The following is a 55,705-nucleotide window of genomic DNA, read 5'->3' on the forward strand; positions in this document are numbered from 1 at the left end:
CGGTGAATCGCCTCGGCCATCGCCGCCAGGCACTCGGCCGCCCCACCCTGCACCAGCTTCGCCGAACACGCCAGCATCAGGTTCTTGCCCAGCCCGAAATCCTCCACCACGTAGCCGCGCGCATCCAGCGGCGCGCCATCCTCGTCGGTGGTCACGGTGACGCGCTCGCGCAGCGTGCCCGCATCCGCGCTGTAGGCCCAGACCGGCTTCTGCAGCGCCACCGCAAAGCCCACCTCGAACGCCGTGCCGGAATCCGGCTCGCCCGGTCCGCGGAAATCGTCGAGGTTGGCCATCACCATGTCGGCGCGCCGCAGCAGCGCAAGATTGGCGTCATAGATCCAGCGCGCGGTGTCGGCATCCGACAGGCCATCGGGCGCGGATTTGTCGAGGGGATACAGGCCGCTGAAGCCGTGCGCTGCGCACAGCGCCTTGAGGTGCTCGCCCCAGGCGCGCGCATCCTTGCGAAAGACGTCGAAGCCAGCCAGGTAGATGGTTTTCATGGCATGTGAAGTGGGGCAACAGGGATGAGGATCGCAGCATAACCTGCCGCCCGCGGGCGCGATACCACCGGCCGGCACGAACATCGCACAACTTGCGCGCGCACGATTTGCCTGCCCCCTGCGCAGGGGGGGCCCTTGCGCTACCATTGCCCGTCCCCTCCTTGCATCCCGCATCCCATGTCTGCTCCCCAGATCCTCCAGGTCGGCCCGCTCGCGCCGCAGACCAATGCCACCCTGCAGCAACAATACGGCGCCGCCGCGCTGTGGCAGCAGGCCAATCCGATCGCGTGGGCGCGCAGCGAGGGCCAGCAGGTGCACGTGGTGGTGACCTCGGCGCGCCACGGCTGCAGCGCGGCGCTGATCGATGCGCTGCCGCGCCTGGAAGCCATCGTCAGCTTCGGCGTGGGCTATGACGCGATCGCGCTGGATGCGGCCCGCGCGCGCGGCATCCAGGTCAGCAACACGCCCGACGTGCTCAATGACTGCGTCGCCGACCTGGCCTTCGGGCTGCTGCTGGATGCGGCGCGCGGCATCGCCCATGGCGACCGCTTCGTGCGCGCCGGGCGCTGGCCGCAGGGCGGCTTCCCGCTGACCACGCGCGTGTCGGGCAAGAAGCTCGGCATCCTCGGGCTGGGCCGCATCGGCGAGATCGTGGCGCGCCGCGCGCAGGGCTTCGACATGGAGATCGCCTACAACAACCGCCGCCCGCGCGAGGGCGCGCCGTGGCGCTTCGAGCCTGACCTGAAGGCGCTGGCGACGTGGGCCGACTTCCTGGTGGTGGCCACCGTCGGCGGGCCGTCGACGGCCGGGCTGGTATCGCGCGAGGTCATCGAAGCCCTCGGGCCCAGGGGCATCCTGGTCAATGTGTCGCGCGGCAGCGTGATCGACGAGGCGGCGCTGGTGGCGGCGCTGGTTGACGGGCGCCTGGGCGGCGCCGGCCTGGACGTGTTCCAGGACGAGCCCAACGTGCCGCCCGCGCTGCTGGCGCTGGACAATGTCGTGCTGGCGCCGCACATGGCCAGCGGCACGCATGAAACGCGCGCGGCAATGACCGCGCTGACGCTGCAGAACCTGGATGCGTTCCTGGCTGACGGCAGGGTGCTGACGCCAGTGCTGTAGCCGCGTGCCTATACTGGATGCACCGGCTCCAGCCCACTCTGCGGGCCGGCGTCAGGAGGCATCATGGCACGCAAGTTTATCGATTGCCGCGAGTTCCCGAGCGACACCCACTGCACGGTGGCAATGAGCGCCGACAGCGAAGACGAACTGCTCGAAGCCGCGGTCCAGCACGCGGTGGCCGTGCACCAGCATCAGGACTCCCCTGAGCTGCGCACCCAGTTGAAGTCATTGTTCAAGGAAGGCACGCCGCCGGCGTGAAACCGGCACGGCCGGCGCCCAAGGCGCCGGCCCTCACCCCTGGGGCTCATTCGCAGTCCCTGATACAGCACTTAAGCAACTTCGAATACCCATGACGGCCGTCATGGCGCATCATTGACGCAGCGCTATATACAGACGTATATTGCGCCTGACAGTCCACCCGCACAGGCCTTGCCGCACACGCCGGCTGGCCGATTCCCGAGGATTCCGATGTCTGCCCTCCGCTCCTGCCGCCGCGGGTTCCTGCTGGCCGCCTCCGTCGCCACGCTGGCGCTGGCCGCTCCGCCCGCCTTTGCCGCCGACCTGGTGGTATCCGCCGCGTCCAGCCTGACCAACGCCTTCAAGTCGCTGGCCGAGTCGTTCGAGCGCGCCCATCCCGGCACGCACGTGGTGCTGAACTTCGGCGCGTCCGACGTGCTGATGCAGCAGATCATCAAGGGCGCGCCGGCCGACGTGTTCGCCTCGGCCGACCAGGAGGCGATGAACAAGGCCGAGGCCGAGAAGGTGATCGCGCCGGCCTCGCGCCGCAACTTCGCCGCCAACCAGGTGGTGCTGATCGTGCCCGCGGACAGCAAGCTGGCCATCGCCTCGCTGCAGGACCTGACGCGCCCGGAAGTGAAGCGCATCGCCTATGGCAACCCGGCCTCGGTGCCGGTGGGCCGCTACACCCGAGGCGCGCTGGAAGCGGCCGGGCTGTGGGATGCCGTGGCCGCCAAGGGCGTGCCGGCGCAGAACGTGCGCCAGAGCCTGGACTACGTCGCACGCGGCGAGGTCGAAGCCGGCTTCGTCTTTGCCACCGACGCGGCGGTGATGCCGGACAAGGTCAAGGTGGCCGTGCGCGTGCCAAGCCGCACGCCGGTGACCTACCCCATCGCCATCACCGGCCAGACGCGCCAGCAGAAGCAAGCGGCGCAGTTCGTCGACTACATCGCCTCGCCTGAAGGCCAGGCCATCCTGTCGCGTTTCGGCTTCCAGAAGCCCTGACGGAGCGTTGCGCGCACCATGGACGCCGTCTGGGTACCGCTGCTGCTGTCGCTGAAGGTGGCCGGATGGGCCACCGCGCTCAATGCCGTGCTCGGCGTCGGCGCGGCCTGGGCGCTGGCGCGCTGGCGCTCGCCGCTGCGCGACGTGGTCGATGCGGTGCTGACGCTGCCGCTGGTGCTGCCGCCCACGGTGCTGGGCTACTACCTGCTGGTGCTGGTGGGACGCCGTGGCGTATTCGGCGAGTGGCTGGCGCGGCTGGGCATCGAACTGGTCTTTACCTGGCAGGGCGCGGTGCTGGCTTCCACCATCGTCGCCTTCCCGCTGGTGCTCAAGTCCGCGCGCGCCGCCTTTGAAGGCGTGGACCATCAGCTGGAGAACGCCGCCCGCGTGCTGGGCGTGCCCGAAGCCGGCATCTTCTTCCGCGTCACGCTGCCGCTGGCGGCGCGCGGCATCGTCGCCGGCGTGCTGCTGGCCTTTGCCCGCGCACTGGGCGAGTTCGGCGCCACGCTGATGATCGCCGGCAACCTGCCGGGGCGCACGCAGACGCTGTCAGTCGCCATCTATGAGGCGGTACAGGCCGGCGACGACAACACCGCGAACCTGCTGGTGCTGGTGACCTCCGTCACCTGCGTGCTGTTGCTGGTGGTCGCCGGGCGCCTGGTGCCGGCCGCCACGCGCAACCCCGCTGAAATCTACGAACGCCGGCGCCTGCGCCCGCGCATCCGCTAAGCCGAGTCGCCATGAGCATGCACGTCAGCATCCGCAAGCAGATGGTCTCGGCCGACCGCCACTTTGCACTGGATATCGATTTCGATTCGGCCAGCCGGCGCATTGCGCTGTTCGGGCCCTCGGGCGCCGGCAAGAGCCTGACGCTGCGCGCCATCGCCGGCCTGCTGGCGCCAGACAGCGGCCGCATCGTGCTGAACGGCCGCACGCTGTTCGATGCCGACGCCGGCATCGACGTGCGCCCGCAAGAGCGCCGCGTGGCCTACCTGTTCCAGGAATACGCGCTGTTCCCGCACCTGAACGTGGGCCAGAACATCGGCTTCGGCCTGTCGCGCGGCTGGCGCAACCCGCGCCGCGGCGCCGTGCATCCGGAAGCGCAGCGCTGGATCGACGCCTTCGGCCTGGCCGACATCGTCGGCAACTACCCGGCGGAGATCTCCGGCGGCCAGAAGCAGCGCGTGGCGCTGGCGCGCGCGCTGGTGGCACAGCCCGACATCGTGTTGCTGGACGAACCCTTCTCCGCGCTGGACCCCGCGCTGCGCGCGCGCATGCGCGCGGAGTTGCGCACGCTGCAGGCCAGCCTGGATGTGCCGATGCTGGTGATCTCGCACGATCCCGCCGATGTCGAGGCGCTGGGCGACCACGTGCTGGAAATCCGCGAGGGCCGCATCTTCGGCAGCGGCACCAGCCGCCACCATCCGCCGGTCTACGCGCCGGTGTCGGCGCGCGTGGCCTGAGCCGAGCGCAGCAGGTCGACGTAGGCGCCTTCAATCAGGTTCGACGCGGGAATGCCCAGCCGCGCCAGCAATGCGTGGGCTTCGGCCACGCCGTCCTCCAGACGCTCGCCGTCGGCCAGCACCACTTCCAGTTCCAGGAAATCGCCCAATGCCTCGACCCGGTCCAGGTGCACGCGCGTGCGGCCAGCCAGGTACAGCGTGCGCAGCTTGCGCACCCGCCCGCCCTCGCCATGCGCCGCGGCCAGCGCCGCGCGCATGGTATCCGGCGATTGCGTCGGCGACAGGATGTAGAAGCTCTCCTTTGGCCCCGCCTCGTCGGCACGCGCATAGAAGATCAGCTCGCCGCGGTCGGGGGCGAACTCGCGCAGCTTGAGCCGGCCGTTGGCGCAGGGGAAGAAGGTGTCGTCCTGGCGGATGTATTCGGGACCGCTGTCTGCCAGCGCTGCCGCATGCGGCAACACGGCTTCGATACTGTCAATGCGGGCCTTGATCTCGACGTTTCTTGGCATGCGTTTCTCTCCTTGCAATCAGCCCAGCAGCAGCCGCGCGGCAATCACCCACATGGTGATGCCGATCACCACTTCCAGCACCTGCCACGCGCGCGGCCGCGCAAACACCGGCCGCAGCAACGCCGCGCCATAGCCCAGCGAAAAGAAGAACAGGAACGACGCGCTCATGGCACCCGCGGCGAACTCGCGCGCGTTCCCTGCGAACTGCGTCGACACCGAGCCGATCAGCATCACCGTATCGAGATATACATGCGGATTGAGCCAGGTGAACGCCAGGCACACCGCCAGCGTGGCCCCAAGCGGCCGCGGCGCGGCGTCGCTGGGATCCAGCACCGCGTTCGAGCGCCACGCCGCCAGGAAGCTGCGCGCGCCATACCAGATCAGGAAAGCCGCGCCGCCGTAGCGCATCGCTGCACCCAGCCAGGGCAGCTCGCGGATCATCACGGCAAAGCCGGAAACGCCCAGCAGGATCAGCAGCGCATCTGAGAGCGCGCACACCAGGCAGACCCAGAACACATGCTCGCGCCGCAACCCTTGTCGCAGTACGAAGGCATTCTGGGAACCGATGGCAAGAATCAGGGAAAGACCGAGGGAGAAGCCGGCCAGGGCGGCGTGCATTGGTTGTGGAACGGCTGTTTTTTTGGGTGGCTATTATTGCATGGTCAGACCACCGTTTACGGTGTGTTCTATCTGCTGGATGCTGTCCAGCGCTGAGTCAAGCACCGGGATTTCTCCGAATACCATGCCGGCCATCGCCTCATAGTCGCGGGCAATCGACGCACGCATTGCTGCATTGGGCATCAGCGCAAAACTCCCAAACCGCGCGGTCTCCAGGCCGAGATCGGGACTCCCAAAGAAGAGCCGCGCGTGCTGAGCACAGTCCACGGCCAACGCCCTCTGGTTCATCCATTGGCGCTCCTCAGCCACGCGGAGAAGCTGATGCAGATCGTAGTAATGGCGGGAAATGCGTTGACCTCCGTACCGCAGCACGCCGCGGCGCGCATGCCATTGACGCAGGCCATGCAGAATGATGATCTTGTCCCAGAACGTGCGCTCAGGCTTTACCGCGGTCACCTCCGCTACGGTCAGGTCGAGGCCGGCAAGGTCTGCTGAGATAAATGGCGTGACGGTGACGGTGATGTGCGGATCCAGCGCGGATCTCGCTCCAGCTTCGATCTTGATGGCTGAACGAATGTAGTCGCCGGGGGCTGCCGTGATGCTGGGGTACCAGAACAACAGGCTCTTCCCGTCCTGATCGTCAGGATCAGGTTCGACTCGGAAGCTTCGCGGCGGCAAGAGCGCCGTTGCCAGCTGACCAAAGTGGTCGGCAAGCGGGCCGATGATGTATCTCCGGCAAGCCGTGCGAATCGCCTCCAGGCGCACGCGGCGCTTCTTTCCGCTGAGCGCATCCAGGTCTGCCAAACCTGTCGCGTGCCCCAGGTCGTCACGGAAGACCGCGATGTCGATGTCTTCGGAAAACCGATGAATAAGCCCGAATGCCTTTGACAGCGACGTACCGCCCTTGAACAACAATCTCGGTGCATCGGCAGGCAGCCCATTAAACAGTACGTCGAGTGTCCAACAGGCCCAGAAGTCCTTCTCGACGTTGCGCGCGGTCGTGCCCATGCGTGCGGCTGTGCTCAGAAACAAATCCCGCCGATCGGCATCAGCCGCCGCAATGACCTGGCGATAGTTCTCGTTCAATCGATAGACTCCCAGTCGCAACCGAGGTCTAGCGTACCCTGCCTGCCTAATGCCGCTACCTGTGAGTTGCCGTCACGCGAGGGTCGTGCCCGCAGATGCCACGAACGAGGTCTTGCATCCAGGCAGGCAGCAAGGTGAATCCGTCGCGCAGGTCCTCGACAATGGCCGGGCCATGCGTGGAATCGGCCAGCACGTATCTCAATCGGGCGAGGATCCGGTCGTGATCCGATGGCAAGGTATCTTTAAGCCAGTGGAGAGCCTGTACCACGCGCATCGCCGGACGCCCCGCCCAATAGAGACGGCTCGGCGCTGTCTGCTTGAACTCTATGGTCAGGTTTTCCAACTGGATCGAGCGGCGGCGCGCGTCCGTGTGGATAGTCACCCGTGCCGGCACCGCGTCGGTCAGGCCCAGGTCGTTGGCAGCCGTCATGCCGTCGACCAGCAACCGGATGTTGTCACGCCGCGCAATGGCGTCGATCACGCTGCGGTAGTCGGGCGCACTGGCTCGCTTCGTCAATCGGTTTAGTCTCGGATGGTCATAGAGACCCCGGTCGATGCGCCGCAACTCGCCCGCCAGCACCATGCGCTGCAAGACCTTGTCCACGGCATCGCGCTTGCCCAAAGACGAGAAGTCGCTTGGCACCCAGACACGGTTGGGGCCAGCGAGATCGAGCAGTTCGGAAATGCTTGTCTTGAGATCGGACATGTTGTCCGATATTTGTAGTATTTTTTCGGACGCCCGACAAGCTCCGCATGGAATTGCGGCGCAACGGGAGACGCAGAAAGCACATTTCCCTTGCTTCTGCTTCCCTTCTATCCCACGACGCCCAGAATCACGCTGGACGCCTTGAACACCGCCACCGCAGCCACCCCCACCTCCAGCCCCAGCGCTTCCACACTGCCATTGGTCACGATCGCCGCAACCGTACCGCCGCCGTCGAGTTCGATCACCACCTCGGCGTTCACCGCGCCAGGCATCACGCGCGATACCACCCCCGGCAGCTGGTTGCGCGCCGACAGCCGCATCCCCGGATCGGGCAGCCCCACCAGCACCGACGATGCCTTGATCAGCGCAAACGCCTCCGCGCCCTCGGCCAGCGCCAGCGTTTCGACGCTTTCATGCGTGATGGTGGCCACGATCTGCTGCCCGCCGGGCAGTGCCAGCACGACCTCGTCATTGACCGCGCCGCCGCGCACGCTGGCCACGCGCCCGAACAGCTTGTTGCGTGCACTGGTCTTGATCATCATTCGTCTCATCAGGTGGATATCGTCGGCTGCCCCCTCGCCCAGGCGCGACAGCTGCGCGACAAAGCGCTGGTGCTCGTCTTCCAGCGCTCGATAGGTGCGGATCAGTTGCTCGCCGCGCGCGGTCAGGTGCGTGCCGCCGCCGCCCTTGCCGCCGGCGGCGCGCACCACCAGCGGCTCGCCCGCGCTGTTGTTCATGGCATCGATGGCATCCCACGCGGCCTTGTAGCTGATGCCGACCGCGCGCGCGGCCGCGGTGATCGAGCCGTGTTCGCCGATGGCGGCGAGCAGCGCGATGCGGTCCTTGCCGCCCCAGTCTTGCGAGCCGGAGCGGAACCAGATGGCTCCCTGGAGTTCAAGCATGGATGTCGGGTGCCGGTGGCCGGCACCGCATTGGAGTCCGAGACGCGGCTATGGTAATCCGAATTGCGGATCGGTCCAGCGCAGGACACTAGGCCATGATGTGCGCGCCACCATCCACATAGACCGTATTGCCCGAGATGCGCCGCGCATACGGCGTGGCCAGGTAGGCAGTGGCAAAGCCCACGTCCATGATGTCGACCACCTCGCCCAGCGGCGCGCGCCCGGCGGCGTCGGCCAGCAGCAGGTCGAAGTCCTTCAGTCCCGAGGCCGCGCGCGTCTTCAGCGGCCCGGGCGAAATCGCGTGGACGCGGATACCCAGCGGCCCCAGCTCGTGCGCCAGGTAACGGCAGCTGGCTTCCAGCGCCGCCTTGACCGGGCCCATCAGGTCATAGTTGGGCACGACGCGGTTGGCGCCCTCATAGCTCATCGCGAACAGCGTGCCGCCCTGCGTCATCAGCGGCACAGCATGGTGCGCCATGCGCACGAAGGAGTGGCATGAGATGTCCATGGCGCGCGCAAACCCCTCTGCCGACGAATTGAGCAGGCCGCCCTGCAGGTCGGCCTTGGGCGCGAACGCAATCGAATGGACCACCGAATCGAGACCGCCCCACACGCTCTCGATGCGCGCAAACAGCGCCGCCGTCTGCTGCGCGTCTTCCACGTCCAGCGGCATCAGGATGGGCGCCTGAATGGCTTCGGCCAGTGGCGCCACGTGCGGGTAGGCCTTGTCGTTCAGGTAGGTCATGGCGACCTGTGCGCCCAGTTCATGGAACGCCCTGGCACAGCCCCACGCAATCGAATCGGCATTGGCCACGCCGACCACCAGCACACGGGCGCCGGCAAGCGGCGGATTGGATACGTTGACCATGGCGGCTCCTGTAGGACCGGATGCGGTGCGCAACCCTCAGCTGCGCGGCCGCGTGGCGCGCGCGGCCTGCGGCTTGGCTTTCCCGGCATGGCTGGGGGCAGACGCGGTATCGGCCGCATCCACCGACGCGGCTGCGTCGGCAACCTCGGGCGGATGACCCGTGCCCATCACTTCGGCGACTTCGCGATAGCGCCCCAGCCGCTCGCCTGCCAGCGGGCCGCCGACCGTCATCACGCGATGCGCCGCCACCATCAGCTTGCGGCGGGTCTCGCGGTCCGGCACCAGTGCCGGCAGCGCCCGGATCGCGCGCTGCGGATCCAGCCTGACGATAAAGCTCTGCTGGCGCACCGCCGTCTTGAACGCGGCCAGGTCGGCATGGCCGCCGGATTGATCGGTGGCTTGCTGCTGTTCGCGCGCAATGCGGCGCAGCAGGTTGAACGGCCGCTCCTCGATGGCGCTGGGGCGATCGGCCACGTAGGCCAGCACGCGCACAAAGGCCTCCAGCGTGCCGCCCTGCCCGATCGCCGCCTCGGCATCATGAAGGCGCCGCTGCGCCAGCTCCTTGCGCAGCGCCACGGTGACGGGCGACTCAACGTTGGCCGGCACCTGCCCGCTCATGCCCACCAGCGCCGCCATCGCCGGCGAGCCGTAGATTGCCTCGAAGGTCCGCTCGTACCATGCGTCGCGTACATCGCGATACTGGTCGAGCGCGCTGACGATCTGCGCCGACGCGGCCTTCTCCATGGTCAGGAACGGATTGTCCGGCGCCACCGGCGCGCGATGCGCGCGCACCACCCGCGCCATCGCGCCGATCCACGCCATCCACGGATTCATGTCGGTCGCCAGCGAGCGCTCCAGCCGCGCCGGGTGCAGCGCGCGCAGCCACTGCGCGCCCAGTTCATTGGACATCGCGCGCACCCATGGCGAAACGAAGGTGTCGTACATGTGCTGGTTGATCTCGGCCACGCGCCGCACCACCTCGAACGGGCGTTCGTCCTCGCGGCCGTCGTCCAGCGCCAGGATGTCGTTGACGCTGCGGCGCTCGAAGCGCACCAGGTAGCGCCCTTCGACCAGGTCCCGGTGCGGCAGGTCAGGCGCCACGTCCTCGATCTTGGCCTCGTACAGGCCCGGCGGCAGCACATCGATCAGGTCCAGCGCGCAGAACAGTTCGCTGTGTTCGCGGTTGGCGACGCCGGCGGAAACAAAGATGCCCAGGTGCCCCACGGTCTCGTGCAGGCAGTAGACGATCACCTGGTCGTTGGCGACCAGTTCCTCATCGGTGGGGTACAGGTCCGGGATCCAGTTCAGCGCCTGCTGCGGCGGCGTGATGTTGTCCCCCCAGGACGCGAAGACGATCACCGGCGAGCGGATGTTGCGCAGGTCCACCACGGTCTTGGTGTCGCTGCTGCGCACCTCGCCCGCGGTCAGCCGGTTGCCGACGAACAGGTTCTGCACGATCCAGTCGATCTCCGCGCGGTTCATCAGGAAGTGGCCGCCCCACCAGCGCTCGAACTCCAGGAAGCGCGGGCCTTCCGTGTCCGCCTTGGCGTAGACGTCGTAGAGCTTCTTCCACAGCGTGTTGGCCGGATTGAGCTGCTCGAAGTTCTGCACCAGCCAGGCGCCGTCGAAGCGGCCATTGCCCATGTCGGCGGTCAGCGATGCCAGAAACGAGCCGCCCAGCAGCCCGCCGCTGTAGCGCATCGGGTTGCGCCCGCGCACGCCCGACCAGTACGCCAGCGGTGCGCCGGCCACCAGCAGCGGCCCGGTGCGCTCGGGCGCGACCGCGGCCACGATCATCAGCGCCCAGCCGGCCTGGCAGTTGCCGATGACGAAGGGCTTGCCGGGTGCATCCGGGTGCCGCTCGCCGACGATCTTCAGGAAGTCGGCCTCGGCGCGCGCCACCGATTCGATCGTCTGCCCCGGGCAAGGCTCCTGGAAGAAGGTGACGAAATAGCATGGATGCCCGGTGCGCAGCGCGATGCCGATCTCGCTGTCGGCCTTGAAGCCACCGATGCCGGGGCCGTGGCCCGCGCGCGGGTCGATCACCACGAAGGCGCGCTTGGCAGGGTCGGTCGGGCTGTTGGCCGGCGGCACGATGCGCAGCAGCGCGTAGTTGACGGGCTCGGGCAGTTCGCGGCCGTCGGCCAGCAGTTCCTGCTCGAACACGAGCACAGGCGGCATGCCCTCACGCTGATGCTCGGCAGTCTCGTTGCCGCGCTCGCGCAGGATGTCGAACAGCAGCACGGTGCGCTGCCAGGCGTCGGTGAAGTATTCCAGCGCCGGCTGGCCAAGTGCCGCGAACGGATTGGCGGCTGCAGGGGCCTGCGTGGTGGAGGGTGATGGGCCGGAGCTGCCTTGCGGCGGCTTGGCGGGTATGCGTGCGGTCATTCCACTTTCCCCTGATTGGCGCCGCTGCCGGGCGCTGGCGCGCTGTCCGCCGCCCGGAGTGACGCTTGTTGCATTGCAGCTAAAACAAGCCTAGCAGCCGCGGCGATGCCGTGCAACCCACTGACCGGCGCCCCCCAAAGCCTCACGGCACGCAGCATCCATTGGTCATCAACCCGACAAATTCGTCGCCTATACTGGCGCAGTGCGCTTGCGCACTGCAGCAAAGCGGTGCGCGGAGCGCCCGGTGCGAGACCGACGGGCCATCCCTCGACGCCACCGCGCCGGAACAATATCCTTGCCCAGCATCCGCTCTCGGAACATCGCCATGAGCGCTGCCTCGACTGCCACGTCTGCCATGTCCGGACTTGCCGCGCCCGCCGCCGAGGCGCCGGACAAGTACGCTGCGCTGCTCGCGCGCTGCGCCGGGCTGCCGCCCATCCCCACCGCGGTGGCGCACCCCTGCGATGTCTCATCGCTGAGCGGCGCGCTCGAGGCCGCGGAGCTTGGCCTGATCGTGCCGATCCTGGTCGGGCCCGCCGCGCGCATCCGGCAGGTCGCCGCCGCGCATGGACTTGCGCTGGGCGACACCCGGATCATCGACACCGCGCACAGCCATGCCTCGGCCGAGCGCGCGGTCGAAGCCGTGCGGGCCAGCGACGCCGAGCTGCTGATGAAAGGCAGCCTGCACACCGACGAGTTGCTGCACGCGGTCACCGCCTCGGCCAGTGGCTTGCGCACCGGGCGGCGCCTGTCGCATGTGTTCGCGATGGACGTGCCGCGCTACCACAAGCCGCTGTTCATCACCGATGCGGCGGTCAACATCTTCCCCACGCTCAACGAGAAGGCCGATATCTGCCGCAATGCCATCGACCTGCTGCACGTGCTGGGCATCGAGCGGCCCAAGGTGGCGATCCTGTCGGCAGTGGAAACCGTCACCGACAAGATCCCCTCCACCATCGACGCCGCGGCGCTGTGCACCATGGCACGGCGCGGCCAGATCATCGGCGGCGTGCTGGACGGCCCGCTCGCCTTCGACAACGCCATCAGCCGCGAGGCCGCCATCACCAAGGGCATCGACTCGGACGTGGCCGGCGACCCCGACATCCTGCTGATGCCGGACCTGGAAGCCGGCAATATGCTGGCCAAGCAGCTGACCTTCCTGGCCGGCGCCGAAGCCGCCGGCATCGTGCTGGGCGCGCGCGTGCCCATCATCCTCACCAGCCGGGCCGACAGCGTGCGCGCGCGCATCGGCAGCTGCGCCATTGCCGTGCTGCTGGCGCACGCGCGCCGCACCGCCGCAGCCGCGGCGCAGGTCTGAGCCGTTCCCGTGCAGCCCTTGCGCAACCACTTGGGAGTCCATCCAGCGTGACCGCCATCCATCCTGCCGTGCATCCCGTCATCCTCGTTGTCAACGCCGGCTCGTCCAGCGTCAAGGTCTCGGTCTACGCCGTGCCCGACGCCGCGCATGGCAATGCCGACATCAACCCGGTGCTGAGCGCGCACGGCCAGATCGAGGGCATCGGCGTGGCGCCGCGCCTGACCGCGCGCATGGCCGACGGGCGCGTGGTCGCCGACGAGACCTTCCCGCAGGCCCAGGTAGCCGACCACGACGCCGCCTTCCGCCTGGTGCTCAGCGTGGGCCTGCGCGACAACCCGCCGGTGGCGATCGGCCATCGCGTGGTGCATGGCGGCGCCGACTATGCGCAGGCCGTGCGCATCGACGACGAGGTGATCGCAAAGCTGGAGGCGCTGGTGCCGCTGGCACCGCTGCACCAGCCGCACAACCTGACTGCCATCCGCGCGGTGCGCGAGGCCGTGCCGGACCTGCTGCAGGTGGCCTGCTTCGACACCGCCTTCCATGCCGGCCACGACGTGCTGGCGCAGCTGATGGCGCTGCCGTACGCGTACTACGAACGCGGCATCCGGCGCTATGGCTTCCACGGACTGTCGTACGAGTACATCGCGCGCCGGCTGCGCCAGGTCGCGCCCGACCTGGCCGAGGGCCGCGTGATCGTGGCACACCTGGGCAACGGCGCCAGCCTGTGCGCCATGCGCGACGGCCGCAGCGTGGAAAGCACCATGGGCCTGACCGCGCTCGACGGCCTGCCCATGGGCACGCGCTGCGGCTCGGTCGATCCCGGCGCGCTGCTGTGGCTGGCGCAGCAGGGCATGAAGCCGGCCGAGATCCAGGCGATGCTGTACCAGGAATCCGGGCTGAAGGGACTGTCGGGCGTGAGCAGCGACATGCGCGCGCTGCTGGCCAGCGATGCGCCGCGCGCGCGGCTGGCGCTGGACTTCTACGCCTACCGCGCCGCGCAGGAGATCGGCAAGCTCGCCACCACGCTGGGCGGCCTTGACGTGCTGGTGTTCACCGCGGGCATCGGCGCCAACTCGCCGCCGGTGCGCGCACGCATCTGCGAACACCTAGCGGGCCTGTTCGGCATCGCGCTCGACGGCGGCGCCAACGGCGAGAACAGCCAGCGCATCAGCCGCGACGACAGCCGCGTGCCGGTGCTGGTGCTGCCGACCGATGAAGAAGGGATGATTGCGCTGAACACCGCCCGCATCCTGCGCGAATGCGGGCAGCTCTGAGTCAGCCTGCCAGGTAGTGCCCGCGCAGCTGCGCGACGTCCACTTCGAGCGCGTCGCGCAGGTAGTTGTCGACGCTGCCCCAGCCCGCGTCGATGGCCTGCATCGACGCATCGAGGTAGCTGGCGCGGACTTCCAGCAGCGGCGTCATCACCGCGGGGGCCACGCCAAGCCCGGCCATGCGCGCCAGCGCAGTCTGGTTGAACTGCGCATTGCGCTGGTTCGACTCCAGGTAGTTGGCCAGGATATCGTCCTGCGCCACGCCCAGCGCCGCCAGCAACAACAGTGCGGCAAAGCCGGTGCGATCCTTGCCGGCGGTGCAGTGGAACAGCAGCGTCTTGCCGCCCTGCGCGGCGCGCATGAAGCCGGCGAAGGCGTCGCGGTAGCGCACCGGGAAGTCACCATAGACCTCCAGCATGAAGGCATCCATCTGTGCCGGCGTGCTGGCGCGCAGGCGCGGCATCAGCACGTCCATCGCCATGCTGCCCTCCAGCACCGGCGCCGCCACCCAGTGGAAGCGCTGGCCGAAGGCGGCCTCTTCAGGCGACTTCTCGCCGGGCGAACGGAAATCCACCACCATGTCGAGCCCCAGCGTCTGCAGCCGCTCCAGGTCCGCCGCGCTGGCCAGCGCGGGGTTGCCGCTGCGGTACAGGCGCCCCTGGCGCACGCGGCGTCCGCCCGCGCCGGCCAGGCCGCCCAGGTCGCGCGCATTGCTGATGGTGTCGAATGCCAGGTCATGCCCGCCCTGCACGCTGGCCGCGGCCGGAGCCTGCGGCACGACGGCGTGGGCGGGCAGGCATCCTGCGCGTTGAAGCCACTTGATCATTGTTCTTTCCCGATTGTCCTTGCGATGCGGGCCGATGCCGTGCCGGCGCTTCAGCGCGCGCGGTACGCCGGCACATGCCAGCGCAGGTGGCAGCCGGCGATATAGCGCCGGTCCAGCCGCGCCACCAGCTTCCACACCGTCAGCGCACTGGCATCGATATCGACCCACGCCCACGGGTGCTTCGGGTCGCCCGCTTCCACCAGTTCCACCGAACGGATCTTCGCATACCGCGCCAGCGCCTCGCGCAGCGCCGCCGCGTCCAGCCCTGCTTTCAGTCCCCGTACTAAAACCTTCATGGTCGGCTCCAATTATTTCAGATCACTCCCGCTCATGCATCACCCGGCCGGGGCCATGGTGGCGTGCTTGCGCACACACACCGCCGCCAGGCCTTATGTGGCGAGCTTCTCACTGGTATGACGCCTGCGGCGGCCCCGGTATCCATTGATCACGCGTGGATTTGATCTGGCTCATGACGGGCGGAAATAGCATGGAGTTGCCCTCGACAGGGCCGGCTGCCAGTCGGAAAATTCCTATCATGTCGAACGCGGCGGCCACGCCAGCAGCGAGGCCGCTCCGGGCACACCGCACACGGATGCCGTCTCGCGACCGACACTTGCCTGTCCTGCCGGCCGTGCTGTCCCAGCGCCGGCGCGCCGCACTGTCCGCCGAGAGCCGTCCGGGCCGGGTGCCCCGGGGTATCGACCAGGACCACCAACCAAAAGGATGCCGGCGATGACAGGTACTTCCGCCTCCCCCCCTTCCGCACCCTCCGCCGCGGCTGCACAGGCTGTCGTGCCGACACCGAAACTCACGCTGCACTGGGGCCTGTTCGCCGCCATCGCTGCGCTGCTGGTGGTGCTGGCGATCCCGCAGCCCGAGGGGCTGACCGTCGCCGGCCAGCGCATGCTGGCGATCCTCGCCTTCGCCATCGTGGTGTGGATCACCGAGGCAGTGTCATATGAGACCAGCGCCATCATGATCACCTCGCTGATGGCGGGCCTGATCGGCTTTGCGCCGACCGTCAACGACCCCTCGGTGCAGTACGGCACCTCGAAGGCGCTCGGCATGGCACTGGCGGGGTTCTCCAACACCGCGCTGGCACTGGTCGCCGCGGCGCTGTTTATCTCAGCAGCGATGACCGTGACCGGGCTGGACCGGCGCATCGCGCTGGTGACGCTGTCTGCCATCGGCACCAGCACGCGCCGCATCCTGATCGGCACGATCGCCGTCACCATCGCGCTGAGCCTGGTGGTGCCCAGCGCCACCGCGCGCAGCGCCTGCGTGGTGCCGATCATGATGGGCGTGATCGCCGCCTTCGGCGTCGACAAGAAGTCCAATATTGCCGCCGGCATCATGATCACGGTGGCGCAGGCCACCAGCATCTGGAACGTCGGCATCCAGACCGCCGCGGCGCAGAACCTGCTGACGGTGGGCTTCATGGACAAGCTGCTGGGCGAGCGCATCACCTGGCTGCAATGGCTGATCGCAGGCGCGCCGTGGGCCATCGCGATGTCGGTGGTGCTGTATTTCCTGGTGCGCTTGCTGCTGCCCGCCGAGACCGACGCCATCCCCGGCGGCAAGGAAGCCGTGCAGCGCGAGCTGTCGGCCCTGGGCCCCATGAGCGCACCGCAGAAGCGGCTGGCCGCGGTATCGCTGGGCCTGCTGCTGTTCTGGGCTACCGAAGGCAAGCTGCACAGCTTCGACACCGCCACCGTGACCTTCGTCGGCCTGGTGATCCTGATGATGCCGCGCATCGGCGTGATGGACTGGAAGACCATGCAGCAACGCACGCCCTGGGGCACGCTGATCGTGTTCGGCGTCGGCATCAGCCTGGGCACGGCGCTGCTGTCCACCAACGCCGGCCAGTGGCTGGGTCAATTCGTGGTCACGCATTCCGGGCTGGCGACGCACGGCGCGCTGCTGGTGTTTGCGATCCTGTCGGCTTTCCTGATCCTGATCCACCTGGGCTTTGCCAGCGCCACCGCGCTGACCGCCGCGCTGCTGCCGATCCTGATCGCGGTGCTGCAGACGCTGCCCGGCGACATCAACCGCGTGGGCATGACCATGCTGCTGGGCTTTACGGTCAGCTTCGGCTTTATCCTGCCGATCAACGCTCCGCAGAACATGGTGTGCCTGGGCACGGAAACCTTCAACGGCCGCCAGTTCGCGCGCATCGGCATCCCCGTGACGATCATCGGCTACGCCATGATGCTGCTGTTCGCGGCCACCTACTGGCGCTGGCTGGGCTGGGTCTGAGGGGTGACATCCAGCCGGAAAGCCCGCGCTGGAGCTGGGCCTGGACTGGCTGAGCGCCGAGGTCGAGGCCTTCATCCGCTACCTGCACGACACGCCGCCGGCGACGGGCGTCGACCGCATGCAGTATCCCGGCGAGCATGAAGCCGCGGCGGGGCTCGCGCCCAGCCGCGCTCGACTGGCACAATACGTGCCATGAAAAGCCTCTGGTCCGCCTTCATCAAGCTGCTGGTGCTCGCCGTGATCGGCGGTGCGCTGCTGGCCGCCATTGCCATCCTGACCGCCAACCGGCAGCTGCCGTCGCTCGACGCGCTTACCGCCTTCCGCCATACGCCCGACTACGTGCCCATCGGCAAGATACCGCGCGAGCTGACCGAAGCCGTGGTGGCGATCGAGGATGAGCGCTTCTACGTGCATGACGGCATCGATTACATCGGCGTCGTCCGTGCCGGCGTTGCCAACCTGTCGGACGAGCTGTCGCAGGGGGCATCGACCATCACCATGCAGGTGGCACGCAATTTCTACCTGTCGCGGGACAAGACCTATACCCGCAAGCTGTACGAGGTGCTGCTCTCATACCGGATCGAAAAGGCGCTGTCCAAGGACGAGATCCTGGAGCTGTACATGAACAAGATCTACCTGGGCCAGGGGGCGTATGGCTTTGCCGATGCGGCGCGGACTTACTTTGGCAAGCGGCTGGATCAGTTGACGCTGGCGGAGTGTGCGATGCTGGCCGGGTTGCCCAAGGCGCCTTCGGCTAACAATCCTGTGGCCAATCCCAGGCGGGCGCGGCAGCGGCAGGTCTATATCCTGCAGCGGATGCTGGAGCTCGGGAGCATTTCGCGCGGGGAGTATGACGGCGCGTTGCTGGAGCCGTTGAGGTTGAGGTGAGGTGGTGTTTCTGCTTGGCGCCTCATTTACTCCAGCATCGCCCGATGGCGCCCCAGCGCTTCGCGCACGATGTCCAGCAGCCCGCTCCCTGCCTCGGCATCCACATGCCCCAGCAGGGCCTTGCGCATCCGCGGCTCCCAAAACCGCTTGATGTGCCCCGCAATATCCGAGACAGCCTCCTCACGATCCGGCATGGCCTCGAAGAAGCTGCCGATCTGGTTGGCCATGGTGATGAGGTTGTCGATCTTCATGCCAGACTCACTTCGTGCTGCAGACGTTGGGGATGGGCGTACACCACGTGCGCGCCTGCGCGCACGAAGCCGGCCAGGGTGATATTGGCTTGTTCGGCAAGCCGCACGGCCAGCGCCGTCGGTGCGGACACTGCTGCCAGCACGCCGGCGCCGATGGCGGCGGTCTTCAGTACCATTTCATAGCTGGCGCGGCTGGTCACCAGCACGGCTCCGCTGGAGATGTCCTCGCCGCTGCGGGCGAGCGCGCCCGCCAGCTTGTCCAGCGCGTTGTGGCGGCCCACGTCTTCGCGCACCAGTGATACGTGGCCATCGGCACGCAGCCATGCGGCAGCATGCGTCGCACCCGTGTGTTGCTGCAGCTCCTGTCGCAGTTGCAGTTGCACGAAGGCGGCCTGGATCACGTCGGTGTGGAAGCTGGCATCGCTGCGCACCGGTGCCGGCAGGCGCATCACCTGTTCCAGCGATTCGGTGCCGCACAGCCCGCAGCCGGTGCGCCCGGCCAGCGAGCGGCGGCGGTCCTTGAGCCGCATGAAGGCTTCCGATGCGATCTCCAGCTGCACCGCGATGCCTTCCTCGCGCGTGTCGATTTCGATGTCATAGACATCGGCGGCACGGGTAACGATGCCTTCGCTCAGGCTGAACCCGAGCGCAAAGTCTTCCAGGTCGGCCGGCGTCGCCAGCATCACCGCGTGCGAGATGCCGTTGTACACCAGCGCGACCGGCACTTCCTCGGCCACTTCATCGGGGCTCAGCATCAGCTCGCCGCGGCGCCAGCGGCTGACGGCGAAGGTGCTGTGGGTAACCGGTGCGGCGTCTCCGGCCGCGGCCGGATGTAGCTCCGGTGACTGCATGCAGCGCATCATGGTGCGGCCCTCCGCTCAGCGTACGGCCTGCGCCGGGTCGGCGCTGGCGGCTTCCAGCAGTTGCAGCTGCTGGGTGTTGAACTCCTGGTACTCCCGCTGCCACGCCGACGGCTGCGCCACCGGCAGCACCTGCACCGCGGTGACCTTGTACTCCGGGCAGTTGGTGGCCCAGTCGGAGTTGTCGGTGGTGATCACGTTGGCGCCGGATTCCGGGAAGTGGAAGGTGGTGTAGACCACGCCCGGCTGCATGCGCTCGCTGACGATGGCACGCAACACCGTGTCGCCTGCCCGGCTCTGCACCCCGACCCAGTCGCCGTCCTTGATGCCGCGCTCCTCGGCATCGTGCGGATGGATCTCCAGCCGGTCCTCGGCATGCCAGTAGACGTTGTCGGTACGGCGCGTCTGCGCGCCGACGTTGTATTGCGACAAGATGCGGCCGGTGGTCAGGATCAGCGGGAAGGCGCGCGTGATCTTCTCGGTCGTGGGCACGTACTTGGTGATGATGAACTTGCCCTTGCCGCGCACGAAGGCGTCGATATGCATGGTCGGCGTGCCTTCCGGCGCGTCGGCGTTGCACGGCCACTGGATGCTGCCGAGCTGGTCCAGGCGCTTGTAGCTGACACCCGCGAAGGTCGGCGTCAGGCGCGCGATCTCGTCCATGATCTCCGACGGATGCTTGTATTCCATCGGATAGCCGAGCGCGTTGGCCAGCAGGATGGTCGCTTCCCAGTCGGCATAGCGGGCCTTGGGCGGCATCACCTTGCGCACGCGCGAGATGCGGCGCTCGGCATTGGTGAAGGTGCCGTCCTTTTCCAGGAAGGACGAGCCCGGCAGGAACACGTGGGCGTACTTGGCGGTCTCGTTGAGGAAGATGTCCTGCACCACGATGCATTCCATCGACGACAGCGCCTCGGACACGTGCTGCGTATTCGGGTCGGACTGGACGATGTCCTCGCCCTGGCAATACAGTCCCTTGAAGCTTCCTGCCAGCGCGGCTTCGAACATATTGGGAATGCGCAGGCCCGGCTCGGGGCTGATCTCGACATTCCACGCGGCTTCGAACAGGCCGCGCGTGGTCGAGTCCGACACGTGGCGGTAGCCCGGCAGCTCATGTGGGAACGAGCCGATGTCGCACGAGCCCTGCACATTGTTCTGCCCGCGCAGCGGGTTCACGCCCACGCCTTCGCGGCCGATATTGCCGGTGGCCATGGCCAGGTTGGCAATGCCCATCACGGTGGTGGAGCCTTGCGCATGCTCGGTCACGCCCAGGCCGTAGTAGATCGCAGCGTTGCCGCCGGTGGCATACAGGCGTGCGGCACCGCGCAGCTGTTCTGCCGGAATGCCGGTCACGCTTTCCATCGCCTCCGGCGAGTTCTCCGGCAGCGAGACGAAATCGCGCCATTGCTGGAAGGCGCGGTCCTCGCAGCGCTCGGCGATGAAGGCTTCATTGAGCAGGCCTTCGGTGACGATCACGTGGGCCAGCGAGGTCACCAGTGCCACGTTGGTGCCCGGGCGCAGTTGCAGGTGATAGTCGGCACGGATATGCGGGGAGTCGACCAGGTCGATGCGGCGCGGATCGACTACGATCAGCCTGGCGCCGGCGCGCAGGCGCTTCTTCATGCGCGAGGCAAAGACCGGGTGGCCGTCGGTCGGGTTGGCGCCGATCACCATGATCACGTCGGCCTTCTCCACCGACTTGAAGGTCTGCGTGCCGGCCGATTCGCCCAGGGTCTGCTTCAGGCCGTAGCCGGTCGGCGAATGGCACACGCGCGCGCAGGTGTCGACGTTGTTGTTGCCGAAGGCGGCGCGCACCAGCTTCTGCACCAGGTAGCCCTCTTCATTGGTGCAGCGCGACGACACGATGCCGCCGATGGAGTCCTTGCCGTGCTCGGCCTGGATACGCTTGAACTGCGACGCGGCGTAGTCGATCGCCTCTTCCCACGACACCTCGCGCCACGGATCGGTGATCTTGGCGCGGATCATCGGCTTGAGGATGCGGTCCTTGTGCGTGGCGTAGCCCCAGGCAAAGCGTCCCTTGACGCAGGCGTGGCCTTCATTGGCCTTGCCGTCCTTGTACGGCACCATGCGCACCACTTCATTGCCCTTCATCTCGGCCTTGAACGAACAGCCCACGCCGCAATAGGCACAGGTGGTCACGGTGCTGTGCGAGGGCTGGCCGAACTTGATGATAGAGGTCTCGGTCAGCGTCGCGGTCGGGCAGGCCTGCACGCAGGCGCCGCACGAGACGCAGTCCGATTCCATGAACGACTGGCTGGTGCCGGGCGAGACGCGGGAATCGAAACCGCGGCCGCTGATGGTCAGGGCGAAGGTGCCCTGCGTTTCCTCGCAGGCACGCACGCAGCGGTTGCAGACGATGCACTTGGAGGGGTCGTAGGTGAAGTAAGGATTGGACTCGTCCTTCTTCATCTGCGTGTGCGTCGCGATCGGCGCAGCTTCCGGGCCGCCGTCGTTGTAGCGCACTTCACGCAGGCCGACCACGCCGGCCATGTCCTGCAGTTCGCAATTGCCGTTGGTCGGGCAGGTCAGGCAATCGAGCGGATGGTCGGAGATATACAGTTCCATCACGCCGCGGCGCAGGTCGGCCAGCTTGTCGCTCTGGGTCTTGACCTTCATGCCGGCTTCAACCGGCGTGGTGCACGATGCCGGATAGCCGCGGCGCCCTTCGATCTCGACCAGGCACAGCCGGCATGAGCCGAAGGCTTCGAGGCTGTCGGTGGCGCACAGCTTGGGGACGGCGATCTGCGCTTCCATCGCGGCGCGCATCACAGAGGTGCCGGCGGGCACGGTGACGCTGACGCCATCGACCTCCAGGGTGACCAGTTCGGTGGATGGGCTGGCGGGCGTGCCGAAATCGATCTCGTTGCGGGCGTTCATGGCGGTTTGTCTCCCGTGTCTCTGCTGGACCTGGCTCAGGCGGCCTTGGCTGGGTTGGAGGCGAGGCCGAAGTCCTCGGGGAATTCATTCAGCGCGGACAGCACCGGGTATGGCGTCATGCCGCCCATCGCGCACAGCGAGCCGTTGAGCATGGTGTCGCACAGGTCGCGCACCAATGCGACATGCTTGACGGGTTGCTCGCCGGCGATGATGCGGTCCATCACTTCAACACCGCGGGTCGAGCCGATCCGGCACGGGGTGCACTTGCCGCACGATTCGATCGCGCAGAACTCCATCGCGTAGCGGGCCTGCTTGGCCATGTCGACGGTTTCATCGAACACCACGATGCCGCCGTGGCCGACCACGCCGCCGAACGCGGCATAGGCTTCATAGTCCAGCGGCACGTCGAAGCGCGACTCTGGCAGGTAGGCGCCCAGCGGTCCGCCCACCTGCACCGCACGGATGGCGCGGCCGCTGCGGGTGCCGCCGCCGTAGTCGACCAGCAGCTCGCGCAGCGTGACGCCGAACGCCTTCTCCACCAGCCCGCCCCGCTTGATGTTGCCGGCCAGCTGGAACGGCAGCGTGCCGCGCGAGCGGCCCATGCCGTAGTCGCGGTAGTACTGCGCGCCGCGCGCCAGGATCACCGGCACGGTGGCCAGCGAGATCACGTTGTTGATCACGGTGGGCTTGCCGAACAGCCCCTGCAGCGCCGGCAGCGGCGGCTTGGCGCGCACCACGCCGCGCCGTCCTTCCAGGCTTTCCAGCAGCGCGGTTTCCTCGCCGCAGACATAGGCGCCGGCGCCCTTGCGCACTTCCAGGTGAAAGCGCTTGCCGCTGCCGCGGATATCGTCGCCGAGCCAGCCGGCGGCGTTGGCGATGCCGATCGCGCTTTCCAGCACGGCAATCGCGTGCGGATATTCGGAACGGCAGTAGATGTAGCCCTGCTCCGCACCCACCGCCAGCGCGGCGATGGTCATGCCTTCGATCAGCATGAACGGGTCGTCTTCCATCACCATGCGGTCGGAGAACGTGCCCGAGTCACCCTCGTCGGCATTGCAGACGATGTACTTGACCGCGGACTGCGCTCCCAGCACGGTCTTCCACTTGATGCCGGTCGGGAACGCCGCGCCGCCGCGGCCGCGCAGGCCGGAGTCGGTGACCTCCTGCACGATCTCGGCCGGCTGCATCGCCAGCGCGCGTTCCAGGCCGGCAAAGCCCTCATGCGCGCGGTAGTCGTCCAGCGACAGCGGATCGGTGATGCCAACGCGGGCGAAGGTCAGGCGCTCCTGCTGCTTCAGGAAGGGGATCTCTTCGGTGACGCCCTGCGACAGCGCGTGCTCGCCGCCTTGCAGCAAGCCGGCGTCGAACAATTCCGGCACGTCTGCGGCGCTCACTGGGCCATAGGCCACGCGGCCGGCTCCGGTCTGCACCTCGACCAGCGGCTCCAGCCAGAACATGCCGCGCGAGCCATTGCGCACAATGCGCACGTGCTCGTTGCGCGCCGCGGCTTCACGCGCGATGGCACGGGCCACGTCGTCGGCGCCCAGCGCCAGCGCGGTGGAATCGCGCGGCACGAAGATGGTGGTGATCGTGATCATGCCTGTGCCTCCGCGGCTTCCGTGGTCTTTTCCGCGGACGACTCGCGCAGCGAGCGCACCAGCGCGTCGAAGCGCCTGGCATCGACATAGCCGTGCAGTTGCTCGCCGACCATCACCGCCGGGCCGCAGGCGCACTGGCCCAGGCAATAAACCGGCTCCAGCGTCACCTGCCCGTCCGCGGTGGTTTCATGGAAGCCACAGCCAAGTGCGCGCTGCGCATGCTCGGCCAGCGCTTCGGCGCCGACCGACTGGCAGGCTTCGGCGCGGCAGACCTGCACCACGTGGCGGCCGGCCGGCTGCTGGCGGAAGTGGTGGTAGAAGGTGATCACGCCATGCACCTCGGCGCGCGACAGGTTCAGCGCGCGGGCAATCACGGGCACGGCGGCGTCGGGGATATAGCCCTGTGTGTCCTGGATCTCATGCAGGATCGGCAGCAAGGCGCCCGGCATGTCCTGGCGTGCCGCCACGATGGCGGCGATGCGCGAGGCGTCGGCGGATGCCGGTGCGTGGGGGGAAATTTCTGGCATAGCGTCTCCTGTGAGGCGTCGCACAGATCGGCAGCGCGGCCTCTTATATGCTATTTTTTTCCTATTTACGGGCTGTGACGTCGCCGTTTTTCCCGTTGGATGGACTATATGGGAGTGACAGCGGCCCTTCAATAAGCTATTTTCTACATATGATCCGCATCTCGATCCACCCGCACCTGCAGATCCGGGACGACGCCAGCCCCGGTGGCGAGGCCCTGGACGTGTCCCGGCTGGTGGCCCTGCTCGGTCATATCGAGGAATCCGGCAGCATCAGCCACTCGGCGCAGGCGGTATCGCTGTCGTATCGCTATGCCTGGGGCATCCTGCGCGATGCCGAGGCGCTGTTCGGCGGCCCGCTGATCGACAAGACCCGCGGGCGCGGCAGCGCGCTGACGCCACTGGCGCAGCAGCTGGTGTGGGCCAGCAAGCGGATCGGCGCGCGGCTGTCGCCGACGCTGGACAGCCTGGCGTCCGAGCTGGAGATCGAGTTGAAGAAGCTGATGGACCAGCCCGAAGCCACGGCGCGGCTGCATGCCAGCCACGGCTTCGCGGTGGCGGCGCTGCGCGACTTCCTCGACGAGCAGCAGGTGCGGCACGACCTGAAATACTGCGGCAGCGTCGAGGCCGTGGCGGCACTGGCCGAAGGCGCCTGCGATATCGCCGGCTTCCATGTGCCGGTGGGCGAGTTCGAGCACGGCATGTGGCGGCATTTCACCACCTGGCTCAAGCCGGACACCCACTGCCTGGTGCACCTTGCGGTGCGCAGCCAGGGACTGTTCGTGCGGCCGGACAACCCGCTTGGCATCCACACGCTGGAAGACCTGACCCGGCGCGAGGTGCGCTTCGTCAACCGCCAGGTGGGCTCGGGCACGCGCCTGCTGCTGGACCTGATGCTGGCCGCGCGCGGCATCGACACGGCCCGCATCGAGGGCTACAGCAACGGTGAATTCACCCACGCCGCGGTGGCCGCGTATATCGGCAGCGGCATGGCGGACGTGGGATTTGGCGTGGAAACCGCGGCGCGGCGCTTCGGGCTGGCGTTCGTGCCGGTGATCAAGGAGCGCTACTTCTTTGCGATCGAGCGCGCCAAGCTGCGCAGCGCGGCACTGGCCGGCGCGGTGGATGCGCTCACCAGCGAAGCCTTCCGCCAGCGCGTCAATGCACTGCCCGGCTACGATGGCACGCTGACCGGCACCGTGCTCACCCTGAAGGAAGCCTTCCCGGACTACGGCGCCACGCCGCAGCGCTTGCGCTAGCGCTTGAGCAACGACAAGCGGTCAGGATGGTCGGCCCACTGCGCGTGGCCGGGGATTGGCCCCTTGGCTTTCAACAGTGGCAGCCAGTCCGCGCGCCGCGACAGTTCGGCATTGAGGGCAATGAAATGCCGTTGGTCTTCGGGCAGGTCATGCTCCGAGTAGATCGCGCCGACCGGGCACAGCGGCACGCACATCGAGCAATCGATGCACTGGTCGGGGTCGATGGCGAGGAAGTTGGGCCCTTCGTGGAAGCACGACATCGGGCAGACTTCGACGCAATCGGTATGGCGGCACTGGATGCAGGCATCCGTCACGACAAAGGTCATGAGGCAGTTGCGGTACGGCAGGTGATGACCGCGTCATCGTAGCGTCCCGCTCGCGGGCGCGGGACGCGTCCCATTGTGCGAGTCCTTCAAATCCGCTGAAGAGCCGCGCCGGCGCAGGCAGCGCAACTGCAGTCATTGCAATTCCTGCGCGAAGCCTTGTAATTGTGCCCGCGGCGCCGCGTCGGCCGGACAGGGCTTGCCGCAGCTTCATTCGCCTGCATGCCGCGCCATGGGAGCCTGCTCACCTTTGCCCTGTCCGGGGCAAGCGCGGCATGAAATTTGCGGCGTGGCGCAGTAAGCCGAACCAGGGATTGTCCCTGTCCGAAAAGCAACCGATACCGTACGGCGCGTCCGTGCCGTCCATCACCACCATGCCGACCTCATTCCTCTACTCTAATTGTGCCGATGGCCAGCCGGCCATGATGGACGAACTGCAAGCCGCGCGCGAGGCCGGCTATGGCGTAGATATGCGCCATGCCTTCTGGGAAGAAGAGCTCGCGTCAGTGCCCGCGCTGCAGCGCCCACGCCTGCGCGCGCTGCAACATCAGGTGCAGCCGGCCGACTCGGTCGTGTCGCTGCGGCTGTGCAGCCTGGGCTGGAGCGTGCCCGAGGTGCTGGCCACCATCCGGCGCTTCCGCCTGCTGGGCGTGGCGTTGTATTGCGTGCAGCTGTCCCGTGACGACTTGGCCAACGCCACGCCGCCGGAGGCGGTCGAGGTGCTGCGCGCGATCGCCGCGCTGGAAGGCGCCACCCGCAGCGTGCGCGTGCGCGAGAGCCTGGCCGCGGCCAAGGCCATGGGACGTCAGGTGGGCCGTCCGCCCAAGCACACGCCTGAACAGCGCCATGCGATCCTGAACGCGCTGGCCGCGGGCAATTCAGTGAGCGAGACCGCGCGGCGCTTCAGCACTTCACGCCAGACCGTGCTGCGCATCCGCGCCGCCGAGCCAGACGCCCAGCCCCATGCGGCATCCGCGGCCATGGCCGACGCTGAAGAATCGGCGACCGAAGCGGCCACAGGATGAGACCGACAGCAGCACAGTGCGCCGTGCCGCCATGCCCGAGCACCGGAAGCTGCCCGTCAGCCGCGATGAACTGAACCAATGCCGGCGTTGCCCGTTGTGGCGCAATGCCACCCAGGGCGTGCCCGGCGCCGGCGCCACGCATGCGCGCATCATGCTGGTCGGCGAGCAGCCGGGGGCGCAGGAAGACCTGCAGGGCTCCCCCTTCGTCGGCCCGGCCGGGCACCTGCTGGACGAAGCACTGGCCAGCGCGGGGCTGGAGCGCGACAAGCTCTTCATGACCAATGCGGTCAAGCACTTCAAGTTCGAATGGCGCGGCAAGCGCCGGCTGCACAAGTCACCGGCGCAGCAGGAGATCGAGGCCTGCAACCTGTGGCTGGAGCGCGAACTGAAGAAAGTCGGGCCCAGGGTCGTGGTCGCGCTTGGCGCCACCGCAGCTCGTGCGGTGCTGGGCCGCAAGAGCGTGTCGCTGGCTGGAATGATGGAGACGCCAGTCGAGCACGAGGGACGGCTTGTCATCGCCACCTACCACCCGTCGTTCGTCTTGCGCCAGCGCACCGACGAGGCGCGTGCCGCCGCCTTCGACCGCATCGTGCGCAGCCTGCGCGCCGCCGCGCGGCTGGCGCGCGGCAGCGCGGAAGGCTGAAGCATCAAGGCCACTCCCTAAAGGGAGAAGATTCCATCGGCCGGCAGGATACCCTCACGACAAAGTACCGAAGTCTCGCAAGTTCTCGATACCGAAATGTTATCGAGTCGCGAGAAAAATGGTAATGGATTAATCGCTGAGCGCTTCTTAAAGTTGCACGGACAGAAGGCAATCGCCCTTCCGTTCTCCCAACTTCATTGCACCAAGGAATCAGCATGGATCCCACTCCTCAGGAAATGGAAGCCACCCGCATCGCGCGCTGGGGCAAGGTCAAACCTTACGGTGAGACCTTCATCGAAAGCCGCCTGCCCGGCATGAAGAAGAACATCTACAAGATCATGAACCGCGGCGTGCTCGAGAACAAAGGCGTCGAGCCGGCGATTCCGGGTAACCACCGCTTCGGCGTGACCTTTATCGAAATCCCGGTCGGGCAAGGCGCCAGCCTGCACGCGCACAAGACCGAGGAAGTGTTCTGCCCGTTGAATGGCCAGATGGAAGTCATCTGGGGCGAGAAGGGCCAGTACTCGCTGATGCTGAACCAGTGGGATGTGATCTCCTGCCCGATCGGCGTGATGAGAGGCTTCCGCAACCCGAACGACCACGCCCTGGTCGTGTACTCGGTGGTCGGCGGCACCGACGAGGAGTGCGGCCGCATCGCCTGGCACCCGGACGTAGTGAAGGCAGCCGAGGCCACCGGTCTCGTCTATGGCAAGGACGGCTACATCACGGAAACGGAAGCGGACAAGGCGGAACACCGCGCCGCAGACTGAAGACGGCCGCCGCGACCCGTACGAGCGGGCAACGAGGAGACAACCATGACACTGAGTGAGGCGTCACACACGTTGCCCGCAGGGATGAGCAGGCGCGGCGCATTGAAGGCGGTGGCGGGACTTGCCGCGGCCGCGGTTAGGTTCGACGCCTGCGCCAAGGCCGCTGAAGACTGGTCGCCAAAAGGGGCGGTGCGCATCATCGTCCCCTTCGCCGCCGGCGGCACCTCGGACATCATCGCTCGTATCGTGGCTGTCCGTCTCAGCGATGCACTGGGCCAGCCAGTGCTGGTCGACAACCGCGCCGGCGCGGGCGGCAACATCGGCATCGCCGCCGTAGCACGCGCCGCGCCCGATGGCCAGACACTGTTATTCGTCTCCTCATCCTTCGTTACGAACCCCGCGCTTTTCCCTGACAAGCGTCCCTACGACCCCTTGCGCCAGTTCGCGCCGATCACGTTGGCAGTCAGTTCGCCCGACGTGATCGTGGTGCCGAGCCAGAGCAGCATTGGCAGCCTTCCGGGGCTGATCGAAGCCGCCCGCAAGCGCCCGGGCGGGTTCACTTACTCGACGCCCGGCAAAGGCAACAGCGTCCATCTCGGCGGCGAACTGCTGTGGCAGCGCGCGGGCATCGGTCTCCTGCACGTACCCTACAACGGCGCCGCGCCGGCGGTTCAGGCGGTGCTCAGCGGCCAGGTCGACTGCGGGTTGACCGCGCTTCCGGCCGCCAAGGCCCATATCGCCGCCGGGTCGCTCAGGGTGCTTGCGGTCGGTAGCCTGCGGCGCTGGCCCGGCCTGCCGCAGATTCCGACCGTGGCCGAATCCGGCTTTCCGGGCTATCGTTCAGAGACCATACAGGCGCTGTTTGCTCCGGCAGGCGCGCCCGAAGCCGCGGTCCGCCGCCTGCACGCCGAGGTCCGCCGCATCCTGCAGAGCAGCGAAGTGCGGCAGCAGGCGAGCGATCTCGGCTTCGAGGTCGTGGCGAGCCAGCCCACAGAACTCGCTGCCCGGGTCGCGGAAGATGTCCCGCGCTGGGCCGAAGTCGCGACCAAGGCACGTATCCAGGGCGACTGAGACCGGGCGCCAATGCCCGTCTCCTCGCCAGGCAACAACCACTCTTTCAATCATCAGGAGCCGACCATCATGACATCTGCCTCCGCAGAAAGCGCGCTCGCGCCATCCGCATCGAACGCGCAATCGATTCCAGCCACCCCCGAGGCACTGCTGAAGGCCGTGCTCAAAGCGAATTCCGGGACGCACGACCCGCGCACCAGAACCATTCTTGATGCGCTTATCCGGCATGCGCACGCCTTCGCGTCAGAGGTCCAACTGACCTATGAGGAACTCCACCATGGCCTGGACTTCATGGTCCGCATCGGCCAGGCCACCGGACCGAAAAAGCACGAGGGCATTTTGCTGGCGGATATTCTCGGGCTTGCCACGCTGGTGCTTCTGATGGATGCCAAGGCCGTGCTTGCAGCCGGCGGCACCGAGCCCGCGCTGATCGGCCCGTTCTGGCGTGCGAACCAGCCGGTTCGCGTCAACGGCGCGCACATCGCAACCCCGGACACCACGGGCGATCCGCTGTTCGTCCAGGGACGCGTCGTGTCGATCGACGGCACGCCGATCGCCGGCGCGCGCGTGGAGACGTGGCAGGCGGCGCCAAGCGGCCTGTACGAGAATCAGGACGAACACCAGGAGGACATGAACCTGCGTGCCGCGTTCGAGACCGATGCCGACGGGCGCTTCTGGTTCGAGAGCGTGCGGCCCTCAGGCTACGGCGTCCCGATCGACGGCCCCTGCGGCGACCTCCTGGCCCTGCAGAACCGCGACCACATGCGCCCGGCCCATCTCCACTTCATCGCCATCGCGCCAGGGCACAAGGTGCTGACCACGCAGATCTTCGATGCCCTGGATCCCTTTGCCTTCAGCGACGCGGCTTTTGGCGCCGTCGGCTCGCTGCTGCGCGATTTTGAGCCGGTCGATGGCGGCCGCTTCCGTCTCGATGTCGAACTGAAACTCGAACCGGGGGAGACCCGTCTGCCCAAGCCGCCCTTGCCCTGAACTTCTTTCGACTCACGGAGATATTGAACGTGCCCGGCCGGCGCCCTGCAACCTGGCGCCAAAGCCGCGGGCGCTGAAGTGCTCGCTCCGGAGATCATCCAGGACACGCGACCGCCGGCATTTGATTTCCACGCAATCGTGGAAGTGCTGGCTGTCGCCAGTCCGGCGCCATGCGCGGACGCGGCGGTCCGACCCGGCTTGTGCTTCCGGCGTCATGACCAAACGGCATCGCTCGATGCCGTTTGGCAAGAACCCCTGCCGACTCAGGGCACCAGCACGAAACGCTGGCGCGCGCCCCTGGCCTGCGCGGCCCACACTTGCCCGACATCCTCCAGCGGCGCGGTGACGATATCGATTTCCATGCGCCCTGCCGCGGTATGCCGGCATAGCTCGGCATAGGCCTGCGCCTGGACCTCGACGGGCGCGTGGTAGTAGGCAAAGCCCATGATGTCGAAGCACGCCTTGCGCGCCGCGGCGCCGGCAAAGGCAATGGTGGGCGCCACCGTGGTGCCGATATGGACCAGCCGCCCGCCGTGACCAAGCGCCAGCAGCGCGGCCTCTGCCGGCGCGCCGCACAGGTAGTCCAGCACGATATCGACATTGCCGTCGGCCGCGTTGCGGTAGGCGTCGAGCAGGTCGCCGGGCTGGTCGAGCGGCACCACCGCATCCGCGCCAAGCCGGCGTGCGCGCTGCAGCGCCTGCACATTGCGCCCTGCCGCGATCACGCGGCCGGCGCCCAGCAGCTTTGCCGCGGCCACCGCCAGCAATCCCGAGATACCGGTCGCGCCGAGCACGAGCACGGTCTCGCCCGGCTGCATGCGCGCCCGCCACGACAGCGGCAGCCATGCCGCCAGGCCGGCATTGCCGAGCGCGGCAGCGCGTTCGTCATCGATGCCGTCCGGCACCGGGAAGGTCAGCGCCGGATCCACCAGCGCGCGCTGCGCCATCGAGCCGAACGGCGCGACCGGTGCGTTGACGTTGAAGTAGACCCGTTGGCCATCCGCAAGGCGCCCCACGCCCTCGCGCCCGACGACAAAGCTGCCCGCCGCCGGCTTGATGTAGTGCCGGCCCTCGGCAATGGCCATATCCAGCCGTGACAGCGCCGCGGCGCCTACGTCGACCACCACCTGCCCGCCCGCCGGGGTGGGATCGTCAAACTCCTGGTACACCGGCGCCCTGCCGGCGAGCGAAACCGCTCCTTTCATGTGCCTCTCCTTGTCCTTGATGTCCTTCTGGTCCGGGTCGATCTGCGACTTGGCACCGCTTTGTCAGCAGATTACAATGCAATCGATTGCACGGCAAACGCGAAGCTGGCCGGCATCGAGGCCGATTCTAGGAATGGCCGCGGCCCGGCGTCCAATCCACTTTTTGGCGGCATCCCGATAACCAGAAGGTATGGCGAGCAGCCTGCCGCACATGGCACCACAGCGATGAGCAAACCCACCATCAAGCAGATCGCCGAGGCACTGGACGTCCATCCGTCGACCGTGTCGCGCGTGCTCAATCCCGAGACCCGCCACCGCATCGGCGACGAGCTGGTGGCGCGCGTGCTCAAGGCGGCGCAGGACCTGCACTACTCGCCCAACCGCATCGCGGCGGCACTGCGCACGCGGCGCTCAGGCACCATCGGCGTGGTGGTGCCTGACATCGGCAGCCCGGTGTTTCCGCCGATCGTGCTGGGCATCGAGAACGCCCTGTCCCGGCATCGCTATATCCCGATCGTGGCCAATGCCGGCGGCGACAAGGCGCGCCAGACCTTTATCGTCGACCAGCTGCTGGCGCGCCAGGTGGATGGCCTGATCCTGGCCACCGCCGAGCGCAACGACCCCGTGGTGGCGCACTGCCTGGCGCAGGGCGTGCCCATTGTGATGGTCAACCGCAGCGACGATGCGGGGCGCGTGTCGAGCGTGGTCGGCGACAACCGCCAGGCGATGGCGCTGGCCGTCGGCCATCTGCACGCGCTGGGCCACCGCCGCATCGGGCATGTTGCCGGGCCATCCAGCCTGTCGACCGGGCATGAACGCGAGGCAGGCTTCCTGCAGGCCGTGGCGGACCTGGGCCTGTCTGCATCCCAATGCCCGGTGGTGCATGCGCCGGCCTATACCGAAGACGCCGGCCAGGCCGCGTGCGCGCAGCTGCTGTCGCGGCGGCAGCGCATCACCGCGGTGGTGGCCGCCAATGATTTCCTGGCGCTCGGCTGCTATGCGGCCGTGCGCGCGGCGGGCGGCAGCTGCCCGTCGGACCTGTCCGTGGTCGGCCATAACGACATGCTGCTGATGCACGCGGTGTCGCCGGCACTGACCACCATCCGCGTGCCGTTCTACGAGATGGGCACGCGCGCGGCGGCGCTGATGCTGGGCGCGCTCGACGGCAGCATTGCCACCACGGCGCGGACCCTGCTGACGCCCGAGCTGGTGGTGCGGGCATCAACCCGGCCCCTGTAAGGCGGCGCCATATGGCTCCGCCTTTTTTTGCGCCTAGTCGTGCAATCGATTGCACGACTAGGCGACTATCCTGAGGCATGACGATGGATCTCCGACAGCTTCGCTATTTCAAGGTGCTGGCCACGCTGCAGCACTTCGGCCGCGCCTCGGCTGCGCTGCATATCGCGCAGCCCGCGCTGAGCCGGCAGATCCGGCTGCTCGAGGAAGAGCTGGGCGTGCGGCTGCTGGAACGCCATGTGCGCGGCGCCACGCCCACGCCGGAAGGCCTGGTGCTGCTGGACGGCGCGTCCTTCCTGCTGCGCTATGCCGACCAGGTCAAGGTCGACATCGCCGACCTGGCGGCCTCTCCGCGCGGGCTGGTGGCGCTGGGACTGACCCCGGCGCTGGCGCCGCTGCTGTTCATCCCGCTGGCCGAAGCGCTGCGCCAGCGCTATCCGGAAATCCGGCTGCGGCTGGTCGAGAACTTTGCGCCCGCGCTACAGGATGCGCTGCTGCAAGGCACGCTCGACGTCGGGCTGCTGAGCGGACCGGTGTCGAGCCCCGGGGTCTCGGTGGTGCCGCTGGTTGCCGAAAGCCTGTGCGCGATCGGCCCCTGGGGCGATGCGCTGCTGGGGGATGGGCCCGTGGACATTGAACAGCTGCAGGGCCTGCCGCTGATCCTGACCGGGGTGTCCAAGTCAGGCGTGCGCCTGGCGCTGGAAGCCCTGGCGGCGCGCCAGGAGGTGGAGCTGCAAGTCACGATGGAGGTCGAATCGATCGAGGTGGCCAGGCGCCTGGTGGCGCGCGGGTTCGGCTGGACCGTGCACTTTGCCGCGGCGATACGCGACGAACTGCAGGCGCAGCGTCTGCAGGCCTTGCCGATTCGAGGGCTGGAATTGCATCGGATGATCGGCTATGCGGCCGCGCGGCCGCCGTCGCGGGCCACGCTGGCCGTGATGGAAACGCTCAGGGATGTTGCCAGGGAATTGGCGGTTGATGGGAATTGGCCTAATAGTCGGTTGTTGGGGGAGGCCTTGGATAGTTAGCGGACGCGCTTGGCGGGCGCGGCTGTTGGGCAATCCACGTCGTCATGCAGCCGCGCAACCGGCGCGCCCCCAGAGCTTGTATTTGGGGGAACCCGTGGCCACCACACCATTGTGGTCGGTCATATCGCCAACCGTGATGATGCGGCGGCTCATGTGCTGGCCTCGCCCACCCACGTCCAGACAACCAGCGCTTCGTCGGACGGCGAAAGCCCGAAGCGGATCATTGGCATTCCTTTTTGCCGCAGGATGCCGGATTTGCTGGCTACCCAATCCGCCTGAGGGTGTCCGGGCGGAAGCGAGGCGCGCCAGATGCCGGACAGCGGGGTGGTTTCGCCCGAGCGCACCGTGACCGGATCGCTGGTCTGTGTCGGGGGCGCGTTGACACGGAAACGCACACCATCCAGCAGCCTGTCCCAGAGGGCTACAGCTTCCTCGTCCGTCAGCGAGGCCTGATCAGCAGCGCCGATGCGATTGGCCGCCACCTTCGTGTACATCTTGGCGCCGATCACTGCCGGATGCAGCGTCGTTCGATCCCTGCCAACAGCTTCCCACTCGAAGTCATGTGTGCCATCCGCACGGCGGACCAGCGATTCTTCCCCTTGCCAGACGCCGACCGTGCGCTTGCCCTCGCGCAGGGTCGTCAATTTCGGGTAGCGGCTACCCAGGTACTTCCTTTGCTCGGCAATCGAAGTCAGCAGACCAGGTTCGCCGTCCACGCTGGCCAGCTTGTTGGAGTCCACTGAAAAGCTGACATCGGGCAGGCTGGGCAGCCGAATGCCCGCGCCGAAGATTTCCTGGTAGCTGCCGGACGCGTCCGCGACGAAGCCGTGGTCGATGCAGACGCCGGGGGCCGTGGGAATGTCTGCGTTGTCGCGTGCCCGGATGCCACGCACTAAGGGAGCGAGCTTATCGCCACCAGTAAACCACTCGAACAGATTCGAACCAGATGCTACGTAGGTATGCTTCATTTCCACCCCGTAGTCGATCGAGAGCTGGTCTTCAAAATATCGAATTTCCCAGCTTCGCGAAGTCGCCGCCTGACCAAAATAGCTAATCTTGGCAGTTCGATCCTTACTTAGAATCTCGCGACGAAATGACTCCGCTCGTTCTTTCAAGCGTTCCGCTTGTCCGACGTGCGTAATTATCTTTCCGGGAAACTCCCGGAAGCCCCACAGTAGTTTGGCTTCGGCCGGGACTTCCATCACGTAGCGGCCAAAGCAAACCTGCTTGGTCTTGGCGAAGAGGGTCTGCAGGCGCGGCGACAGCGCAACGGGTTCCGACATCTTGTTCTCCGGATACGCAAACGATTGGCAGCCCGCGAGCAGCAGGCCAGCCAAGATCTTGGTGAAGCCGCGACGGGTCATTGGCGCCACCATGGCGCAGTGTTGGCAATCTTGATGATCGAATACAGGGCGCTCGCCAGCACTTGGTCATTCTGATAGCTGCCCTGATGCTCGTAGCCGGTTTGCCGGAATAGCGTACCGCGCACGGCTTCAGCGGACGCCTTGGCGGGCACCGTCTGGTCCCCGGCATCTGTCGGCGGCTCCAGGCGCAGGGTGAGCGTCTGGTTGCCTCTGGTGCGCACCACGATGCGGCCCTCGGCGTCCTCGCTCTCGATCGTCCATGTGAGCGGGTCGCCATGTGGTACCAGATCGGCAGTCTCCGCACGCCAGGTCACGCTGCCATACGATTTCTGCGAACTGTCTTCGCCGTAGCTGGCATAGGTCGTGGGGTGATACAGGTCCTTGATGTTCTTGTGGAAAAGCTGCGCGGCGGCAATCCGCTTCTTCGCAAGTGCGTACGGCTCCGCTCCTCTAAGATCCTTATCTGCCGGATTAATCCATTCCGGATTCAACAGTCGCCACCACGCCTGCGGATTGCGTGTGTAGATGTCGTAGACCGGATCTCCCACCGCCATCGGCGGCGCCGGCTTGTCCACGCCCAGTTTCTGATGCAAGTCCAGATCGTTCAGATACGCCTTCAACGGTGCATCCGATGTAATCGGCAGCGCCATGGCCTGCCGGTAGTCGCCTGTCTGCAGACGCAACCATCCTCGTGGATAGGAGGCGGTCGGCAGCAGCTCCAGCAGCCCCGAGGCATTGGCAAAGACCGCCGTCACTTCCTTGCCTGTTCTGCCCATGACATTGCGGGCAATGTCTCCAACCAGATTGTCCTGCACGTCGGACCCTGTGCGCACGCGCTTGTAGGCCGCCCCGGCCCCGAGCGCAGGCTGGGCGCTATGGTAGACGCCGAGAATCTTGTCCTGCGCGTTGCCGTAGTCCGGATGCAGCAGTGCGCGGGCCACCAGGCCACCCATCGAGTGCGTGACGACGATCACGTTTTCGCACTGCCGCCCGTTGGCCTTGTACATCCCGATGATTTCGTCGATGCGCCTGGCCAGCTTCTTTGCGGACGTGCCATTGCTTTCCAGCCAGTTGTAGCCCATCGCGTAGACCGGATACCAGCAGTTCGCCACGCGCAGGACATCGGCCTCGGTCAGCGCATCGCCGGCGCCGCCCCAATAGGCGGGGTTGACGCCCAGCACTTCCACCTTCCTGCCCTTCTTCCAGGTCGGCGAGAGTTCCCTGGCCAACGGCACCAGCATGTCGTTCAGGTGAGCCTCCATGAGCTTGATCACCTCGCCGTAGGTCTCGAACATGACTTCGCTCCAGCCGCGCCAGCGGGCCTTCTGCGCGGCGGTGGCCTCGTGCTTGCCACGCTTGGCCTTCCACTGCTCCGCGGCAGGCGGCAACGGCGCGCTCATCAGCAAGCCGATATCGGGCAGCCCATCGGGGACGTTGGCGTGCCGCTTGTCGGAATTGACCGTTTCCTCGCCGGTCATGTCGAACTTTCCAGCGTCCTCGGTGATCTCGTAACGGTCCACCTCCGTTTCATCGGGATCGAAGTTCATTTGCCGCCGGCCCGGAGAGTCGTTGCGGCGGGCAAGCGTGTCCCCAGTGTCATCCGGCCGCCAGGCAATGTTGTCGTCGCGCTCGAGATCCTTCTGCCGCTTCCGGCTCATGCGAAGGTGGCTCCCCATGATGCCCGGCAGGAAGATGACCGGAATCACCTTGTCAGGCGGCACCGGCAGACTGACGCGGCGCGTGTCGGTCGAAGGTGTGAGTGCAACGACGGCTCCGGCGTACCCGCCGATCTCCTCCCCGGTTTTCAGATGGATGCGATCAGTGGCCATGGACTGACCTTGAGCGGGACTGTCCGAAAATGTCCGGCAAGGGGGTGCCGGAGACGGTGACGGTGCGGGCGGGAAATGGCAGGTAGTCGCGGATACCCATGCGGGCGGCCTCCTGAGATGAGGATTGCCGCAAGGCACCCGTGTTGCACGCGAAGCGCCTTCTGCGGAGCGAAGGCGATGTTATCCGCAAGAAATGCTTTGCAACTACTAGTGATGGCAATCTCTATCGGAAGACCGGCAAATTTAGACAATTCATAGCCATCATGCAGCGCATTCCGCTGCCGCCTGCAGACCTGTCTGCCTGGGTACGACACCCGACCGCATAGCGCCAAGCAGTCAGCCCACTAGAAGACGTGCTTGACCCCCACCATCGTCCCAAACTGCGACCCACCCGCCCTGGGATTGGACCCCGCGGCCCCGGCACTGACTGACTGGGCAAGCTGCCCACCGTTATCGATGAATCCAGCCGTGGCATAGACCGAAGTCCGCTTGGAGAAGGCATAGGCACCACGCACCGCATACAACATGGCTTTGTTGGCGCTGTCATGGAACTTGAGGTAATAGACCTGCCCGGCCAGCGTAAAAGCCGGCGTGATGTCGTAGGCCATGCCGCCATACCAGAGCTCGCTGCGCCGCGTCGCGCTGCCTTCGTTGTCGCGGCGGATCACGCCCACCCCCAGCTTGGCGCGCGACAGCAGCACGTAGCCGCTCAGCGACAGGCGGTCATCGCTCAGCGACTTGTTGCCAAGCCCGCCGAATGCGCCCGGCCCGCCGCGCAGCGAGTCATAGGCAGCGGTGACGCCCCAGCCCTTGTGCTCATACTGGATCAGCGCCGACCATTCCCGGCAGGCAGACTTGCTGGCCGGGTTCTCGCCAGCGCAATTGGTGCCGGCCGGGCTCGGGCCGGCGTTGACCGCATCGCGCCCGAAGCTGTAGGTGGCGCCGACGGTCAGCCCGCCGAAGGTGCCCTTGTAGGCCACCGCATTGTCGGCACGCGTATTCGGCAGGTAGCTGTCGAGCGACGCCGCGCCGTACACGTTGGGGCCGAGGATGTCCGAGTCCAGGTTGGCCCAGAACAGCATGGTGTACTGCCGCCCCAGCGACAGCTGGCCCCACTTGCCGCTCAGCCCCACCAGCGCCTGCCGCCCGAACAGCCGTCCGCCCTGGTTGGCACCGCCGGTATCGGGGGCGAAGCCGGACTCCAGCACGAACACGCTCTTGAGTCCGCCGCCCAGGTCCTCGGTGCCGCGCAGGCCCCAGCGCGACGGCACGGTGCCGGTGAGGGTCGGCATGCGCACCAGGCTGTCGCCGCCCGCGCCGACCTTGTTCACGTACTCCACGCCGGTATCGATCACGCCGTACATCGTCACGGACTGCGCCGCGGCCAGCGTCGGGCCAAGCGCAAGCAGCGCGGCCCCCATGGTTCCGATCTTCATTTGCTGTCTCCTCCGTGGGTCTTTCTTGTCGTTGTGGTGGTACGCGGCTGCCGCCCTATGCAGCCGTGGTGCTGTAGCGCTGGTGAATGTTGTTGAGGCTCCGGTAGGCACCGGCGAACTCGCGCAGCTCCAGCGACAAGGCCAGGTAGCGGCGCCGGTATGGCTCGGCGAAATGCGAGGTCAAGGTATCGAACAAGGCGCTGACGGTGCGGTCGAGCACGTCCTGCGAGCGCCCCGGCGCGACCGCCAGCGTCACGTGCACGAAGGCATCGTCGCTGCTACCGTCGGCCATGCGGTAAGACTCCAGGCATAGCGCGCGCGCACGGATGCCGCCCACCGGAAACGCGCCGTCCTGCGCGATCAAGGCCGCGCTCAGTCCGGCCAACAAGGCATCGATGCGCACAACCGGCGTGAGGTTGTGGGTGTATTCGACGATCAGGTGCGGCATGGCGTATTCCCTCCGGTGCGCGCGGCGCCGATGGCTAGCGCGCCTTGCGCGCGGCAAAGCCGCCGTCGGCATGGACCACCTTGCCGTCGACCATCGTCAGCACCGAACGGATACGGTGGATGTCTTCAACGGGGACGGTCAGGTAGGGCTTGTCGAGCACCGCCAGGTCGGCCAGCTTGCCGGCCTCCAGCGTGCCGCGCGAGGCCTCGTCGAATGAAATCCACGCGGCATTGGCGGTGTACAGCCGCAGCGCCTCCAGCCGCGACAGCCGGAAGTCCTCCTTGCGCCTGACTTCCTTGCCGATCGAATAGCCGCCGACGTGGAACTCCAGCGCGCGCCAGACGCCGGGGATGCCGATGCGCGTGGCATCCGTGCCGCCCGCCACCTTCAGCCCGTGCTGCAGGGCCAGGCGCACGGGCGGCGCGGCCTCGGCCACATGGTGGTCGTTGGCGTGGCCGATGGCGCCGGCCTCGAAGTACGGCCCCATCTGCACCGTGTAGGAAAGCCCAAGCGCCTTCATGCGCCGGAACGTCTCCGGCTTGCCGGTATTCAGGTGGGCCATGGCCCAGCGCAGCTTGCCCAGGTCATGGCGCTTGCCCACTTCCTCGAAGACATCGAGGATCGCGCTGGCAGCATCGTCGGTATAGGCATGGATCTCGACCGGATAGCCGCGGCTGGCGGCGAACGTTGCCACCTTGAGCAGTTCCTCGCGGTCCTTCGCCGACGGCTGGAAGCCAGGTCCCATCTTCACGCCGTCGTCCATGCCGAACACCAGCATCTCGCCCGGGCCGAGGAAGCGCAGCTTGCCGTCGCCCAGGCGCGGCGGCAGGTAGGCCAGCGTATTGCGGAACCATTCGGCCTCGTTGCCAGCGACCATGGTCGGGATGCGGTAGCCGACCCGCAGCGACAGGCTGTCCTCGCGCCACAATGCGTACAGCGGATCGTAGGCGGGGCCCGGTCCCGCGGTGGGATCGATCAGCGCGGTGACGCCCAGGCTGTTGAGACGGCTGAAAAAGGACTGCAGGCTGGCCTTGGGGTCGACCTGGCTCTGCGCCAGGATGCGGCCGAACAGCGCCGACAGCGGCCGGATCGCGCCGAAGATCCGGCCGGTGGGGCGTCCTTCGCTGTCGCGCTCCACGCGGATGCCCGGCGGCAGCGCATCCGGCTGGTCGAGCTTGAGCGCCTCGATCGCCCTGGCGTTGACCAGTGCATAGTCGTACAGGTACTGCACATAGGCCGGATTGTCAGGCAGCAGCGCGGTCAGCTCGGCAGGGGTCGGCGCGCGCTTCTCGGTGAACTGGTCGGGGTGCCAGGAACCTGTCACGGCCGCCCATTTGCCGGGGCCGCGCGCCAGCGCGGTCTTGCGCAGCAGCTCCAGCCCCGCGGCCAGGCTGGTGGTCTCGCCTTCGTACCAGTAGGTCTCGAAGGCATAGCTCTGGCCGCCGCGAATGGCGTGGATATGGGTGTCGATCAGGCCGGGGATGACCGTGCGCCCGCCCAGGTCGATCACCTCCGTGCGCGGGCCGGCCAGGCGCCGGATGTCCTGGCTGGTCCCCACCGCGGCAATGCGGTCGCCGCGGATGGCAAGGGCCTGCGCCACTGTGTCCGTGGCGTTCATGGTGAGTACCGTGCCATTGACCAGGATCCGGTCAGCGTGTGCGCCGGCCTGCGCCTGCGCTCCCGAAGCCGCCACCAGGCAGCCGACAGCCATGGCATGCGCCAGGGCCCGTGCAATGCAACGCATATCGATGTTCCCTTCGTGCAGGAGAGATGGCGCCCGGCCACGCGGGCGCCGGGGCGGCGTTACTGGCCCGGCTGTGCGCCCGAGCGCTTGACGACGGGCTCGAGCTTGGCGATGTCGGCGGCGATCAGCTTGTCGAAGGCAGCCGGCGTCGAGGGCTTGGCCTCGGCGCCTTGCGCAATCAGCTTCTCTTTGGTCGCCGGCGCGCTGAGCGCTTGCTGCATCGCCGTGTTCAGGCGGGCAACGACATCCTTGGGCGTGCCCGCGGGCGCCAGCACGCCGAACCAGGCATCGAAGACATAGCCCGGCACGCCCGCTTCGGCGATGGTGGGCACGTCCGGCAGCGACGGCACCCGCGCCGCCGTGGCCACGCCCAGGATGCGCAGCTTGCCGTCCTTGACGAACTGCAGCGCGGTGATGGACGGCGCGAAGAACATGTCGACGCGCCCGCTCATCACATCGGTGATCGCCGCCGGCGCGCCCTTGTACGGGATATGCCGGGTCTGCACGCCCGCGGTCACGTTGAACAGCTCGCCGCTCAGGTGCGACGAGCTGCCGCTGCCCGCCGAGCTGTAGGTGACGGAATCCGGCTTGGCGCGCGCAGCCGCGAGCAGGTCCTTGAGCGTGCGGTAGGGGCTGGAGGCGCTGACCACCAGCAGGTAGGGCATGGTCGCCACCGTGGAGATGCCCTTCAGGTCGCGGGTGGTGTCGTACGGCAGCTTGGGATAGAGCGTGGGATTGACCGCATGCCCTGCGGAGGTCAGCAGCAGCGTGTAGCCGTCCGCGGGCGCCTTGGCCACCACCGCGGTGCCGATGGTCCCGCCCGCGCCGGGGCGGTTGTCGACGACGATCTGCATGTTCGAGCTGGTGCCGATCTCGGCGCTGACGATGCGTGCGAGCAGGTCGGTGGCGCTGCCGGCCGCAAACGGCACGATCATGCGGATCGGCTTGTCGGGATACGCTTCGGCTTGCGCCGCGCCGTGCAGCAGCGGCAGGCAGAGCGCGGTGGCAAGCGCCGCGCGCAGGATGTTCTGGAATTTCATTGGGGGACTCCTGGAATCGTGGGGGATGGCCTGGCGTGTGCCGTGCTCAGAAGACGTGGCGCATGCCCAGCGCAACGGTCTGCGGATCGGCGCCGGCGAAAATGCCCAGCTCATTGATCGCAAAGTCGTAGGTGGCGTTCTTCTTGTTGAAGATGCGGCTGTAGAAGCCAAACACCGAGGTGCGCTTGGACAGCGGGTACTCGTAGCCCAGGGTGGCCTGGACCGCGCCGGTATCCGCTCCACTGCGGAAGAAGCCGACGGTCTCGGTGGCGTTGCCACGGCCGTTGCCGGCCACGCCGACGCCGGCGCGCAGGCTGCCCGTCCACAGCTGCTGCACCACCGACGCGTAGTAGGCATCGCGCTTCAGGTCGCCGGTGGCGGTGCGGTAGTGCAGCCGCTCATAGATGGCCGAGACCTTGGTGGTCGGGAACTGGTACGACAGCCCGATCTTCATGCCTTCGTCGTCGCGTCCCGCGGTCTGGTAATTGTTGTGGCGCTCATAGGCCAGCACGACATTGAGCGGGCCGTTGTCATAAGCCCCAGCGAACGACCACAGGCTCGGGTTGCGCGGCACAGTAATGCGCTCTTCGTTGATACCCCAGGTCACGCCTCCGCTGAAGCCGTTCCACTTCGGGCTGCGGTAATGGACACTGTTCTTCTGGCGGCGATCGAAGGCGCTGGTGTCCTGGACATTGTCGGAGGTCGGGGTCGAGCCATTGCCGATCAGCGCCATGTAGCCGGCCGTGGTCGGATAGAACGGATCGTAGGACGAGGTGGCTTCCAGGTAGGCCGTGGTCCAGTTGCCCATGAAGAAGCTGCCGGCCGAACCGGCCAGGCCGACGCGCGTATTGCGCCCCGCCAGCTGGCCACTGCCGGTATCCAGCGAGATGGAGCTTTCGATCTGCCAGATCGCCTTGAGGCTGCCATACAGCGATTCCTCGCCGCGCATGCCGAAGACCGAGCGGTTGTTGGTCAGCCGGCCGGTGCCGCCCAGCTTGGTGCCGTCGGACGCCGTCGACGCATCGGAATACTCCATCGATGTATTCAGCCGGCCATAGAGCGTGACGTTGCTCTGTGCGAAGGCGCCGGTGCAGCAGGCTGCAAGCGCCGCAAAGGCGGCGCCCGCAAGGGGGTTCTTCATATTGTCTCCAGTGTCTTGCGCCTGTCCGAACCGATACGGGGATGCCTGCCCCGCCCTGTGCGCGAAACTGGGGGCAACAACGACCCCTGCCCCATTTACGGCATCAGCATCTGGTGGATTCTTGGTGGCGCTTTCTTGTGCGGCGGATTCACGCATGCATTCAGCGTGAGGTGATTCTAGAAATGGCGAATCACAGCGTCCATTCGCATTTTCTTTTCGTCGCCATACCGATTTGTTATTGGAATACCGGGCCCGCGCGCGCTCTGACGGCGCCGTCAGGCCTGAGCATAGGCACTCGGGGGCGTGGCTGGTAGCGGGTGTGGCTGTGCCACTGCGTTCCAGGCATAGGACGCTGGACGCCGCAAGCCGTGCGCAATACAGCACACTCCGTGTGCGCGGCCGCAGGCATTTATGCCCGCTGGCCGCGCTCAGGCAACGGGCTGCTCGGCAGCTGCCGAATCAACGCACGGGTGGCCGCGGTGATCGCCTTGCCGCGGCGCGTGCCGATGCACACGTTGCGGGTAGCCCACGGCTCGGCGATCTGCAGCAAGGTCGAGCGCGCACTGGCCTCGATCGGCACCATGCACTCGGGCACGATGGTCACCTGAAATCTCCGGTAATGGTGGACAACCGTGCCGGCGCAGGCGGCCTCATCGGCACCGACGCCGTAGCCAAGGCCGCGGCTGACGGACCAGGGCGCACCGAGCGTGGTGCCGATGGTCAAGGCGGGGAAACTGCGCGGCCTCGCTGTCACCAGCCCCGCGCGATGGGAGGAGATCCCGGAGGTTCCGACAACCGCGCAAGCCGGCGTTGCGGGCTGCCAGGTCTCGTCGTGGATCGGTGCCCTGGCACCGGTGGCAACGCCGGCACCGGTCGTGGAGCGCTTGTCCGACGAACTGGTTCGCATCGCCCAATCGCCCGTTCAAGGCGTTCTGCGCGCAGCAGTCGATGTATGTCGACATCGCGGACCGCCGCCAGTTTCTAGCCGAGTTGCCGAAGGAGGATGCGCGCTGGAAGCGGATCTCGCAGCTGGCGAAGGAATCCTGACTTCGCTCCATCGTGGATGACATGCGAGAATGGCTTTCCGACGGATACTGCTCCACCCGACTAACGCCATCGCAACGCGGTGCAAGCTTCAGGGCGAGACCGATGCGTGTTCCTCAAGCAGGCGTCGGAGGTGCAATTCTTCGGGTGTGAACGTCGAGGATCGTATCGCCCCGAATGCCTCGGCCGCGGCTCGCGTCCGCACTGGTGCATCCTCCAGATGGTCGGTGCCTTGCAACCGGAATGAGACGGGCGACAGCGGGCCGAACAGTAGCGCGCGCTCCAGGTGAGGCCAGCGCTCCAGGTCCGGTTCCACCCCCGCATGACGAGCAAGGGAGACCGCGAGTTCGTGCGACACCGGCTGCTGGCCACGTTCGCGCATTGCGCGACAGGCTTCGAGACCTTGCTCCATCCGGGCCCGCGATGGCATGGCGACATGGCCAGCCAGTACGTATGCGATCCAGCGGGCCTGCAGTTCCATCACCGGCAGGTATGGGCCCACGAGATTGCAGAGGCCGACAAATGCCAGGCCCTTGAGGTCTGGATGGAAAGTGTGCGCGTAAAGATCGAGACTCGTGCCGTCGAAGTTCAGGATCCTCGCGATGGTCGGATCCAGCCATGGCAATGACAGGCCGTAGCCGGTACCAAAGAGGATGGCATCGGGTCTCGCGTGGCTACCGTCGCTGAACAGCACAGTACTCCCGTCGATACGCTCGATCCAGGGACGGACGATGATGCGGCCTTCGGCCACTGCCGGGAGAAAACCCTGTGACTGCGACACCCCGGCCGCGAAGAGATTTCCGGCCGGCACGGGCGCACCAAACTGGTCCGGACTGCCGCCCGCCTTCAGCACCGCCGCCTTGAGCCCCTCAGCAAGCGCCTCGGGCGGTAATGCTTCCAGTGCCAGCGCCGCGGCGCGGTTGAACAACACGTGTTCGGCCGGCACACCCGCTATCAGCTTGGGAACGATATAGCGCTGACGACGGTAGGCCGACGTGACACGGGCTCCGCCATAGGCCAGATCGGAGGCGATTTCCAACGCACTGATCGAGCAACCGGCCACCACCACGGCATGATTCCGGTAGCGCTCAGGCCCTTCATATTGCGACGTATGCGCGATGCCAAGCGCGCCGGTAAAGCTTCCCACCCCGGGTATCTCCGGTACAAGCGGACGGGCCTGGGCTCCCGTGGCCACGATGACGTGGCTGAACGTCTCCTCCACCATGCCTTCCGCGGTCCGGGAACGGATACGCCAGCGGCCATCCGGCGCGGCCTCAAGAAGCTCGATACGCTTTCCAAACCGGATGCGTCGCACCAGACCGAACCTGTCGGCATAGCGCTCCAGGTAAGCCAGCATCTGATCCTGTCGGGGATAAGTCGCCACGTCCGATTCATGATCGAGATCGGAAAAGGCCGACATGACGCGGCTGGTGTTGGTGCGCATCCCGGCCCAGGTCGCGCTCGCCTCGGCAGCCGGGTTCCATTGACCGCCCAGTCTCTCGCTTGCCTCAAACACCATCGGATCAAAACCATGTTGCGCGAGCCAGCGGGCCGAGACCAGGCCCGCTGGCCCGGCGCCGATGATGGCGACAGTCTTCTCATTCGGATAGTGCATGCCGGAGCTCCCCTTTTGTGGCAGGTCCGGAAGTTATAATCCGCGCCTGGAAACGATGTCGCTAAATGGTTCCTAAGCAGGGGCGCGAGTTTCCTAAAAAATAACGAAAAGGGCACACCATGCGGCTGTCAGAGGAGATCAGGCGCTTTATCGCGAGCCCGGTGATGATCATCGTCGGCACGCGAGACACGGTGAACCGGCCGTCGATCGGCCGGGCCGTCGGTGCGCGTGTCGTCGATGAGGAAAACGTCGAACTGGTCTTGTCCGCCTGGCAATGGCCCGCAACGACTTCCAACCTGTCCGCCAATGGTCAGGCCGCGGTCACTTTTTCGCGGCCCACGGATTATGTGTCCTACCAATTGAAAGGCACTGCCCAGCTCCGCGCCGCGGCACAGCCAGACCTGGAACTCTCGCGCCGCTATCAGGCCGAGATGGTTGAACTGTTCAGCGGTCTCGGCCTCCCGGCCGAACTGGTCATGCCGTGGATGTCCGAACGGGAACTGACGGTTGCGCGTGTCCTCGTCAGGGAGGCCTATGTCCAGACGCCCGGCCCCAAAGCCGGCACTGCTGCCGGGACGGACGTCGCATGATCCAGCTCCTCGATCTCGATGACTGCTTCGAGGGCGTGATCCCCTCGATCATCGCCACGACCGCGGCCGACGGCACGCCCAATATCTCCTACCTCTCGCATGTCGTACTGGTGGACGATACGCACGTGGCGATCTCCAACCAGTTCTTTGCCAAGACGGCCGCCAATATCCGCGCCAATCCCCAGGCTTCCCTGCTCCTGGTCAGTGCCCGCCACGGCGGACAGTTCACGCTCGACCTCACCTGGGTCTCGTCGCGAGATGAGGGCCCGCTGTTCGAGCGCGTGTCGAACCAGTTGCGAGCAAGCAGCGCACAGGTAGGCATGGCCGGGATCATGCGCCTCAAGGCGATCGATATCTTCCGGGTCAACGCGATTGCCGCCGTGACATCCACGGTCGAGCTTGCCCGTACAGGCCCTCCGTCGCCGGCGCCTGACCTCGCCGCCCTCGGTCGTGCAATGAAGGCGATCAGCGCGCAGCACGATACCGAAGGGGTGCTATGCGCAGCGCTCGATGCGTGCGAGGCCCTGGGCTTCAGCCAGGCGATCGTCTTACTTGGCGACAATACGCGCCGCCTGCTGACCACGGTTGTCAGCAGGGGCTACGAGCGCTCCGGCGCTGGTGCGGAAATTGCCTTTGACGACGGCCTGATCGGCATTGCCGCCGTCAGCGAGCACCCCGTCAGGATCAATGACATGAGCCGGGTCCGCCGGCTGGGCGCTGCCATAGAAGGCACCAGCCCTGCCGATGAAAACCGCACCAGGTCCATCGCGCTGCCCACCCTGCCGGATGCGATGAGTCAGATGGCGGTTCCGCTGATGGCGCAAGGGACCTTGCGTGGCGTGCTGTTCGTGGAAAGCCGCCAGCGGCTTGCATTCTGTGCGACGCACGAAACGGCAATGGAAATGATCGCGCACCAGTGCGCCACCGCGCTGGCGCTTTGCGAAGCGCTTGCGCCCGATGGCCAGCCGGCGATGCCCTGCCGGGCGCCGGAACTGCCGCGTGGCCGGGTCATCCAGGTAACCCATCACCGCTTCGACGATAGCGTGTTCATCGACAATGCCTATGCCATCAAGGGTGTCGCGGGACGCCTTCTCTCCTTCATGCTGCGCGCCTATATCGAAGAAGGCAGGAGCGAGTTCACCAATCGGGAGATCCGCCTGGCGGACTCGCTGAGGCTGCCGGAAATCAAGGACAATCTCGAAACGCGCCTTCTGCTGCTGCGGCGGCGCCTGGATGAACGAAATCTGCCGGTCAGGCTGATCCATGCGGGCCGTGGCCAGGTCAGGCTGGTCATCGATGGCGTACCGGTGCTTTCGACTAGCGGGTAAAGTCGCAAATCACTGCGCTGCATTGGTGTCGCTGCGTTCCGCGCATGGGACGCTCGCACGGTAAGCCGCGCATGTGCCGCATGGCACCCGCCGCATCAGAACGTATAGCCGAGCGCCAGGTAGAGAAAGCGCGTGTTGTGTCCACCAACAGCCTTCAGCGTCCGGCTCTCATCCACGTACACGGCGCCGCCATTGACCAGCACATGCCGGCTCGCCTGCCATGCAACATCCACGGAGAGCTGGCTGCTGCTGTACTGGCCGGAGCGGCCCGCGGTGCCGGGAACCGGGATGCCAGACGAGGTGTAGACCGCGTCGTGCGTGGTTGCCCGCCAGATGAAGTCACAGGCAAAGGTCAGCTTGATGCCGGCCGCGGGAACCAGCGTCAGCGACGGCTGGATATCCAGCACGTTGGAGGCGCCGATCAGGCCGGCCTGGTTGAAGTAGGCCAGCTTGGGAAACAAGCCGTTGTAGGTGCCGATGGTGCCGTCATGCGGATTGCGGTCACCGCTGCCCATGGTCGCCTTGATGCCTGTGCGCGGGCGCCAGGCCGAAGCCGCGAAGGTGTACCCGGTATCGGTCGAGAAGCCCCATGCGCGGATCTGCTGCGAGGCCAGGCTGCCGAACTGGACCAGCGCCTCCCAGTCCCAGTCCCAGCGGCCGTGGCGGCCGGACAGGCGGCCCCCGAGCGAATGCCGCCGCTCGGCGCCGCTGCCATCGCTGAACAGCGCGCGGTCATTCTCGAAACCGAGGTAGTAGAGATCGGCGGAGGTTGCCGGCAGGAAAGCCGCCGGCATCGTCGCATAGACGCCCCAGAAGCCCTGTGCCTGGTTGGGCCGGTCGTCGAAACTGCCGTCCTTGAGCAGCACCGGACGCGTGGCGAAGGCATCCACGCGCGCGCTGCCCAGGCTTGAGCCAAGCCTCAGTCCGTCGAAGGCGCGCCGCACATTGGGGGCATCGCGGATCGAAACCAGGCGCTGCGCGCCGAACGCCATTTCCTGCCGGCCCACGCGCACCAGCAGCGGGTCCTGCGCGGGCGCCGGGAGCGGCACGCGCAGGTCGACGAATGCCTGCTGCACATCGAGCTGGTCGACATAGGGCGGCGTGGTGACGTCCTTGCCCATGGCCAGCTGGTTGCCCAGCTGCACGAACGCGCGCAGGGATTCACCGGCATGCAGGTCGGCATGCAGCAGCGCGCGGTGCATCAGGTAGCCATCGCCACGCGGACCCGGCACGCCGAAATTGCTGGCCGAGTAGTCCTCGAAGCGCTCGCGGATCTCTCCGCCGAAGCTCACGAACCAGCCAGGACTGCCGAGCGGCACATACTTGGCTGGATCCCAGAAACCCGTGCGCATGGCCGGATCGCGCAGGTAGCGATAGTCCTCTTCATAGCGCAACAGCTTGAACGGGGGCGGCACGCCCGGCGGGGACGGCAGCGGCTGCGCGCTGGCGCCGCCGACGGCGGCGAGCAGCAAGAGTGCGACGGGCAGAGCTGCCCACGGACGGCGCGCACCGGCGGGGCTGCAAGAGGAACATGCCTTCCATCGGGCCATCGGGCACCTGGCTGCGGGAAATGGCCGGCATACGAAGTACACGATGGCACGGAGCGCACGGGGACGCACCGAAAGCTGGCGGCCGGATACGGACAAATATGGACGATCCCGCAGGCAGATTCAAATCCAATCCCGCCCCGTGCGCACCCAAAAACAAAAAAGGGCCGGATGGCCCTTTCTTGCTGCAAGGATGATCCGCGGATCAGCCAGCGAAGTTCTTGCCGGCGAAGTCCCAGTTCACGACATTCCAGAATGCCTCGACGTACTTCGGGCGGGCATTGCGGTAGTCGATGTAGTAGGCGTGTTCCCACACGTCGCAGGTCAGCAGCGCCTTGGCGTCGGTGGTCAGCGGCGTGGCGGCGTTGGAGGTCGAGACCAGGTCCAGCGAGCCGTCGGCCTTCTTGACCAGCCAGGCCCAGCCCGAACCGAAGGTGCCCACGGCGGTCTTGGTGAACTCTTCCTTGAACTTGTCGAACGAGCCCCACTTGGCGTTGATGGCATCAGCCAGCGCGCCGGTCGGCTGGCCACCGCCGTTGGGCTTCATCGAATCCCAGTAGAAGGTGTGGTTCCACACCTGGGCAGCGTTGTTGAAGATGCCGCCCGACGACTTCTTGACGATCTCTTCCAGGGTCGAGTTCTCGAACTCGGTGCCCTTGATGAGGTTGTTCAGGTTGGTGACGTAGGTCTGGTGGTGCTTGTCATGATGGAACTCCAGCGTCTCCTTGGAGATATGCGGAGCCAGGGCATCATGCGCGTACGGGAGCGGGGGGAGCTTGTGTTCCATTGTTCTGTCTCTGTGGGTTGGGGTTGTGGGTCCGGAATTGCCGATTGTAGGGGACTTGCAAGACCCGCGCAAACCGCGGGACAAAGCCCCCTGCTCCGATGTTAGTTTGTCCTGGCAGGGGTTTCCGGGGGGATTTCCGCCCGGCTTGCCTGGGCGTTTCGCGCCCGCCGCGGCATCGCGAATGGGAGGCGTTCGCGGGCCGCGCAGGCGCTCAGAAATCCGGCAGCTTGGCCTGCACGCCGGCGATCGCCAGGTCGGCCACACCTTCGGCCAGGTGCGCTTCGACCACGCTGCCGGCGCGGATCTCGGCGGGCGATCGCAGCGCGCGCCCGCGCTGGTCCAGCAGCACCGCATAGCCGCGTTCCAGCGTGCGCTGCGGCGCCAGCAGTTCCAGCGCGCCGGCGCTGCGCGCCAGGCGCTGGCCGGCGCGCTCGTGCTGGCGCACGGCGGCGGCCTGCAGGCGTTGCCACAGGCGGGCCACGTCGGCATGGGCGGCGCTGGCATCGGGACGGCACGCGCTCCAGCGCATCGCCAGCAATTGCTGGCGGTGGCGCTGCGACACCACCGTGTCACGCAATGCCGAACGCAAGTGTCGCGCCAGATTGTCGACGCGCGCGCGCCGCTCCTGCAGTTGCGCCTGCGGGCTGCGCACGCGCCGCGCCAGCCAGTCCAGGTGCTGCGCGCGCAGGTCCAGTCCGCGCCGCATGCACTGCGTGAGCGCGTCGCGCGCGCGCATCGCCTGCGCCAGCAGGTGCGCGCGATCCGGGCTGACCAGTTCGGCCGCGCCGGTCGGCGTGGGCGCTCGCACATCGGCGACAAAGTCGGCAATGGTGAAGTCGGTTTCGTGGCCCACGCCGGAGATGACCGGCAGCGCGCAGCGCGCAATCGCCTGCGCCACCACCTCTTCGTTGAACGACCACAGGTCTTCGATACTGCCCCCGCCGCGGCACAGGATCAGCACGTCGCACTCGCGCCGCGCGCTGGCCGCATCGAGCATGTCGGCGATCTTCTGCGCCGCGCCCGCGCCCTGCACCGGTACCGGATAGACCAGCACCGGCACATGCGGCGCGCGCCGGCGCAAGGTGGTCAGCACATCGCGCAGCGCCGCCGCCTGCAGCGAGGTGACCACGCCGATGGTGCGCGGATGCGCCGGCACCGGGCGCTTGCGCTCCGGCGCGAACAGCCCCGCCTGCGCCAGCTTTTCCTTCAGGCGCAGGAAGGCTTCGTACAGGTTGCCCAGCCCCGCCCGGCGCATTGCCTCCACGCCCAGCTGCACCTCGCCACGCGCCTCATACATGGTGACCACGGCGCGCACCTCTACCGCCTCGCCCTCGCGCGGCTGGAAGTCGACATGCTGGTTGCGCCCGCGGAACATCACGCAGCGGATCTGCGCACGTGCATCCTTGAGCGAGAAATACCAGTGCCCGCTGGCGGCGCGCGTGAAATTGGAAATCTCGCCGCGCACCCAGGCCAGCGGAAAACTGCGTTCGAGCAGCCTGGCGATGGTGTGGTTCAGCTCACCGACAGGGATGACATCGCGACCGCTGCGCGGCGCGGTGGAGGAAGGGTCACGCGAAAAATTCTGCAAGTCTGGCATGGCGCACTGTTGGCAAGCGGCGTGAATGGGACATGTCCACAGCATAACCGCTATGTCAAGGGGGTAGCGCTGATGCCGGCGCCCTGCCCCGAAAGGCGCATGGATTCGTGCAACCCTTTGATTCTTATGAGCTTTACGCGTAAAACAAAAATTAGGCAATATAACCAATTCTCTTTTGCATCAATCACTTACAAAGCGCCTGGCAGGCTTGTTCACAAAGTTATCCACAGCTTCTCTGGATAAAAGGGGACGTAAACCACACTTTTCCAGCGTAAGTGGCCCCAACCCCGCTTGCGGTCCCATGGAAAGCGACCGACCCTGCGCATGGCGTATCGCAACGTTGCCGGCCGTCCGCGGTGCAGCGTCCATGCTGCATTTGCACAATTTCTGGGCAGGACGATGGGAGGCCATAAAAATCAATGGGTTAACCTGCTTCTCCCGGATTTGTCCACAGGCCGTCCACAATGCTCTCCCTGCGGAATGTGGAAAAACCCGGATTCTGCCCTGGCTGCCTCCACATCGACCGCTGGCCGCAATGGGATACACCCGTTTGCCCGTTTTTTAAGCAGCCCGTGGTGCCACCTTATAAATCAAGCACTTAGGTGACCTCTCAGGCAGCTTTCCACAAGCGCTCCACAATCCTGTCCCGGCGCTGTGTGGAAAGCCGCACCGGAATGAGTGCCAGCACACCGACGCGCCCCGCCAGGTTGTGGAAAGCAGTGCCTGGCGGCGTGCACCATGCGCCGCAGGGTCTGCGACAGGCTTTTGCGCAAAATTTAAGCAGTGATATTTTTGCTCTTATGGATCAATGTGTTAGCACGCTTGTCAGGTAGCTTTCCACAATCGATCCACAACACTGTCCCGCTTTGCTGTGGAAATGGGCGATGCGTGGCCGAGACAGCGCCGGGTGCCGTCTTGCCGTGCGACAGGGCGCAGGTTAGAGTGGCGCCTGATTTTTCAGAGCAATGCCGGAGCGCGCGCCGCCAGCGGCCAGACGCGCATCAAGGCATGCCGTCCAGGTGGTTTGGGGTTTTGTTATTCGGTTGTCGATCCCGGGGGTCCAATTGTTTTCCATCATTCAAGCGGCCGGCTGGCCGATCTGGCCGCTGTTGCTCGCCTCGGTCATCGCGCTGGCGCTGATCGTCGAACGTTTTCTTACCCTCAAGCGCAGCAAGGTCCTGCCCGCCAGGCTCTATGAAGAGGCGCTGGCGGCCGCGCAGCAGCGCCGCGCCACGCCGGAAGTGGTCAACACGCTTGAGCAGAACTCGCCGCTGGGCCGGGTGCTGGCCGCCGGGCTGCGCCACGTGGTGCTGCAGCCGCACACCTCGCGCGATGCCGCCAAGGACGTGGTGGAGGAAGCCGGCCGCGTGGTCGCCCATGAACTGGAGCGCTACCTGAACGCGCTCGGCACGATCGCCTCGGTGGCGCCACTGATGGGCCTGCTGGGCACGGTGATCGGCATGATCGAGATCTTCGGCAGCCAGGGCGGCACCGGCGCCAGCCCGGAACAGCTGGCGCACGGCATCTCGGTGGCGCTGTACAACACGGCCTTCGGCCTGATCGTGGCAATTCCGGCGCTGATCTTCTGGCGCTACTTCCGCCGCCGCGTGGATGACTACGTGGCCGAGCTGGAATTCCGCGCCACGTCGTTCCTCGACGCGATCCTGCCGCAACGCCGCGCCTGATCGCCGAACGGAACGAACGCCATGCACTTCCGTTCCCGCCAGCGGCGCGAAGAGCCGGAGATCAACCTGATCCCGCTGATCGACGTGCTGCTCGTGATCCTGATCTTCCTGATGATCACGACCACCTACTCGCGCTTTACCGAGCTGCAGATCCAGCTGCCCGCCGCCGACGCCGAACGCGCCCAGCAGCGGCCGCGGGAGATCGTGGTGTCGGTGTCATCGCGCGGGGTCTACTCCGTCAACAGGCAGGTGATGGAGCAGAAGGACGTCACCAGCCTGGCCGACCAGCTGCGCGCCGCCTCGGGCACCAGTGCCGGCGGCCAGCCGCCAGTGGTGATCGTCAATGCCGACGCGCAGGCCAGCCACCAGGCCGTGATCAACGTGATGGAGGCCGCGCGGCTGGCCGGGCTGTCGCGCCTGACCTTCGCCACGCAGAGCGCGCAGCCGCGCTGACCCCGAGCGCCCTGGGCGCATGCGGCCGGCGGGCTTGCCGCATGCGCTGTGCAATGCCCATAATGGTTGAGCCGCCCGCGCCCTCAGAGGGCGAAGCCGCGGGCGCACTACAATCCCATCCCAACCACCGACTCCACCGCCCGCCGCGCCCATGCCCGTTCCCCGACATGCCCTTGCCGACTTCGTGACCGCCCAGTGGCAACGCCGCGGCTGGTTCGCGTGGGTGATGCTGCCGTTCTCGCTGCTGTTCGGGCTGATCGCGCGGGTGCGCCGCCATGGCTACCAGCGCGGCTGGTTCAAGTCGACGCGGCTGCCGATGCCGGTGGTGGTGGTCGGCAACGTGACCGTGGGCGGCACCGGCAAGACGCCGGCGGTGATCGCGCTGGCACAAGCGCTGACCGAGGCGGGGCTGCGCCCCGGCGTGGTGTCGCGCGGCTACGGCGTGGAACTCAAGCACCCGCGCCGCGTGAAGCCGACCTCGAAGGCGTCCGACGTAGGCGATGAGCCGCTCCTGATTGCGCGCGCCACCGACGTGCCGGTCTGGGTCTTCCCCGACCGCGCGCTGTGCGCGCAGACCATGCTGGTATCGCACCCGGGCGTCAATGTGCTGCTGCTCGACGATGGCCTGCAGCACTACAAGCTGCAGCGCGACTTCGAGATCGTGATGTTCGACTCGCGCATGGGCGGCAACGGCCTGCTGCTGCCGGCCGGCCCGCTGCGCGAGCCGCTTTCGCGCCCGCGCGACGCGACCCTGATCAACGACCCCACCTTCCGCGCCACGCCCGACCGCCCCGGCGTGTACGGCATGCGGCTGGAGCTGGACGACGCCTGGCAACTGAACGATCCCACCATGGCGCGGCCGGTAAGCGCCTTTGCCGGCAGGCGCGTGCTGGCCGCCGCCGGCATCGGCAACCCCGAACGCTTCTTCGCCAGCCTGCGCGGCGCGGGCCTGACGCCGAAGACACTGCCGCTGACGGACCACTATGACTTTGTCGCCGACCCGTTCGTCGACCATCCCGACGCGCTCGACGCCGACGTGATCCTGATCACCGAGAAGGATGCCGTAAAATGCGAGCGCTTCGACGACCCGCGCATCTGGGTCGTCCCCACCAGGCCCGTGATCGATGCCGGCCTGATCGAGAAAATCCGCCGCGCCGTGCTGGCGCAAGTCAAACCCGCGCCGACCGCGCCGGCAACCACGCCCGGAGCCGCAGGGCGCAATGAGGAACACCGAGATGGACAACCGGCTGCTTGAAATCCTGGTCTGCCCGCTGTGCAAGGGCAAGCTGGAATACGACCGCGCCGCGCAGGAGCTGATCTGCCACGCCGACAAGCTGGCGTACCCGATCCGCGACGGCATCCCCGTGATGCTGGCCGACGAGGCCCGCCAGTCGGTGCCGGGCCGCGTGGTCAATCCGGACGCCCCCGCCGCCGGCAACTGAGCGCGCGCCATGACCGTCCCCGCGTTCACCGTCGTCATTCCCGCGCGGCTCGCTTCGACGCGCCTGCCTGACAAGCCCCTAGCCGATATCGGCGGGCGCCCGATGATCGTGCGCGTGGCCGAACGCGCGCATGCGTCGTCGGCGCAGCGCACCGTGGTCGCCACCGATGCGCCCGCGGTGGCGCAGGCCTGCGCCGCGCACGGCATCGATGCCGTGCTGACCCGCGCCGACCACCCTTCCGGCACCGACCGCCTGTCTGAAGTTGCCGCCCAGTTGGGCCTGGCCGACGACGCCATCGTGGTCAATGTGCAGGGCGACGAGCCGCTGATCGAACCGTCGCTGATCGACGAGGTGGCGCTGCACCTGGCGCACCACGCCGACTGCGCCATCGCCACCGCGGCGCATCCGCTGCAGGACATCGCCGAAGTCTTCAATCCCAATGTGGTCAAGGTGGTGTGCGACGCCGCCGGCCGCGCGCTGTATTTCTCGCGCGCGCCGATCCCGTGGGCGCGCGATGCCTGGTCGGGCGTGCCGGCCGTGCCCGCGGCACTGGCACAGGTGCCGCTGCCCGGCATGCCGGTGCTGCGCCATATCGGGCTGTACGCCTACCGGGCGGGCTTCCTGCGCCGCTTCCCGACGCTGGCGGCGGCGCCGCTGGAGCAGACCGAGGCGCTGGAGCAACTGCGCGCCATGTGGCATGGCGAGCGCATTGCGGTGCTGCAAACCAGCGCCGCGCCGGCCCCCGGCGTCGACACCCCGGCCGACCTGGAACGGGTGCGCGCGCTGTGGGCGCAGTCGATGGCCCAGGAAGGGCCCTGATAAAACCGCCGGAAAGTGCCGCGCGCTGGCGCCTGCCCGCTCAGGTTCATACTGCTGCAACCTGAACCGGGGGGCGGATTTCGGGCCGATTTGGCGCCGCCTCATGGCATAATGCTTGCCGATACAGAGCCGCCCGGCCGGTATGCGCAAGCGTG

General features: G+C 66.9%; 51 protein-coding genes and 3 pseudogenes. 26 read left to right on the plus strand and 28 right to left on the minus strand.

Going from position 1 to position 55,705, the window contains the following annotated elements; all coding sequences use genetic code 11:
- Positions 1–674, minus strand: a pseudogene (locus CF68_RS19770) (nucleoside 2-deoxyribosyltransferase); the annotation flags it as partial.
- A gap of 3 nt (positions 675–677) precedes the next feature.
- On the opposite strand from CF68_RS19770, the gene CF68_RS19775 reads away from it, so the two are divergent.
- The 5 genes from CF68_RS19775 to CF68_RS19795 all read left to right on the plus strand — a co-directional run bounded on the left by CF68_RS19775 (position 678) and on the right by CF68_RS19795 (position 4,324).
- Complete coding sequence (locus CF68_RS19775) at positions 678–1,619, plus strand: 2-hydroxyacid dehydrogenase (protein ID WP_035821982.1); 942 nt, start codon at positions 678–680, stop codon at positions 1,617–1,619.
- Positions 1,620–1,682: 63 nt separating this feature from the next.
- On the plus strand, positions 1,683–1,877 hold the full coding sequence (locus CF68_RS19780) for a DUF1059 domain-containing protein (protein WP_035821984.1): 195 nt from the start codon (positions 1,683–1,685) through the stop codon (positions 1,875–1,877).
- A 210-nt stretch (positions 1,878–2,087) separates the two neighbouring features.
- Positions 2,088–2,861: a molybdate ABC transporter substrate-binding protein gene (gene modA / locus CF68_RS19785; RefSeq protein ID WP_035821986.1), complete on the plus strand. Its 774-nt coding sequence runs from the start codon at positions 2,088–2,090 to the stop codon at positions 2,859–2,861.
- Between the two features lie 18 nt (positions 2,862–2,879).
- Complete coding sequence (modB, locus tag CF68_RS19790) at positions 2,880–3,590, plus strand: molybdate ABC transporter permease subunit (RefSeq protein ID WP_035821989.1); 711 nt, start codon at positions 2,880–2,882, stop codon at positions 3,588–3,590.
- An 11-nt stretch (positions 3,591–3,601) separates the two neighbouring features.
- The gene (locus CF68_RS19795) at positions 3,602–4,324 is read left to right on the plus strand and encodes an ATP-binding cassette domain-containing protein (protein ID WP_035821992.1); all 723 of its coding nucleotides are present in this window, start codon (positions 3,602–3,604) and stop codon (positions 4,322–4,324) included.
- Here CF68_RS19795 and CF68_RS19800 read toward each other — a convergent pair.
- The 7 genes from CF68_RS19800 to CF68_RS19830 form a co-directional block, all read right to left on the minus strand.
- A complete protein-coding gene (locus CF68_RS19800) occupies positions 4,294–4,833 on the minus strand; it encodes a class IV adenylate cyclase (RefSeq protein WP_035821995.1) in 540 nt (179 codons plus the stop codon). The two genes, CF68_RS19795 and CF68_RS19800, sit on opposite strands and share 31 nt — an antisense overlap.
- Positions 4,834–4,851: 18 nt before the next feature.
- Positions 4,852–5,451 (minus strand): LysE/ArgO family amino acid transporter, encoded by a 600-nt coding sequence (locus tag CF68_RS19805; RefSeq protein ID WP_035821998.1) that lies wholly within the window; start codon positions 5,449–5,451, stop codon positions 4,852–4,854.
- A gap of 33 nt (positions 5,452–5,484) precedes the next feature.
- Complete coding sequence (locus CF68_RS19810) at positions 5,485–6,537, minus strand: nucleotidyl transferase AbiEii/AbiGii toxin family protein (protein WP_035822001.1); 1,053 nt, start codon at positions 6,535–6,537, stop codon at positions 5,485–5,487.
- Positions 6,538–6,592: 55 nt separating this feature from the next.
- Positions 6,593–7,243 (minus strand): DUF6088 family protein, encoded by a 651-nt coding sequence (locus CF68_RS19815; RefSeq protein WP_035822004.1) that lies wholly within the window; start codon positions 7,241–7,243, stop codon positions 6,593–6,595.
- 107 nt (positions 7,244–7,350) lie between these two features.
- The gene (locus tag CF68_RS19820) at positions 7,351–8,145 is read right to left on the minus strand and encodes a TOBE domain-containing protein (protein ID WP_035822006.1); all 795 of its coding nucleotides are present in this window, start codon (positions 8,143–8,145) and stop codon (positions 7,351–7,353) included.
- Positions 8,146–8,233: 88 nt separating this feature from the next.
- On the minus strand, positions 8,234–9,013 hold the full coding sequence (fabI, locus tag CF68_RS19825) for an enoyl-ACP reductase FabI (protein WP_035822008.1): 780 nt from the start codon (positions 9,011–9,013) through the stop codon (positions 8,234–8,236).
- A 36-nt stretch (positions 9,014–9,049) separates the two neighbouring features.
- A complete protein-coding gene (locus tag CF68_RS19830; RefSeq protein WP_035822010.1) occupies positions 9,050–11,401 on the minus strand; it encodes a DUF3141 domain-containing protein in 2,352 nt (783 codons plus the stop codon).
- Positions 11,402–11,756: 355 nt separating this feature from the next.
- Here CF68_RS19830 and CF68_RS19835 point away from each other — a divergent pair, with 355 nt between their 5' ends.
- Both CF68_RS19835 and CF68_RS19840 read left to right on the plus strand, forming a co-directional pair.
- Positions 11,757–12,719 (plus strand): phosphate acetyltransferase, encoded by a 963-nt coding sequence (locus CF68_RS19835; RefSeq protein ID WP_035822095.1) that lies wholly within the window; start codon positions 11,757–11,759, stop codon positions 12,717–12,719.
- A 47-nt stretch (positions 12,720–12,766) separates the two neighbouring features.
- Positions 12,767–13,993, plus strand: coding sequence for an acetate/propionate family kinase (locus CF68_RS19840; protein ID WP_035822013.1), 1,227 nt, complete (start codon positions 12,767–12,769; stop codon positions 13,991–13,993).
- Position 13,994: 1 nt separating this feature from the next.
- Here the strand turns inward: CF68_RS19840 and CF68_RS19845 are convergent, their stop codons facing one another.
- Together CF68_RS19845 and CF68_RS19850 are read right to left on the minus strand one after the other, a co-directional pair.
- Positions 13,995–14,816: a tyrosine-protein phosphatase gene (locus CF68_RS19845; protein WP_035822016.1), complete on the minus strand. Its 822-nt coding sequence runs from the start codon at positions 14,814–14,816 to the stop codon at positions 13,995–13,997.
- 50 nt (positions 14,817–14,866) lie between these two features.
- Positions 14,867–15,112 carry a hypothetical protein gene (locus CF68_RS19850; protein ID WP_010811526.1) on the minus strand — a complete coding sequence of 82 codons (246 nt, stop codon included), beginning with the start codon at positions 15,110–15,112 and terminating at the stop codon, positions 14,867–14,869.
- Positions 15,113–15,548: 436 nt separating this feature from the next.
- Here CF68_RS19850 and CF68_RS19855 point away from each other — a divergent pair, with 436 nt between their 5' ends.
- Complete coding sequence (locus CF68_RS19855; RefSeq protein ID WP_084187328.1) at positions 15,549–17,072, plus strand: anion permease; 1,524 nt, start codon at positions 15,549–15,551, stop codon at positions 17,070–17,072.
- Between the two features lie 192 nt (positions 17,073–17,264).
- Complete coding sequence (locus CF68_RS19860) at positions 17,265–17,960, plus strand: transglycosylase domain-containing protein (RefSeq protein ID WP_035822020.1); 696 nt, start codon at positions 17,265–17,267, stop codon at positions 17,958–17,960.
- 26 nt (positions 17,961–17,986) lie between these two features.
- Here the strand turns inward: CF68_RS19860 and CF68_RS19865 are convergent, their stop codons facing one another.
- The 5 genes from CF68_RS19865 to CF68_RS19885 are packed head-to-tail and all read right to left on the minus strand — an operon-like array spanning position 17,987 to position 24,094.
- The gene (locus CF68_RS19865) at positions 17,987–18,211 is read right to left on the minus strand and encodes a formate dehydrogenase subunit delta (RefSeq protein ID WP_010811246.1); all 225 of its coding nucleotides are present in this window, start codon (positions 18,209–18,211) and stop codon (positions 17,987–17,989) included.
- On the minus strand, positions 18,208–19,074 hold the full coding sequence (fdhD, locus tag CF68_RS19870) for a formate dehydrogenase accessory sulfurtransferase FdhD (RefSeq protein ID WP_035822022.1): 867 nt from the start codon (positions 19,072–19,074) through the stop codon (positions 18,208–18,210). Before fdhD ends, CF68_RS19865 begins: the two co-directional genes overlap by 4 nt.
- Positions 19,075–19,089: 15 nt before the next feature.
- Positions 19,090–21,969, minus strand: a complete 2,880-nt coding sequence (gene fdhF / locus CF68_RS19875) for a formate dehydrogenase subunit alpha (RefSeq protein WP_035822024.1) — start codon at positions 21,967–21,969, stop codon at positions 19,090–19,092.
- A gap of 35 nt (positions 21,970–22,004) precedes the next feature.
- Entirely contained in the window at positions 22,005–23,567 is a 1,563-nt protein-coding gene (locus CF68_RS19880) for an NADH-quinone oxidoreductase subunit NuoF (protein WP_035822027.1), read from the minus strand.
- Complete coding sequence (locus CF68_RS19885) at positions 23,564–24,094, minus strand: formate dehydrogenase subunit gamma (protein ID WP_035822030.1); 531 nt, start codon at positions 24,092–24,094, stop codon at positions 23,564–23,566. The genes CF68_RS19880 and CF68_RS19885 overlap by 4 nt, the downstream gene beginning before the upstream one ends.
- 149 nt (positions 24,095–24,243) lie before the next feature.
- Here CF68_RS19885 and CF68_RS19890 point away from each other — a divergent pair, with 149 nt between their 5' ends.
- A complete protein-coding gene (locus CF68_RS19890; protein WP_035822032.1) occupies positions 24,244–25,350 on the plus strand; it encodes a substrate-binding domain-containing protein in 1,107 nt (368 codons plus the stop codon).
- Here CF68_RS19890 and fdxA read toward each other — a convergent pair.
- Positions 25,347–25,676, minus strand: coding sequence for a ferredoxin FdxA (gene fdxA / locus CF68_RS19895; protein WP_035822034.1), 330 nt, complete (start codon positions 25,674–25,676; stop codon positions 25,347–25,349). The genes CF68_RS19890 and fdxA overlap by 4 nt on opposite strands.
- Before the next feature lie 353 nt (positions 25,677–26,029).
- Here fdxA and CF68_RS19900 point away from each other — a divergent pair, with 353 nt between their 5' ends.
- From CF68_RS19900 to CF68_RS19920, 5 genes are all read left to right on the plus strand, one after another.
- The gene (locus CF68_RS19900; RefSeq protein WP_235205822.1) at positions 26,030–26,698 is read left to right on the plus strand and encodes a recombinase family protein; all 669 of its coding nucleotides are present in this window, start codon (positions 26,030–26,032) and stop codon (positions 26,696–26,698) included.
- 31 nt (positions 26,699–26,729) lie between these two features.
- Entirely contained in the window at positions 26,730–27,341 is a 612-nt protein-coding gene (locus CF68_RS19905; protein ID WP_035822036.1) for a UdgX family uracil-DNA binding protein, read from the plus strand.
- 215 nt (positions 27,342–27,556) lie between these two features.
- The gene (locus tag CF68_RS19910) at positions 27,557–28,111 is read left to right on the plus strand and encodes a cupin (protein WP_011614618.1); all 555 of its coding nucleotides are present in this window, start codon (positions 27,557–27,559) and stop codon (positions 28,109–28,111) included.
- Between the two features lie 45 nt (positions 28,112–28,156).
- The gene (locus CF68_RS19915) at positions 28,157–29,182 is read left to right on the plus strand and encodes a tripartite tricarboxylate transporter substrate binding protein (protein WP_051591599.1); all 1,026 of its coding nucleotides are present in this window, start codon (positions 28,157–28,159) and stop codon (positions 29,180–29,182) included.
- Positions 29,183–29,251: 69 nt separating this feature from the next.
- Positions 29,252–30,172, plus strand: a complete 921-nt coding sequence (locus tag CF68_RS19920; RefSeq protein ID WP_051591602.1) for a dioxygenase — start codon at positions 29,252–29,254, stop codon at positions 30,170–30,172.
- Positions 30,173–30,435: 263 nt separating this feature from the next.
- Here the strand turns inward: CF68_RS19920 and CF68_RS19925 are convergent, their stop codons facing one another.
- Positions 30,436–31,377 carry a zinc-binding dehydrogenase gene (locus CF68_RS19925; RefSeq protein ID WP_035822039.1) on the minus strand — a complete coding sequence of 314 codons (942 nt, stop codon included), beginning with the start codon at positions 31,375–31,377 and terminating at the stop codon, positions 30,436–30,438.
- A 225-nt stretch (positions 31,378–31,602) separates the two neighbouring features.
- On the opposite strand from CF68_RS19925, the gene CF68_RS19930 reads away from it, so the two are divergent.
- Together CF68_RS19930 and CF68_RS19935 are read left to right on the plus strand one after the other, a co-directional pair.
- Complete coding sequence (locus CF68_RS19930) at positions 31,603–32,616, plus strand: LacI family DNA-binding transcriptional regulator (RefSeq protein ID WP_035822041.1); 1,014 nt, start codon at positions 31,603–31,605, stop codon at positions 32,614–32,616.
- Positions 32,617–32,699: 83 nt separating this feature from the next.
- Positions 32,700–33,641: a LysR family transcriptional regulator gene (locus CF68_RS19935; protein ID WP_035822103.1), complete on the plus strand. Its 942-nt coding sequence runs from the start codon at positions 32,700–32,702 to the stop codon at positions 33,639–33,641.
- A 149-nt stretch (positions 33,642–33,790) separates the two neighbouring features.
- On the opposite strand, the gene CF68_RS19940 is transcribed toward CF68_RS19935, so the two are convergent.
- From CF68_RS19940 to CF68_RS19970, 7 genes are all read right to left on the minus strand, one after another.
- Complete coding sequence (locus CF68_RS19940) at positions 33,791–35,005, minus strand: T6SS immunity protein Tli4 family protein (RefSeq protein WP_035822106.1); 1,215 nt, start codon at positions 35,003–35,005, stop codon at positions 33,791–33,793.
- Positions 35,002–36,834, minus strand: coding sequence for a hypothetical protein (locus tag CF68_RS19945; RefSeq protein ID WP_035822044.1), 1,833 nt, complete (start codon positions 36,832–36,834; stop codon positions 35,002–35,004). Before CF68_RS19945 ends, CF68_RS19940 begins: the two co-directional genes overlap by 4 nt.
- Positions 36,835–37,178: 344 nt before the next feature.
- Complete coding sequence (locus CF68_RS19950; protein WP_035822046.1) at positions 37,179–38,270, minus strand: porin; 1,092 nt, start codon at positions 38,268–38,270, stop codon at positions 37,179–37,181.
- A gap of 55 nt (positions 38,271–38,325) precedes the next feature.
- On the minus strand, positions 38,326–38,718 hold the full coding sequence (locus tag CF68_RS19955; protein WP_035822049.1) for a 5-carboxymethyl-2-hydroxymuconate isomerase: 393 nt from the start codon (positions 38,716–38,718) through the stop codon (positions 38,326–38,328).
- Positions 38,719–38,752: 34 nt separating this feature from the next.
- Positions 38,753–40,429, minus strand: a complete 1,677-nt coding sequence (locus CF68_RS19960) for an amidohydrolase (protein ID WP_235205823.1) — start codon at positions 40,427–40,429, stop codon at positions 38,753–38,755.
- A 92-nt stretch (positions 40,430–40,521) separates the two neighbouring features.
- Complete coding sequence (locus CF68_RS19965; RefSeq protein WP_035822055.1) at positions 40,522–41,502, minus strand: tripartite tricarboxylate transporter substrate binding protein; 981 nt, start codon at positions 41,500–41,502, stop codon at positions 40,522–40,524.
- A 46-nt stretch (positions 41,503–41,548) separates the two neighbouring features.
- On the minus strand, positions 41,549–42,643 hold the full coding sequence (locus CF68_RS19970) for a porin (RefSeq protein ID WP_035822058.1): 1,095 nt from the start codon (positions 42,641–42,643) through the stop codon (positions 41,549–41,551).
- A 604-nt stretch (positions 42,644–43,247) separates the two neighbouring features.
- Between CF68_RS19970 and CF68_RS39180 the strand changes: the two are divergent.
- Both CF68_RS39180 and CF68_RS39185 read left to right on the plus strand, forming a co-directional pair.
- Positions 43,248–43,334, plus strand: a pseudogene (locus CF68_RS39180) (tripartite tricarboxylate transporter substrate-binding protein); the annotation flags it as partial.
- A 25-nt stretch (positions 43,335–43,359) separates the two neighbouring features.
- A pseudogene (locus CF68_RS39185) lies at positions 43,360–43,503 on the plus strand (tripartite tricarboxylate transporter substrate-binding protein); the annotation flags it as partial.
- A gap of 275 nt (positions 43,504–43,778) precedes the next feature.
- On the opposite strand, the gene CF68_RS19980 reads toward CF68_RS39185, so the two are convergent.
- On the minus strand, positions 43,779–45,302 hold the full coding sequence (locus tag CF68_RS19980) for an NAD(P)/FAD-dependent oxidoreductase (RefSeq protein WP_035822062.1): 1,524 nt from the start codon (positions 45,300–45,302) through the stop codon (positions 43,779–43,781).
- Positions 45,303–45,421: 119 nt separating this feature from the next.
- Here CF68_RS19980 and CF68_RS19985 point away from each other — a divergent pair, with 119 nt between their 5' ends.
- Entirely contained in the window at positions 45,422–45,892 is a 471-nt protein-coding gene (locus CF68_RS19985) for a pyridoxamine 5'-phosphate oxidase family protein (RefSeq protein ID WP_035822064.1), read from the plus strand.
- Positions 45,889–47,220, plus strand: a complete 1,332-nt coding sequence (locus CF68_RS19990; protein WP_035822066.1) for a GAF domain-containing protein — start codon at positions 45,889–45,891, stop codon at positions 47,218–47,220. The genes CF68_RS19985 and CF68_RS19990 overlap by 4 nt, the downstream gene beginning before the upstream one ends.
- A 95-nt stretch (positions 47,221–47,315) precedes the next feature.
- Here CF68_RS19990 and CF68_RS19995 read toward each other — a convergent pair whose 3' ends face one another.
- From CF68_RS19995 to xseA, 3 genes are all read right to left on the minus strand, one after another.
- A complete protein-coding gene (locus tag CF68_RS19995) occupies positions 47,316–48,692 on the minus strand; it encodes an alginate export family protein (protein WP_235205825.1) in 1,377 nt (458 codons plus the stop codon).
- A 280-nt stretch (positions 48,693–48,972) separates the two neighbouring features.
- Complete coding sequence (gene sodB, locus CF68_RS20000) at positions 48,973–49,554, minus strand: superoxide dismutase [Fe] (protein WP_010812260.1); 582 nt, start codon at positions 49,552–49,554, stop codon at positions 48,973–48,975.
- A gap of 211 nt (positions 49,555–49,765) precedes the next feature.
- Positions 49,766–51,151: an exodeoxyribonuclease VII large subunit gene (gene xseA, locus CF68_RS20005; RefSeq protein ID WP_035822070.1), complete on the minus strand. Its 1,386-nt coding sequence runs from the start codon at positions 51,149–51,151 to the stop codon at positions 49,766–49,768.
- A 1,064-nt stretch (positions 51,152–52,215) separates the two neighbouring features.
- Between xseA and CF68_RS20010 the strand changes: the two genes are divergently transcribed.
- From CF68_RS20010 to kdsB, 5 genes are all read left to right on the plus strand, one after another.
- Positions 52,216–52,836: a MotA/TolQ/ExbB proton channel family protein gene (locus CF68_RS20010; protein WP_035822108.1), complete on the plus strand. Its 621-nt coding sequence runs from the start codon at positions 52,216–52,218 to the stop codon at positions 52,834–52,836.
- Between the two features lie 21 nt (positions 52,837–52,857).
- Positions 52,858–53,289, plus strand: coding sequence for a biopolymer transporter ExbD (locus tag CF68_RS20015; protein WP_035822073.1), 432 nt, complete (start codon positions 52,858–52,860; stop codon positions 53,287–53,289).
- 151 nt (positions 53,290–53,440) lie between these two features.
- Positions 53,441–54,544 carry a tetraacyldisaccharide 4'-kinase gene (lpxK, locus tag CF68_RS20020; RefSeq protein ID WP_035822075.1) on the plus strand — a complete coding sequence of 368 codons (1,104 nt, stop codon included), beginning with the start codon at positions 53,441–53,443 and terminating at the stop codon, positions 54,542–54,544.
- On the plus strand, positions 54,525–54,731 hold the full coding sequence (locus CF68_RS20025) for a Trm112 family protein (RefSeq protein WP_013955684.1): 207 nt from the start codon (positions 54,525–54,527) through the stop codon (positions 54,729–54,731). Before lpxK ends, CF68_RS20025 begins: the two co-directional genes overlap by 20 nt.
- 9 nt (positions 54,732–54,740) lie before the next feature.
- The gene (gene kdsB, locus CF68_RS20030) at positions 54,741–55,550 is read left to right on the plus strand and encodes a 3-deoxy-manno-octulosonate cytidylyltransferase (RefSeq protein WP_035822078.1); all 810 of its coding nucleotides are present in this window, start codon (positions 54,741–54,743) and stop codon (positions 55,548–55,550) included.
- Positions 55,551–55,705 lie beyond the last annotated feature (155 nt).

The organism is Cupriavidus sp. SK-4, assembly GCF_000611125.1.
GTDB lineage: Bacteria > Pseudomonadota > Gammaproteobacteria > Burkholderiales > Burkholderiaceae > Cupriavidus > Cupriavidus necator.

What these genes read in the sequence shown, in the direction of transcription:
- CF68_RS19775 (WP_035821982.1), top strand. Translation starts at nt 678, where the DNA reads ATGTCTGCTCCCCAGATCCTCCAGGTCGGCCCGCTCGCGCCGCAGACC.
- CF68_RS19780 (WP_035821984.1), top strand. Translation starts at nt 1,683, where the DNA reads ATGGCACGCAAGTTTATCGATTGCCGCGAGTTCCCGAGCGACACCCAC.
- modA (WP_035821986.1), top strand. Translation starts at nt 2,088, where the DNA reads ATGTCTGCCCTCCGCTCCTGCCGCCGCGGGTTCCTGCTGGCCGCCTCC.
- modB (WP_035821989.1), top strand. Translation starts at nt 2,880, where the DNA reads ATGGACGCCGTCTGGGTACCGCTGCTGCTGTCGCTGAAGGTGGCCGGA.
- CF68_RS19795 (WP_035821992.1), top strand. Translation starts at nt 3,602, where the DNA reads ATGAGCATGCACGTCAGCATCCGCAAGCAGATGGTCTCGGCCGACCGC.
- CF68_RS19800 (WP_035821995.1), bottom strand. Translation starts at nt 4,833, where the DNA reads ATGCCAAGAAACGTCGAGATCAAGGCCCGCATTGACAGTATCGAAGCC.
- CF68_RS19805 (WP_035821998.1), bottom strand. Translation starts at nt 5,451, where the DNA reads ATGCACGCCGCCCTGGCCGGCTTCTCCCTCGGTCTTTCCCTGATTCTT.
- CF68_RS19815 (WP_035822004.1), bottom strand. Translation starts at nt 7,243, where the DNA reads ATGTCCGATCTCAAGACAAGCATTTCCGAACTGCTCGATCTCGCTGGC.
- CF68_RS19820 (WP_035822006.1), bottom strand. Translation starts at nt 8,145, where the DNA reads ATGCTTGAACTCCAGGGAGCCATCTGGTTCCGCTCCGGCTCGCAAGAC.
- fabI (WP_035822008.1), bottom strand. Translation starts at nt 9,013, where the DNA reads ATGGTCAACGTATCCAATCCGCCGCTTGCCGGCGCCCGTGTGCTGGTG.
- CF68_RS19830 (WP_035822010.1), bottom strand. Translation starts at nt 11,401, where the DNA reads ATGACCGCACGCATACCCGCCAAGCCGCCGCAAGGCAGCTCCGGCCCA.
- CF68_RS19835 (WP_035822095.1), top strand. Translation starts at nt 11,757, where the DNA reads ATGTCCGGACTTGCCGCGCCCGCCGCCGAGGCGCCGGACAAGTACGCT.
- CF68_RS19845 (WP_035822016.1), bottom strand. Translation starts at nt 14,816, where the DNA reads ATGATCAAGTGGCTTCAACGCGCAGGATGCCTGCCCGCCCACGCCGTC.
- CF68_RS19850 (WP_010811526.1), bottom strand. Translation starts at nt 15,112, where the DNA reads ATGAAGGTTTTAGTACGGGGACTGAAAGCAGGGCTGGACGCGGCGGCG.
- CF68_RS19855 (WP_084187328.1), top strand. Translation starts at nt 15,549, where the DNA reads ATGACAGGTACTTCCGCCTCCCCCCCTTCCGCACCCTCCGCCGCGGCT.
- CF68_RS19860 (WP_035822020.1), top strand. Translation starts at nt 17,265, where the DNA reads ATGAAAAGCCTCTGGTCCGCCTTCATCAAGCTGCTGGTGCTCGCCGTG.
- CF68_RS19865 (WP_010811246.1), bottom strand. Translation starts at nt 18,211, where the DNA reads ATGAAGATCGACAACCTCATCACCATGGCCAACCAGATCGGCAGCTTC.
- fdhD (WP_035822022.1), bottom strand. Translation starts at nt 19,074, where the DNA reads ATGATGCGCTGCATGCAGTCACCGGAGCTACATCCGGCCGCGGCCGGA.
- fdhF (WP_035822024.1), bottom strand. Translation starts at nt 21,969, where the DNA reads ATGAACGCCCGCAACGAGATCGATTTCGGCACGCCCGCCAGCCCATCC.
- CF68_RS19880 (WP_035822027.1), bottom strand. Translation starts at nt 23,567, where the DNA reads ATGATCACGATCACCACCATCTTCGTGCCGCGCGATTCCACCGCGCTG.
- CF68_RS19885 (WP_035822030.1), bottom strand. Translation starts at nt 24,094, where the DNA reads ATGCCAGAAATTTCCCCCCACGCACCGGCATCCGCCGACGCCTCGCGC.
- CF68_RS19890 (WP_035822032.1), top strand. Translation starts at nt 24,244, where the DNA reads ATGATCCGCATCTCGATCCACCCGCACCTGCAGATCCGGGACGACGCC.
- fdxA (WP_035822034.1), bottom strand. Translation starts at nt 25,676, where the DNA reads ATGACCTTTGTCGTGACGGATGCCTGCATCCAGTGCCGCCATACCGAT.
- CF68_RS19905 (WP_035822036.1), top strand. Translation starts at nt 26,730, where the DNA reads ATGCCCGAGCACCGGAAGCTGCCCGTCAGCCGCGATGAACTGAACCAA.
- CF68_RS19910 (WP_011614618.1), top strand. Translation starts at nt 27,557, where the DNA reads ATGGATCCCACTCCTCAGGAAATGGAAGCCACCCGCATCGCGCGCTGG.
- CF68_RS19915 (WP_051591599.1), top strand. Translation starts at nt 28,157, where the DNA reads ATGACACTGAGTGAGGCGTCACACACGTTGCCCGCAGGGATGAGCAGG.
- CF68_RS19920 (WP_051591602.1), top strand. Translation starts at nt 29,252, where the DNA reads ATGACATCTGCCTCCGCAGAAAGCGCGCTCGCGCCATCCGCATCGAAC.
- CF68_RS19925 (WP_035822039.1), bottom strand. Translation starts at nt 31,377, where the DNA reads ATGAAAGGAGCGGTTTCGCTCGCCGGCAGGGCGCCGGTGTACCAGGAG.
- CF68_RS19930 (WP_035822041.1), top strand. Translation starts at nt 31,603, where the DNA reads ATGAGCAAACCCACCATCAAGCAGATCGCCGAGGCACTGGACGTCCAT.
- CF68_RS19935 (WP_035822103.1), top strand. Translation starts at nt 32,700, where the DNA reads ATGGATCTCCGACAGCTTCGCTATTTCAAGGTGCTGGCCACGCTGCAG.
- CF68_RS19940 (WP_035822106.1), bottom strand. Translation starts at nt 35,005, where the DNA reads ATGACCCGTCGCGGCTTCACCAAGATCTTGGCTGGCCTGCTGCTCGCG.
- CF68_RS19945 (WP_035822044.1), bottom strand. Translation starts at nt 36,834, where the DNA reads ATGGCCACTGATCGCATCCATCTGAAAACCGGGGAGGAGATCGGCGGG.
- CF68_RS19950 (WP_035822046.1), bottom strand. Translation starts at nt 38,270, where the DNA reads ATGAAGATCGGAACCATGGGGGCCGCGCTGCTTGCGCTTGGCCCGACG.
- CF68_RS19955 (WP_035822049.1), bottom strand. Translation starts at nt 38,718, where the DNA reads ATGCCGCACCTGATCGTCGAATACACCCACAACCTCACGCCGGTTGTG.
- CF68_RS19960 (WP_235205823.1), bottom strand. Translation starts at nt 40,429, where the DNA reads ATGGCTGTCGGCTGCCTGGTGGCGGCTTCGGGAGCGCAGGCGCAGGCC.
- CF68_RS19965 (WP_035822055.1), bottom strand. Translation starts at nt 41,502, where the DNA reads ATGAAATTCCAGAACATCCTGCGCGCGGCGCTTGCCACCGCGCTCTGC.
- CF68_RS19970 (WP_035822058.1), bottom strand. Translation starts at nt 42,643, where the DNA reads ATGAAGAACCCCCTTGCGGGCGCCGCCTTTGCGGCGCTTGCAGCCTGC.
- CF68_RS19980 (WP_035822062.1), bottom strand. Translation starts at nt 45,302, where the DNA reads ATGCACTATCCGAATGAGAAGACTGTCGCCATCATCGGCGCCGGGCCA.
- CF68_RS19985 (WP_035822064.1), top strand. Translation starts at nt 45,422, where the DNA reads ATGCGGCTGTCAGAGGAGATCAGGCGCTTTATCGCGAGCCCGGTGATG.
- CF68_RS19990 (WP_035822066.1), top strand. Translation starts at nt 45,889, where the DNA reads ATGATCCAGCTCCTCGATCTCGATGACTGCTTCGAGGGCGTGATCCCC.
- sodB (WP_010812260.1), bottom strand. Translation starts at nt 49,554, where the DNA reads ATGGAACACAAGCTCCCCCCGCTCCCGTACGCGCATGATGCCCTGGCT.
- xseA (WP_035822070.1), bottom strand. Translation starts at nt 51,151, where the DNA reads ATGCCAGACTTGCAGAATTTTTCGCGTGACCCTTCCTCCACCGCGCCG.
- CF68_RS20015 (WP_035822073.1), top strand. Translation starts at nt 52,858, where the DNA reads ATGCACTTCCGTTCCCGCCAGCGGCGCGAAGAGCCGGAGATCAACCTG.
- lpxK (WP_035822075.1), top strand. Translation starts at nt 53,441, where the DNA reads ATGCCCGTTCCCCGACATGCCCTTGCCGACTTCGTGACCGCCCAGTGG.
- CF68_RS20025 (WP_013955684.1), top strand. Translation starts at nt 54,525, where the DNA reads ATGGACAACCGGCTGCTTGAAATCCTGGTCTGCCCGCTGTGCAAGGGC.
- kdsB (WP_035822078.1), top strand. Translation starts at nt 54,741, where the DNA reads ATGACCGTCCCCGCGTTCACCGTCGTCATTCCCGCGCGGCTCGCTTCG.